This is a genomic window from Psychrobacter muriicola 2pS, from assembly GCF_904846535.1.
Classification (GTDB): domain Bacteria; phylum Pseudomonadota; class Gammaproteobacteria; order Pseudomonadales; family Moraxellaceae; genus Psychrobacter; species Psychrobacter aquimaris.
Window position 1 is genome coordinate 57,672 of sequence record NZ_CAJHBC010000009.1, and the last position, 57,671, is coordinate 115,342.

Annotated in this window: 55 protein-coding genes and 1 tRNA gene (2 of these 56 cut by a window edge); 26 read left to right on the forward strand and 30 right to left on the reverse strand. The window is 42.7% G+C overall.

Annotated features, from left to right (window positions below):
* A protein-coding gene (locus JMX93_RS12120; RefSeq protein WP_198332641.1) for an MAPEG family protein crosses the window boundary here: on the reverse strand, window positions 1-388 show its 5' portion. Its footprint begins 38 nt before the window's first position; the window shows 388 of its 426 coding nt (coding positions 1-388); the start codon lies at window positions 386-388; the stop codon falls past the left edge of the window.
* A 14-nt stretch (window positions 389-402) separates the two neighbouring features.
* Window positions 403-816 (reverse strand): OsmC family protein, encoded by a 414-nt coding sequence (locus JMX93_RS12125; RefSeq protein ID WP_499204863.1) that lies wholly within the window; start codon window positions 814-816, stop codon window positions 403-405.
* Between the two features lie 518 nt (window positions 817-1,334).
* Here JMX93_RS12125 and JMX93_RS12130 point away from each other — a divergent pair.
* Entirely contained in the window at window positions 1,335-1,856 is a 522-nt protein-coding gene (locus JMX93_RS12130) for an RNA pyrophosphohydrolase (RefSeq protein WP_193012079.1), read from the forward strand.
* Between the two features lie 96 nt (window positions 1,857-1,952).
* Here the strand turns inward: JMX93_RS12130 and JMX93_RS12135 are convergent, their stop codons facing one another.
* The 3 genes from JMX93_RS12135 to JMX93_RS12145 form a co-directional block, all read right to left on the reverse strand.
* Window positions 1,953-3,047: an NAD(P)-dependent alcohol dehydrogenase gene (locus tag JMX93_RS12135; RefSeq protein ID WP_198332639.1), complete on the reverse strand. Its 1,095-nt coding sequence runs from the start codon at window positions 3,045-3,047 to the stop codon at window positions 1,953-1,955.
* Window positions 3,048-3,226: 179 nt separating this feature from the next.
* Window positions 3,227-4,048 (reverse strand): NRDE family protein, encoded by an 822-nt coding sequence (locus JMX93_RS12140; RefSeq protein WP_499204864.1) that lies wholly within the window; start codon window positions 4,046-4,048, stop codon window positions 3,227-3,229.
* A gap of 90 nt (window positions 4,049-4,138) precedes the next feature.
* Complete coding sequence (locus JMX93_RS12145; RefSeq protein ID WP_499204865.1) at window positions 4,139-5,776, reverse strand: DUF4139 domain-containing protein; 1,638 nt, start codon at window positions 5,774-5,776, stop codon at window positions 4,139-4,141.
* 277 nt (window positions 5,777-6,053) lie between these two features.
* On the opposite strand from JMX93_RS12145, the gene lgt reads away from it, so the two are divergent.
* The 3 genes from lgt to JMX93_RS12160 all read left to right on the forward strand — a co-directional run bounded on the left by lgt (window position 6,054) and on the right by JMX93_RS12160 (window position 8,555).
* Entirely contained in the window at window positions 6,054-6,938 is an 885-nt protein-coding gene (gene lgt / locus JMX93_RS12150) for a prolipoprotein diacylglyceryl transferase (RefSeq protein ID WP_499204866.1), read from the forward strand.
* 74 nt (window positions 6,939-7,012) lie between these two features.
* Window positions 7,013-7,903 carry a thymidylate synthase gene (locus JMX93_RS12155; protein ID WP_499204867.1) on the forward strand — a complete coding sequence of 297 codons (891 nt, stop codon included), beginning with the start codon at window positions 7,013-7,015 and terminating at the stop codon, window positions 7,901-7,903.
* Window positions 7,904-7,979: 76 nt separating this feature from the next.
* The gene (locus tag JMX93_RS12160; protein ID WP_499204868.1) at window positions 7,980-8,555 is read left to right on the forward strand and encodes a dihydrofolate reductase; all 576 of its coding nucleotides are present in this window, start codon (window positions 7,980-7,982) and stop codon (window positions 8,553-8,555) included.
* Window positions 8,556-8,667: 112 nt separating this feature from the next.
* Here JMX93_RS12160 and uvrC read toward each other — a convergent pair whose 3' ends face one another.
* The gene (uvrC, locus tag JMX93_RS12165; protein WP_499204869.1) at window positions 8,668-10,512 is read right to left on the reverse strand and encodes an excinuclease ABC subunit UvrC; all 1,845 of its coding nucleotides are present in this window, start codon (window positions 10,510-10,512) and stop codon (window positions 8,668-8,670) included.
* Between the two features lie 166 nt (window positions 10,513-10,678).
* Window positions 10,679-12,205 (reverse strand): DUF3360 family protein, encoded by a 1,527-nt coding sequence (locus JMX93_RS12170; protein WP_496191756.1) that lies wholly within the window; start codon window positions 12,203-12,205, stop codon window positions 10,679-10,681.
* 517 nt (window positions 12,206-12,722) lie between these two features.
* Between JMX93_RS12170 and JMX93_RS12175 the strand changes: the two genes are divergently transcribed.
* Window positions 12,723-13,280, forward strand: a complete 558-nt coding sequence (locus JMX93_RS12175) for a DUF4442 domain-containing protein (protein ID WP_443215501.1) — start codon at window positions 12,723-12,725, stop codon at window positions 13,278-13,280.
* 206 nt (window positions 13,281-13,486) lie between these two features.
* Here the strand turns inward: JMX93_RS12175 and rplS are convergent, their stop codons facing one another.
* The 4 genes from rplS to rpsP all read right to left on the reverse strand — a co-directional run bounded on the left by rplS (window position 13,487) and on the right by rpsP (window position 15,910).
* Window positions 13,487-13,879, reverse strand: a complete 393-nt coding sequence (rplS, locus tag JMX93_RS12180) for a 50S ribosomal protein L19 (protein ID WP_193011420.1) — start codon at window positions 13,877-13,879, stop codon at window positions 13,487-13,489.
* Between the two features lie 190 nt (window positions 13,880-14,069).
* Entirely contained in the window at window positions 14,070-14,834 is a 765-nt protein-coding gene (trmD, locus tag JMX93_RS12185) for a tRNA (guanosine(37)-N1)-methyltransferase TrmD (protein WP_499204870.1), read from the reverse strand.
* Between the two features lie 87 nt (window positions 14,835-14,921).
* Complete coding sequence (gene rimM / locus JMX93_RS12190) at window positions 14,922-15,455, reverse strand: ribosome maturation factor RimM (protein ID WP_193011422.1); 534 nt, start codon at window positions 15,453-15,455, stop codon at window positions 14,922-14,924.
* A 185-nt stretch (window positions 15,456-15,640) separates the two neighbouring features.
* The gene (gene rpsP / locus JMX93_RS12195; RefSeq protein ID WP_193011423.1) at window positions 15,641-15,910 is read right to left on the reverse strand and encodes a 30S ribosomal protein S16; all 270 of its coding nucleotides are present in this window, start codon (window positions 15,908-15,910) and stop codon (window positions 15,641-15,643) included.
* Between the two features lie 456 nt (window positions 15,911-16,366).
* Between rpsP and JMX93_RS12200 the strand changes: the two genes are divergently transcribed.
* Window positions 16,367-17,845 carry an ATP-binding protein gene (locus JMX93_RS12200; RefSeq protein WP_499204871.1) on the forward strand — a complete coding sequence of 493 codons (1,479 nt, stop codon included), beginning with the start codon at window positions 16,367-16,369 and terminating at the stop codon, window positions 17,843-17,845.
* 76 nt (window positions 17,846-17,921) lie between these two features.
* Here JMX93_RS12200 and JMX93_RS12205 read toward each other — a convergent pair whose 3' ends face one another.
* From JMX93_RS12205 to JMX93_RS12265, 13 genes are all read right to left on the reverse strand, one after another.
* On the reverse strand, window positions 17,922-18,101 hold the full coding sequence (locus tag JMX93_RS12205) for a hypothetical protein (protein ID WP_193011425.1): 180 nt from the start codon (window positions 18,099-18,101) through the stop codon (window positions 17,922-17,924).
* A gap of 190 nt (window positions 18,102-18,291) precedes the next feature.
* Complete coding sequence (locus JMX93_RS12210) at window positions 18,292-19,980, reverse strand: ATP-binding protein (RefSeq protein WP_499204872.1); 1,689 nt, start codon at window positions 19,978-19,980, stop codon at window positions 18,292-18,294.
* A gap of 315 nt (window positions 19,981-20,295) precedes the next feature.
* Window positions 20,296-21,012: a response regulator gene (locus tag JMX93_RS12215; protein ID WP_045445894.1), complete on the reverse strand. Its 717-nt coding sequence runs from the start codon at window positions 21,010-21,012 to the stop codon at window positions 20,296-20,298.
* Window positions 21,013-21,687: 675 nt separating this feature from the next.
* Window positions 21,688-22,104, reverse strand: coding sequence for a F0F1 ATP synthase subunit epsilon (locus JMX93_RS12220; protein ID WP_021812807.1), 417 nt, complete (start codon window positions 22,102-22,104; stop codon window positions 21,688-21,690).
* Between the two features lie 104 nt (window positions 22,105-22,208).
* On the reverse strand, window positions 22,209-23,642 hold the full coding sequence (gene atpD / locus JMX93_RS12225) for a F0F1 ATP synthase subunit beta (protein WP_193011427.1): 1,434 nt from the start codon (window positions 23,640-23,642) through the stop codon (window positions 22,209-22,211).
* Window positions 23,643-23,680: 38 nt separating this feature from the next.
* Window positions 23,681-24,562 carry a F0F1 ATP synthase subunit gamma gene (gene atpG, locus JMX93_RS12230; protein WP_193011428.1) on the reverse strand — a complete coding sequence of 294 codons (882 nt, stop codon included), beginning with the start codon at window positions 24,560-24,562 and terminating at the stop codon, window positions 23,681-23,683.
* A gap of 215 nt (window positions 24,563-24,777) precedes the next feature.
* On the reverse strand, window positions 24,778-26,322 hold the full coding sequence (gene atpA, locus JMX93_RS12235) for a F0F1 ATP synthase subunit alpha (protein WP_045445880.1): 1,545 nt from the start codon (window positions 26,320-26,322) through the stop codon (window positions 24,778-24,780).
* Between the two features lie 93 nt (window positions 26,323-26,415).
* Window positions 26,416-27,039 carry a F0F1 ATP synthase subunit delta gene (locus JMX93_RS12240; protein ID WP_443215497.1) on the reverse strand — a complete coding sequence of 208 codons (624 nt, stop codon included), beginning with the start codon at window positions 27,037-27,039 and terminating at the stop codon, window positions 26,416-26,418.
* Window positions 27,040-27,052: 13 nt separating this feature from the next.
* On the reverse strand, window positions 27,053-27,523 hold the full coding sequence (locus tag JMX93_RS12245) for a F0F1 ATP synthase subunit B (protein WP_193011430.1): 471 nt from the start codon (window positions 27,521-27,523) through the stop codon (window positions 27,053-27,055).
* Between the two features lie 117 nt (window positions 27,524-27,640).
* Window positions 27,641-27,889, reverse strand: a complete 249-nt coding sequence (atpE, locus tag JMX93_RS12250) for a F0F1 ATP synthase subunit C (RefSeq protein WP_182407195.1) — start codon at window positions 27,887-27,889, stop codon at window positions 27,641-27,643.
* Between the two features lie 33 nt (window positions 27,890-27,922).
* Complete coding sequence (gene atpB / locus JMX93_RS12255) at window positions 27,923-28,789, reverse strand: F0F1 ATP synthase subunit A (RefSeq protein ID WP_193011431.1); 867 nt, start codon at window positions 28,787-28,789, stop codon at window positions 27,923-27,925.
* Window positions 28,790-29,473: 684 nt separating this feature from the next.
* Entirely contained in the window at window positions 29,474-29,884 is a 411-nt protein-coding gene (locus tag JMX93_RS12260) for an ATP synthase subunit I (RefSeq protein ID WP_226914319.1), read from the reverse strand.
* A 291-nt stretch (window positions 29,885-30,175) separates the two neighbouring features.
* Entirely contained in the window at window positions 30,176-31,066 is an 891-nt protein-coding gene (locus JMX93_RS12265) for a metal ABC transporter solute-binding protein, Zn/Mn family (protein ID WP_499204873.1), read from the reverse strand.
* A gap of 195 nt (window positions 31,067-31,261) precedes the next feature.
* Between JMX93_RS12265 and JMX93_RS12270 the strand changes: the two genes are divergently transcribed.
* The 6 genes from JMX93_RS12270 to gluQRS all read left to right on the forward strand — a co-directional run bounded on the left by JMX93_RS12270 (window position 31,262) and on the right by gluQRS (window position 36,885).
* Window positions 31,262-31,855 carry a Fur family transcriptional regulator gene (locus tag JMX93_RS12270; protein ID WP_499204874.1) on the forward strand — a complete coding sequence of 198 codons (594 nt, stop codon included), beginning with the start codon at window positions 31,262-31,264 and terminating at the stop codon, window positions 31,853-31,855.
* Window positions 31,856-31,935: 80 nt separating this feature from the next.
* Complete coding sequence (locus tag JMX93_RS12275) at window positions 31,936-32,733, forward strand: metal ABC transporter ATP-binding protein (protein ID WP_499204875.1); 798 nt, start codon at window positions 31,936-31,938, stop codon at window positions 32,731-32,733.
* 106 nt (window positions 32,734-32,839) lie between these two features.
* Window positions 32,840-33,658, forward strand: a complete 819-nt coding sequence (locus JMX93_RS12280) for a metal ABC transporter permease (RefSeq protein WP_499204876.1) — start codon at window positions 32,840-32,842, stop codon at window positions 33,656-33,658.
* 250 nt (window positions 33,659-33,908) lie between these two features.
* Complete coding sequence (locus JMX93_RS12285; protein WP_499204877.1) at window positions 33,909-34,754, forward strand: metallophosphoesterase; 846 nt, start codon at window positions 33,909-33,911, stop codon at window positions 34,752-34,754.
* Window positions 34,755-35,248: 494 nt separating this feature from the next.
* On the forward strand, window positions 35,249-35,686 hold the full coding sequence (gene dksA / locus JMX93_RS12290) for an RNA polymerase-binding protein DksA (RefSeq protein ID WP_193011437.1): 438 nt from the start codon (window positions 35,249-35,251) through the stop codon (window positions 35,684-35,686).
* A gap of 254 nt (window positions 35,687-35,940) precedes the next feature.
* Window positions 35,941-36,885, forward strand: coding sequence for a tRNA glutamyl-Q(34) synthetase GluQRS (gene gluQRS, locus JMX93_RS12295; protein WP_499204893.1), 945 nt, complete (start codon window positions 35,941-35,943; stop codon window positions 36,883-36,885).
* A gap of 92 nt (window positions 36,886-36,977) precedes the next feature.
* Here the strand turns inward: gluQRS and ftsW are convergent, their stop codons facing one another.
* Window positions 36,978-38,102, reverse strand: a complete 1,125-nt coding sequence (ftsW, locus tag JMX93_RS12300) for a putative lipid II flippase FtsW (protein WP_193011439.1) — start codon at window positions 38,100-38,102, stop codon at window positions 36,978-36,980.
* 387 nt (window positions 38,103-38,489) lie between these two features.
* Complete coding sequence (murD, locus tag JMX93_RS12305; protein WP_499204878.1) at window positions 38,490-39,926, reverse strand: UDP-N-acetylmuramoyl-L-alanine--D-glutamate ligase; 1,437 nt, start codon at window positions 39,924-39,926, stop codon at window positions 38,490-38,492.
* Window positions 39,927-40,588: 662 nt separating this feature from the next.
* On the opposite strand from murD, the gene JMX93_RS12310 reads away from it, so the two are divergent.
* The 4 genes from JMX93_RS12310 (at window position 40,589) to JMX93_RS12325 (ending at window position 45,251) form a co-directional block, all read left to right on the forward strand.
* Entirely contained in the window at window positions 40,589-42,088 is a 1,500-nt protein-coding gene (locus JMX93_RS12310) for a SulP family inorganic anion transporter (protein ID WP_496191745.1), read from the forward strand.
* A gap of 174 nt (window positions 42,089-42,262) precedes the next feature.
* The gene (locus JMX93_RS12315) at window positions 42,263-43,117 is read left to right on the forward strand and encodes a universal stress protein (protein ID WP_198332619.1); all 855 of its coding nucleotides are present in this window, start codon (window positions 42,263-42,265) and stop codon (window positions 43,115-43,117) included.
* 454 nt (window positions 43,118-43,571) lie between these two features.
* Window positions 43,572-43,910 carry a P-II family nitrogen regulator gene (locus JMX93_RS12320; protein WP_010197981.1) on the forward strand — a complete coding sequence of 113 codons (339 nt, stop codon included), beginning with the start codon at window positions 43,572-43,574 and terminating at the stop codon, window positions 43,908-43,910.
* 78 nt (window positions 43,911-43,988) lie between these two features.
* Entirely contained in the window at window positions 43,989-45,251 is a 1,263-nt protein-coding gene (locus tag JMX93_RS12325) for an ammonium transporter (protein ID WP_193011443.1), read from the forward strand.
* 111 nt (window positions 45,252-45,362) lie between these two features.
* On the opposite strand, the gene JMX93_RS12330 is transcribed toward JMX93_RS12325, so the two are convergent.
* The 3 genes from JMX93_RS12330 to JMX93_RS12340 all read right to left on the reverse strand — a co-directional run bounded on the left by JMX93_RS12330 (window position 45,363) and on the right by JMX93_RS12340 (window position 47,189).
* Window positions 45,363-45,746 carry a DUF2147 domain-containing protein gene (locus JMX93_RS12330; RefSeq protein WP_193011444.1) on the reverse strand — a complete coding sequence of 128 codons (384 nt, stop codon included), beginning with the start codon at window positions 45,744-45,746 and terminating at the stop codon, window positions 45,363-45,365.
* Window positions 45,747-46,004: 258 nt separating this feature from the next.
* Window positions 46,005-46,265, reverse strand: coding sequence for a hypothetical protein (locus JMX93_RS12335; protein ID WP_443510754.1), 261 nt, complete (start codon window positions 46,263-46,265; stop codon window positions 46,005-46,007).
* Window positions 46,266-46,352: 87 nt separating this feature from the next.
* Window positions 46,353-47,189 carry a DNA/RNA non-specific endonuclease gene (locus tag JMX93_RS12340; RefSeq protein ID WP_499204879.1) on the reverse strand — a complete coding sequence of 279 codons (837 nt, stop codon included), beginning with the start codon at window positions 47,187-47,189 and terminating at the stop codon, window positions 46,353-46,355.
* Between the two features lie 182 nt (window positions 47,190-47,371).
* Here JMX93_RS12340 and JMX93_RS12345 point away from each other — a divergent pair.
* Window positions 47,372-47,462: transfer RNA gene (locus tag JMX93_RS12345), tRNA-Ser, on the forward strand.
* A 293-nt stretch (window positions 47,463-47,755) separates the two neighbouring features.
* Window positions 47,756-49,123, forward strand: coding sequence for a tyrosine-type recombinase/integrase (locus JMX93_RS12350; protein WP_499204880.1), 1,368 nt, complete (start codon window positions 47,756-47,758; stop codon window positions 49,121-49,123).
* Here JMX93_RS12350 and JMX93_RS12355 read toward each other — a convergent pair.
* Window positions 49,120-50,082, reverse strand: coding sequence for a hypothetical protein (locus JMX93_RS12355; RefSeq protein WP_499204881.1), 963 nt, complete (start codon window positions 50,080-50,082; stop codon window positions 49,120-49,122). The genes JMX93_RS12350 and JMX93_RS12355 overlap by 4 nt on opposite strands.
* Before the next feature lie 376 nt (window positions 50,083-50,458).
* Here JMX93_RS12355 and JMX93_RS12360 point away from each other — a divergent pair, with 376 nt between their 5' ends.
* The 8 genes from JMX93_RS12360 to JMX93_RS12395 form a co-directional block, all read left to right on the forward strand.
* A complete protein-coding gene (locus tag JMX93_RS12360; RefSeq protein ID WP_499204882.1) occupies window positions 50,459-51,379 on the forward strand; it encodes a YagK/YfjJ domain-containing protein in 921 nt (306 codons plus the stop codon).
* A gap of 130 nt (window positions 51,380-51,509) precedes the next feature.
* Complete coding sequence (locus JMX93_RS12365; protein ID WP_499204883.1) at window positions 51,510-51,791, forward strand: hypothetical protein; 282 nt, start codon at window positions 51,510-51,512, stop codon at window positions 51,789-51,791.
* 56 nt (window positions 51,792-51,847) lie between these two features.
* Window positions 51,848-52,840, forward strand: coding sequence for a DUF932 domain-containing protein (locus tag JMX93_RS12370; RefSeq protein WP_499204884.1), 993 nt, complete (start codon window positions 51,848-51,850; stop codon window positions 52,838-52,840).
* A 115-nt stretch (window positions 52,841-52,955) separates the two neighbouring features.
* Window positions 52,956-54,068, forward strand: a complete 1,113-nt coding sequence (locus tag JMX93_RS12375; RefSeq protein WP_499204885.1) for a YqaJ viral recombinase family nuclease — start codon at window positions 52,956-52,958, stop codon at window positions 54,066-54,068.
* 140 nt (window positions 54,069-54,208) lie between these two features.
* The gene (locus JMX93_RS12380) at window positions 54,209-55,120 is read left to right on the forward strand and encodes a recombination directionality factor (protein WP_499204886.1); all 912 of its coding nucleotides are present in this window, start codon (window positions 54,209-54,211) and stop codon (window positions 55,118-55,120) included.
* Window positions 55,121-55,285: 165 nt separating this feature from the next.
* Window positions 55,286-55,546, forward strand: a complete 261-nt coding sequence (locus JMX93_RS12385) for a helix-turn-helix transcriptional regulator (protein ID WP_499204887.1) — start codon at window positions 55,286-55,288, stop codon at window positions 55,544-55,546.
* A gap of 195 nt (window positions 55,547-55,741) precedes the next feature.
* The gene (locus tag JMX93_RS12390; protein WP_394125041.1) at window positions 55,742-56,809 is read left to right on the forward strand and encodes a DNA cytosine methyltransferase; all 1,068 of its coding nucleotides are present in this window, start codon (window positions 55,742-55,744) and stop codon (window positions 56,807-56,809) included.
* Between the two features lie 2 nt (window positions 56,810-56,811).
* On the forward strand, window positions 56,812-57,671 hold the 5' portion of the coding sequence (locus tag JMX93_RS12395) for a DNA cytosine methyltransferase (protein WP_499204888.1). It continues 364 nt past the right edge of the window; only the first 860 of its 1,224 coding nucleotides appear in the window; the start codon lies at window positions 56,812-56,814; its stop codon lies beyond the right edge, outside the window.

Here is a 57,671-nt window from a genome sequence, read left to right on the forward strand (position 1 = left end):
AACAACAAGCAATCGATAACACCCAAAGTATGGAGCGAAACGTCGCCAAATTAGTAATATAAGCCACGCAAAAACCGATACGAATCAGCACGTACAACCAAGCCAGTATATTAATAATCGATTGTGGTACGAAGAACAGCATTGCCGTCAGTACTGCTGCCAAAAATATTGGCAACGTCTCATAGCTGTTTTGCTGGGCAGCGTTAGCACGTGCGGCCGCGCCCGTCGTACCTTGTAAAAAATCACGTGGATGGGCATTGTCAGCCAAATTAAAGCCGCCAATAGCTTTCGCTGTCAATGCCATGGCAAGCGGTAGTAAACTTGCTGCGACCATCGCCCAAATTGCGGACGCTGCGGTATCAGAGACTAATTCCAGAAGTGCATTCATTAGTATACTTGCCCCTACCCTGCAATCACTTCGAAATCATGGGTGACTTTCACCCCACCTTGTACCAACATTCTACTGGCCGAGCAGTATTTTTCTGCGGACAGCTTTATTGCCTTCTCTACTTGGCTTTCTTTGACATCTTGACCTGTCACCACAAAATGCATATGTATATCAGTATAGACAGCTGGTACAGTTTCAGCACGCTGAGCGGTCAACTCGCAACGCACGTCTGTCACCTCTTGGCGCGATTTTTGTAAAATCGCTACCACATCGTAGCTAGCACAACCACCAAGCCCCAATAGAATCAGCTCCATCGGACTTGCGCCTTTTTCTTTATCGGCATCGATCTGTACATTATGCCCTGATGGTGACACGCCCATAAATGCTTTGTTTTCTTGCCACGTTACACTTGCTTTTGACTCTGACATCTTGACCATTCCTTATTTTAATTAGCTCGTTGCCCAATTTTTATTTTCTGACAATATGTTTTACTTGGCTAGTGTAGCATAAGCCAATGGCACATTTTATCGAGCCCTTGTCATCCAAAATCATTATTATTATGAATAGCTCATGTATTTGTCTTTTGCAGCCTTATTTCTAATTAGACCTTTTTACTAAAATTTTCTTAGAAGTGAATTAACATTCATACGTCCGCCTACTTTTTATTATTCCTACCTATCCTCTTATTATTAAAACCTATCTTTGTAATAAAGCCCCCAAAAATCTTACAAAAGTTTAATTATAACTGGTTGATTTTAAACAGTTAAGCTCGTGAAACATTTTATAGCAAAATACTGTTACACATTTTGCTTGTTTCTTGGTTTAATAACGGTAATGAATCTTATTTTAACCTGATATCGACAACAATCACCCTATAATAATTATGATTATTGACATGGTTTTAGGTTGAAATAAGCTATTTTAAATAAATTAAAAAGGTTTAATCATGATAGATGCAGACGGCTTTCGCGCCAATGTCGGCATCATCTTGGCAAATACACAAGGGCAGGTTCTGTGGGCAAAACGTATTGGTCACAACGCTTGGCAGTTCCCACAAGGCGGTATCGACCGTGGGGAGACGCCGATGGATGCGATGTATCGCGAGCTCTGGGAAGAGGTCGGCCTGCATCCGCGTCATGTAGACTTATTGGCAGTGACGCAAGATTGGTTGCGTTATCGTCTGCCAAAACGCTATGTGCGACATGGACAGCACCCTTTGTGTATCGGACAAAAACAGAAATGGTTTTTGCTACGCTTAGATGAGACGAACACTCAACATATCCGCTTTGATGAGGGCAAACCAGAATTTGATCATTGGCAATGGGTCAGTTACTGGTATCCACTCGGACAAGTGATTCACTTTAAACGTGGGGTATACCGCCGTGCCTTGCAAGAGCTGGTGCGTGAATTGCCACTAAAGCAAGAGCTTATTCTTCCTGAACAAGACAATCATTTAATCCAGTCCTAACCTCTACATCCGACTTATGATTTTGTCTTCTCACATAATATACAAAAAAGCCTGTATCAAATGATACAGGCTTTTTTGTATTAACAATGAGCAAAACTAGGGTTTAATGGCAATTTTTAGGACACCATCACGTTGATGCATAAATAAGTCATAGGCGTCTACGATGTCGTCTAGCGCGTAAGTATGCGTGACCATGTCTGATAGATCGACACGACCTGACTCAACCACATTCAATAGACGACGCATACGCTCTTTACCACCTGGGCACAAGGCGGTGCGGATCGTGTGATCACCAAGACCAGCCGCAAAGTGTGCCATCGGTATTTTTAAATCTTCAGAATATACGCCAAGGCTTGAGAGTGTACCGCCTGGTTTTAATACTTTGAGACATTGCTCAAACGTAGATTGTAGACCCAGCGCCTCAATACTACTATCAACACCGCGGCCACCAGTGATTTTCATAATCTCGTCAATGACATCCACTTCGTTAAAGTTGAGGGTAATATCTGCCCCCAGTTTTTTAGCCATGGCTAAGCGTTCATTATTACCATCGATAGCGATAATCGTTGATGCGCCTCTGAGTTTTGCGCCAGCGGTCGCACACAAGCCAATTGGTCCTTGCGCAAATATCGCAACGATATCACCGATCTTAATATTGGCATTTTCAGCACCTTTAAAGCCTGTTGACATAATGTCTGGGCACATCAGCACTTGCTCATCGCTCAAGCCATCGGGTACAGGTGCTAGGTTGGCCTGAGCATCGGGTACCAACACGTATTCGGCTTGTGTGCCATCAATGATGTTTCCAAAGCGCCAACCGCCAGTCGCCTTATAGCCATGACAAGCACAGGTGCCATCTGGCCCAATGTATCCTCCGTCTTGGGAAGGGAAACCATCTTGGCTGGCGTAAGAGGTAAAACTTGGGCAAATCGCGCCAGCAATGACTCGCTGACCTTCTTCATAACCCATCACTGCACTACCGAGCTTTTCAATAGTGCCCACTGGCTCATGACCAATAGTCAGTCCTTTAGCAACAGGATACTCACCTTTAAAGATATGGATATCGGTACCGCAAATGGTCGTTGTCGTGATTTTTATTAAAGCATCATTGGGCCCAACATCGGGTATTTTCTTCTCAGTAATTTCAATCTTACCTGGCTCAACAAATATCAGTGATTTCATCATGCTCATTTCACACTCCTTGTTTTAACCCTTATTGGACACAATAGGGTTTGATACCCTACTCAATGAGTGTAAGCCATAAATGTGACACTTTAAAGCAAAAACCACAGCTACTTTATGGTTTTAAAACTTACTTGTAGGTTCGCCTGAAATTAAGAGCAAATATGACTGAATATAAGCAGTAATTTTTACTTACTAGGTACTGAATGTAGAGATTCTCGGCTTATAATTTGAGCAATAAGTTCTAAAGGCTGACTCTCATTTTTGCGTAAGGTTAAGATACTTTGAGTGCGTGTCCCATAAGTGGGAGCACTGTTGTCGCTATGACCAAAAGCGACAGGCTCGATATAAATAGAAGACAATGTTTGCTCAATCTCAGTGGACATGCCAGTATCTGGCAGTTTGTCTACCGGTGCTTGCATGTTGTCTGATAGCACAGCAAAAGCAGCATGTTGCCAGTATTCAAAAGAGCTGTTTTCTGCAATCAATGGCAGCACTTCTTGGCGTAGTCTACCCCGTAGCTTGTCAGTTTTAAACCAACTGTCCTCAGGTTGTCCATTGGAGATGACATGTAAACCTGCATATAGTGGCATGGGAGCATGACCGCGATTATTGACGATAACGGCTTGGGTCGCATCACCAACGATAAGGTTGAAACCTGCATAGGATTGCAAATCAATCTGCCGTGCAAATGCCATCGGACTCAGCTCACTGGTCAAAAAATGCGTTACCAGCTCACCGCGCGAACGTTCGTCAGAACCTGCCTGCACACCATCGCGAAAATTCAATACCGCAGCCCAACGTCCGTTTTGCTCATCAATATTCAAACGCTGCTCTTGGTGAATACCAAGCCACGTACCACCACTTTGCCTATCACGTCCCGCATAGATCGGTTGATCAGTCCACTGTTGCAATGGCTCTGTCGGACGTTGTAAAAACTCATCACGATTGGACAATAATACCAATGGCAGCTCGTCAAATAATTGCCAAGCAATGGCGACGATACACATAGCATTCCTTTTATAATCGTTTGTTGGGCGCGAGATTTTTGGTAAAAATAAAAATCATCACTTAAAACTGATTTTCTGAGCAAGTATCATTTATCGATCACCACTCAATACTTTATTGGCAGGGTAACTGATTTGAGACGTTGAGCGTATCACCTGTGACTGTTTACTTGGTAAATCAAACTCCCACGCGACCATGCCTTGATTGTCATTCCAGTTACGCTCAGTCACTGGCGGTGTATGCGTTATGGTCACTTTAAGACTATCGTCGCGGCTAATCGGCTCACTGCCTAATACTTGTAAACGCATAGATCGGTTGTGCTGATTGGTAAATTGATAAGCTTGTGTTTTAGTCAAGGTTTGCGTGCGATTAAACGCGCCTTTATCACCCTGCTTATCTTCATCCGCTATCTGCTTTACGATGGTATTAGAATCAATACCAAAGCCGATACCTTGCTCTTTGAGCGCTTGGTAACTATAACGTGCTTGCCCGACATAATTATCATCACGGTATAACTGTAGCGAACCATCTACCCAAGCTGGTGTCAAGAATGGTGCGGATGCATACCAATAGCCAGCTGTCTCCACACTCGGTGTACTACGAATCCATAGCTTGCTGCTGCCCGACTGCTCATCAATGACCGTCCTTACACGCCTGCCATCGCTTGGAATACTAATACGCTGCGGCAAGCGGTATTCAGTAATACCGTTTTTATTCTGACTGCTCACGGTAAAGCTTGGCAACGGTGCCATGTTGGGTGTCGATGCATCGCCATAGCTGTCCCTTGCCGAAACAATAACCACTGGAGCCGCTTCCATCATAGGCGGCGCATAACGGCTTAACTTAGCTTGTTCTTCTTCATATAATGACAAACGCTCTACATGGGGTAATTGGCTGGTGGTGGTTTGATTGGGATTGACAGAGCTTAGCATCAAAGGAACATTGAGCCAGTTTTCTCCTGTCTGCTGGGCAATAACTGCAGAGGCAATTATATTCAATTGCTTGGTTTCAGTACTCAGCCTTGCTTGATACGTCGGCTCCCAGCCCGCGCCGCGTACTTGATAGTGCAGTTTCACACTACTTGGGACTCGACTGGCAGTGCGTACACTCACTTGAGTCACACCATTTTGAGTGGAAGTCGCACTGCCCACCATTAGCTGGTTGAGCGCATCTTGCGCACGGGCTTGGCGCTGCTGAATTTCTAGTATCCGCTTATTGATACTGACCGCTTGCGTTTCCAAATCTCGTGCATTATTGGCAAGCGTGCCATCTGTACTGATTTGCGTAACCTTGGTTAGATTTTGCAAGTAAGCTTTTGCTAAGCGTGCCGCTTCTAACTCAGCATTAATGACCGCTAAACTTTCCTGCTGTGTCTGCACTCTGTCCTCACCTTGATACTGACATTGCGCTGCTTGCTCATCGCTTAAAGTCTCGATACTGACTTCACCAACATTGACGCCATTTGCTGCTTGTACGCTCACACTGTCTTTATCGATATAAGGGGACAGACAAGAAAAAATCAGCGTCTGCTCACCGCTACCATTGATTGGTAACGCACGAGTTACGCTTGCTAAGCCCTGATAAACGGTCACTTGCTCAATATTACTGTTCGCTGCCTGAGCAGGTGTCAAACCTAAAGCCACGAAGCTAAATAAACTCAGCGGCGTCAACTCTTTTTTAGAGGATAAAAACTTAGGTAATATTGCCACTTTTGATAACTTAGCTTGCATAATCATTCCTTAAAAATACGGTTAATCCATTAATACAGTGCATTAGCGCAAGCCCACATTATCTAACGCTTCATAAAATAAAACGACGCAATATTTCTTGTGATACTTATCTTCAGAAATTTTTTTATATCTTAGCGGTTTTCTGGCTTTCTTTCTAGATGTTACCCGTAGCAGATAAGTTGTTACCGTGAGATTAGCCTCACCGTAATTTGGTATGCCTAACTGGCTATTTTTGCTATTATGAGCGACATCTTATTACCAATATTATGACACCCTTATGATGATTCATCCTCAGTACGATCCTGTCGCCTTGGCACTTGGGCCTGTCGAAGTCCATTGGTATGGCCTGATGTATCTGCTGGCATTTGCCGCAGCTTACGGTTTGGCTTGGTATCGCAGCACCAAGCGTGAGGGCTGGACGACAGATATGGTCTCGGACTTAGTATTCTTTGGAGCACTTGGCGTTATTTTAGGCGGCCGTGTCGGCTATGTGTTGTTCTATCAATTTAGCGAGCTGCTACAAAACCCTACCTACCTGTTCAAAGTCTGGGAAGGCGGTATGTCATTCCATGGCGGCTTGATTGGTGTCATGCTGGGGATGCTGTATTTTGCTCGCAAATATAAAAAGACACCGTTTCAAGTGCTTGATTTTATCGTCCCTTGTGTACCAACGGGTTTGCTGTTTGGTCGTATCGGTAATTACATCAATGGTGAGTTATGGGGCCGTGTTTCTGACGGCGGCTATAACTGGCTCACATATTTCCCTCAGGCAGCTAGCTTTGATATGCAGCAACTACAAACCAACCCTGCGCTGCAAGATGTTATGACTGAGGTCAATGGTCAGTACTTATTGCCCCGTCACCCGTCACAACTGTACGAAGCCTTTGCTGAAGGTTTGCTATTGTTTTTATTCCTTTGGTGGTACTCATCAAAACCCCGTCCACGTATGGCAGTGACTGGTGTCTTTATGTTGGGTTATGGCTTTAGCCGCTTTATCATTGAGTTCTTCCGTCAGCCAGACGTTGACCAAGGATTCATATTGTTAGGTTGGATGACCAAAGGACAGATGTTAAGTGCGCCAATGATTATTATTGGCCTGTTCTTGATTGGTTACGCTTACAAGCGCGGCATCTACGATTGGGGTAAGCAGTCGGCTTATTAAGCACTAATTCACATCAAGTAGCCTGTTAAAAAACAATATAACTATGCGTTTTAATAGCGTAGAAGAGCAATTTTATGACCATGAGCAACTCCATTATTAGTAACAACAAGCAGAGTAAAAACGAGCAAGCCTATCTAGATTTGCTGCGTCTTGTCCTCACTGAAGGCACTGAAAAAGGCGATCGTACTGGCACTGGTACGCTGAGCCACTTTGGCGCGCAGCTACGTTTTAATTTAGCTGATGGTTTTCCCTTATTAACCACCAAAAAAGTCCACTTTAAATCTATCATTTATGAGCTATTTTGGTTTTTAAGTGGCAGTACACATGTTGATTATCTGCAAGCCAATGGCGTACGCATTTGGAATGAGTGGTCAACGGCTGAACAGACAGCGCGCTTTAATCGCCCTGCTGGTGATTTAGGGCCTGTCTATGGTCATCAATGGCGCAATTATGGCGCAAGCCAGCGTGAAGATGGAAGCTACAATAATGATGGTGTCGATCAAATCACCCAAGTCATTGAGCAAATAAAGACCAATCCTAATTCAAGACGTTTGATTGTATCTGGCTGGAATCCCGGTGAAGCAGATCAAGTTGCGCTGCCGCCTTGCCATACTCTATTTCAGTTCTTTGTGGCAGACAATAAACTGTCGTGCCAGCTCTATCAGCGTTCAGCAGATTTATTTTTAGGTGTGCCATTTAACATTGCCAGTTATGCTTTGCTTACCCATATGGTCGCTCAAGTATGCGGATTAGAAGTGGGCGAATTTATCTGGACGGGTGGTGATTGTCATATCTATCAAAACCACCGCGAGCAAGTTGAATTACAGTTGACGCGGTCGCTATATACGCTGCCAACGCTGACGCTCAACCCTGATGTGAATGATATTTTTGCTTTCAAATACGAAGACATTAGCGTTGATGGTTACGAGTCGCATCCTGCGATTAAGGCAAAGGTTGCGGTCTAGCGTTTGTCTGATTGAGAGTTTTAAATAAATGCAGCAAATGCAAGTAGCATGTTAAAGACAATAAAAAGGATACGTTATGAGTTATGCCCACACCGAAGTTGCCCAAATCGCAGCTATCAGTAGCAACCGCTGTATCGGCAAAGATAATGAGCTGCCGTGGCATATCTCAGCAGATTTGCAGCATTTTAAAAGCATGACAACCAAACAAAATGATGGTGCGATTCAAGGTATCGTCATTATGGGTCGTAAGACCTTTGAATCCATGGGCAGCAAGCCTTTGCCAAAACGTGTGAGCTTCATCATCAGCAGCCAGCTAGATTATGCCGAACAAAAAGGTTTGGTCGGCAAAAGCAATGCTCATGTGGTGCATAATTTAGATGATGCATTAACGCAAGCAGCAAGTCTGGCACATGGTGCGCATCTTGATACGATTTGGGTGATTGGTGGCGAGCGCGTCTTTAGCGACGCCTTGATGTATACCGACCGTATTGAGCTGACTCACGTCGATACTGAAATCACTGATGGTGATGCGTTTTATCCTGAATTGCCAAATGAGTTTGCAATCGCAGAAGAATCTGAGCAAATGCACGATGAAAAAAGCGCGCTAGATTTTAAATTTGTGACTTATAGAAGAAAAACTGATGAACAGTAGTGCAGTTTCAAACAGAACCTAAAAAGAGGCTGTCCTAGATAACTCTAAGACAGCCTCTTTTTATTTTCAAACGTTATTATCAGAAACCTAAATTTGGCGAACATTGCCTAAATTATTCATGCAATACTTTATAAACTGTTTTTGCGAGTACTGGTCCAATCCCCTGCACGCCTGCCAATTCCTGCTGCGATGCGCCAAGCAATTGCTGCATGCCGCCAAAATGATTGAGTAAATCACGGCGGCGCTTTTCACCCAATCCAGGGATAACCTCTAACACTGATGAAGAACGACGCTTGTCACGCTTTTTACGGTGGGCAGTGATGGCAAAACGATGTGCCTCATCGCGAATATGCATCAGTAAATGCAGCGCCTTGCTATCCATCGGTAAATCTAACGGCTCATGATCGATAAAGTGCAACACTTCAAGCCCAGCCTTACGCCCCTCGCCTTTTGCCACGCTAATCAGCAAGGTATCACCAAGAATACCTAGCTCGGTCAATACTTCTTTGGCAATACCAAGCTGCCCTTTACCGCCATCAATCAGCAACAAATCAGGCAACGGCTGCTTCTTATAACGGCGTGTCAGTACTTGTTTCATTGCGGCATAATCATCACCACCGACAATGTCATGAATGGCATACTGACGATAATCACGCCGACGCGAGCCACCTTGGTCAAATACCACACAACTCCCAATAGTCGCCTCACCCATCGTATGAGATATATCAAAACACTCAATCCGATCAATGGTGCGCTCAGTAACATCTGCCAACACATCCTTCAAGGCACCAAAACGCGCGTGCAACTCTAAATAATCACCCAGCTTGGTTTTTAATGCATTATTGGTATTGAGTTTGGCTAAATCTAGCCACTCTGCACGATGTTCACGTACATTGGTTTTGATGACGACCTTACTACCGAAATGGGTCGCCAACGCCTCACTCACTGCCACCTGATCAGGTAGCTCATGACTTAAGATAATTTCTGCGGGTAAATCATCAGTTACCTGAAAATAAAAAGAAGTAATAAAGGCAGATAAATTATCAGCGAGTGGTTCACTGCTATCAACATCAGGGAAGTAGTTTTTACCACCCAATACACGACCACCACGTACGGTCAGGACGTTTACACAGGTCATGCCTGCCTGACTAGCAATAGCAATCACATCCGCCTCACCTTGTACGGTATAAACAGCTTGCTTGGCTTGTACTTCACGTAGCATAGACAACTGATCACGATAAAATACCGCTTTTTCAAAGTCTAATTCTTCAGCAGAAGCTTCCATCTTTTCAATCAAAGCGCTGTGAATGTCGCTAGAGTCACCTTTTAGGAAACGAATGGTATTGTTGACGTCTTCTGCATATTCTTCTGGCGATACCAAGCCCACGCAAGGCGCACGGCAGCGCTTAATCTGATACTCAAGACAAGGACGCTTACGTTGCTTAAAAAAGGTATTGGTACATTGGCGCATTTGAAACATTTTTTGCATCAAAACTAATGTCTCTTTAGCCGCATGAGCGGAAGGAAAAGGCCCAAAGAACCGACCTTTTTGGTGATTGCCTTTACCACGCCCATAAGCCAATCTTGGATAAGGTTTGTCCGCTGAAATAAACACATAAAGGTAAGATTTGTCATCACGCAATAGCACGTTATAAGGCGGGCGGTACTCTTTAATCAGATTTTGCTCGAGCAATAATGCTTCGGTCTCACTACGGGTAATAATGGTTTCAATATTATGAATCCGCGCGACCAATGCTCGTGTCTTTGGATGGTCAATGGTTTTAGCAAAGTAGCTGTTCACACGGCTTTTAAGTGATTTAGCCTTACCGACATATAAGATATCACCATTTTTACCCAGCATTTTATATACCCCAGGCAAATTTGGCAGGCGCTGAATTAAATGCTTAAGACGGGCTTTCTTGTCATCGATAGGAGTCGCTTCTGAGACATTGACCATAGAATTTATTGCTCTCAAGATACTGATATACAGCTATTTATGGGGCGATATTGGGCATTTTGCAAGCATATTATAGGTTTAACGATAGCTACTTAATAACAACTATTTAATAGCATACAAAAAAGCCAGCACCGAGGCTGACTTTTTAGAGATGCACAGCGTACTATTAATGACGGAAGTTTGCCATCAATGCTGGAATACCTGGCAACATACCAACAATAGCCATCACGCCAGTCAGTACCACAAACATAATACCAGGTATGATCCAGCGGCTCATTTTAGTCAAATTAGCACTGCGCTCTTTTGAGCCAATTAGACCCAAATTATCAAGCAATAGCGTGAGTGACCAACCAAAGGCTGGGTTCACCAACGCAGATGCAAACACCACAATAGCAGCAGACTGCGTGGTTTTACCTTCGCGCGTCATCTCCATGCCAGCCTCTAATAGTGGTATAAACACCCCAACGATCAATGCCACGCACATTACTGGTTGCCAGATAGCCAAATCCATTGGATAGCCCCAAACACCTGCGATAATACAAAATAAGGCCGTCAATAAAGCACCAGCAGGAATCGGACGTTTAGCAATCGCCGCAGGAACAATATAAGTACCCCAAGATGACGCAAAATTGGCACCGCCCAATACGGAGCCAACTACCTGACGAAATGAAGCGCTAGTCATCGTATCATCGATGTCCATGAGCACTTTTTCAGTACGCTTGGGATAGCTGATTTTTTGGAATACCTGATGACCTAAGAAATCTGGTGACCACATTGCCACGGCCAAAATAGCAAACGGCAATACCACAATGAAGCTTTCAATCGTCGGTAGCCCTAACATCCAACCTGTGTTCTCACCCCACCAATACATTGGATTCATATGCGGTAGACCTGGTGCCGTTTTGAACGCAAAAGGTGCGCCCAATGCAAAGGCGAGACCACCGCCTAACACGCAGCTGAGCGGAACCGCAAGCCAGCGTTTCTGCCAATGCTCAAGCAATGCATATAGCAGAATGGTTGCCAAAATAATAAAAAAGGCAATGTGCGACATGCCAATTCCTTCTGCCCAAGCAAAGAGGTTTTTGACCTGTGAAGTGGTACCGATAAACCCTAAGTAAATCAAGAGGCCACCGCACACGCCTTTACTGGTTAAATTGGCCAGTAAACTGCCCCCTTTACTAATTGCCAATAATAATCCAAAGGCACCGATGAGCAGACCAAAGGCCATCGGGTGACCACCAGCAGCAACAACGATAGGAATGAGCGGGATTAGTGGGCCATGAGTACCCGCAAGGTTGGCGGTCGGTAGCAAAAAGCCTGAGAATAAAATGACAAAAAACGAAACAATCAATAACTCATAACGGACGTTTTCTAAAATAAACGCATCACCCAAACCGAGTGGCCCTGCAAAGGTCGCCGCAATAGCACCCACCATAACGACTTTACCGATGGTCGCGGCCATCGCTGGAATAGTATCTTCGTACTCAAAACGGTAATCACGAAATGGTAGGTTAGGACGCCAGCGTTTTGGCTGCATGATTTGTAATTCATGATTTAGATAAGCGTCACGACTGTCAAAGCTTGCGCTTGGTTTGTGCAAATCAAGGTAGCTACCTGATGGTTCGCTGTCGTAATTGGATGGATTTGATGACTGCTGATTAGACCCTGAAGAAGGGATCTGAGTGTTACTCATCACATTTCCTTATGTCGACTGAGGCGTTGGTTGACTGACAATATATTGGTTAGACCCTATGTAAAACAAAGCGGTCATTAAAAATTGCAAGCCATTGTATGACATGAGAACTCGAAATGCGAACTTAGAATCACTCAAAAAGTCCATACACTATTATAATATATAAATTAAAGTTTCCATTTAATGCAAAATTGAACTTAATAGAAAACCATGAGGAAAAAACACACTTAATATAAACTTTAAATTAGAATAAATGACCTTTTTCTTAATAATTATCTGTATCTAGATATTTGTTATCACATAACTAAATATCAAAGATAGTTATAATAAATAGTTTATTATAACTTTTAAGTAACTATAGAAAATCCATGTCAGTTACGCTTTAAGCCTAGCGGTTTTGATATTTTTTACTTATGATAAATGCCCTTTAATGACTGCTCTTTGATAGAAGTACACTAAAAAATTTAACTCAAACGGTATCACTAAAAAAATCTAGAAGAAGCAACAGGACGAATTTATGAGCTTACTACCCACCAATTTTGAGACGCTAAAACGCAGAGCCAAGCAAAGCATCATGCCATTATTGACACCGCACCTACTTAAGCTGCGTATCAACACTTATGCACCGTATGTGGGTGCTGGTATCAAAATCGATCATCTCAATCTCGATCAAGGTTTGTGCGTGGTAAGTATGGGGCTAAATACGCTGAACAAAAATATCGTGGGTACTCAATTTGGTGGCAGCTTGTACTCGATGGTGGACCCATTTTATATGATAATGCTAATGCATCAATTGGGTAGCAGTTACGTGGTCTGGGACAAAAGCTCGCATATTGAATTTGTTGCACCTGGTCATAGTAAAGTCACTGCGCGCCTAAAAATTCCTAGCAATGAAATCACCACGATTCAGGAGTTAGCGAAAGAAGGTAAGCCAGTATTTCGAGAATACCAAGCAGATATCGTTGATGATCAACAAAAAGTTATCGCCACTGTCACTAAGACGCTCTATATCCGCTTGCGCAAACACAGTAAATCAAAAAATCAGAGCAATCGTATGGATACGCCCGATGCTTAGTTACCAGTTAAGTGACTGAGTATAATTTTTATAAATCCTACATACAAAAACCCCAATCTAGCATTCGCATAGATTGGGGTTCTGTCTTTTTTGGTATGGCCCGCTTATTTATATGATAAACCTATGAATAAGGGCTTGTATCTACTTTTGCTTGACTACCAAACCACTTAACAAGTGACGTGGCAAGTTTAAGCATATGCTTAAACTTATGCTTTAGCGACAGTTTTCTTTGGAGCAGCTGCACGCGGAGCAAGCTTTTCGCGGATACGTGCTGATTTACCAGAGCGCTCACGTAAGTAGTATAGTTTCGCACGGCGAACAGCACCACGACGTTTCACTTCAATGCTATCGATAATTGGTGAATGCAATTGGAATGCACGCTCAACGCCAACACCGCTTGAGATTTTACGTACGGTAAACGCTGAGTTTAGACCGCGGTTACGCTTAGCAATTACAACGCCTTCAAAAGCCTGTAAACGCTCACGCTCACCTTCACGTACTTTTACTTGAACCACAACGGTATCGCCGGGTGCAAAGCTTGGGCGCTCAAGCAATTGAGCGTTTTCGATGACCTGAACCAATGGATGCTTGTTGCTCATGAGAGTTATCTCCTCACATTAGATAATAGAGGCTTAACGCATATCACCTGTTTGTAATAATTAATCGTATCTCTTTATAGTGAGACACAACGTAAATGGGTTATAACCAACGGCCACTATGCGATGACTCGTTTTATTATTGCTCAAAATTCTGTTGCTTAACTGTTTACCTTTTTAATCGCTATCAAGGTTATTTCTTATCGGCTTTTGCCAGTGCCTTTAGCCACTTTGCCTGCTCTATCGTTGGCGTGAACGCTTGCCATAAGTCTGGACGACGCGTTTGCGTACGACTGACTTGCTGACTAAAGCGCCACTTGGCGATATTGGCATGGTGACCTGATAATAACACCTCAGGAACTGCCATACCCGCAAACTCATGCGGCTTGGTATAGTGTGGACAATCAAGCAAGCCATCGACGAACGAGTCTTGCTCAGCTGACTTGTCATCACCCATAATATCAGGCAAACGACGTATCACACTATCCATCAGCACCATTGCTGGTAGCTCACCACCGGTAAGTACGTAATCACCAAGCGATATTTCCATGTCGACATATTGCGACAGTAAGCGCTCATCAATGCCTTCGTAACGACCACATAATATAATCATGCCGTCATACTCAGTCATATCGACCACACTACTTTCACTCAGCGTCTGTCCTTGTGGCGACATATAAATCACCGGACAGTGCGCTTTGTCGACACGGCAGCCGTGCTGACTCGCTCGCAGGCGCGCATCCTCAATCGCTTGGGATAATGGCTCAGCCATCATCACCATGCCAGGACCGCCACCATACGGACGTTCATCAATACGGCGATAATTATCACTGGTAAAATCACGCGGATTAATGCATTCAATCGTCACTTGTTTCTGAGTGACTGCTCGACCCGTGATTCCAAACTCACGAATCGTGGCAAACATCTCAGGAAAAATACTAATAACGGCAAAATACATCTGATGTCTACTTGCACAATGGCTAATAATGGTTAAATAAATCGGTATGACTATCAACGACACTTAACAATGAAGCCAGGCCTTATATCAATAATCACTCGGCCATGCCACAAGCACTGTTTTTTCAGTCATCTTGACCTGAACTACAGTTTGCTTATGCCATGGAATCAGACGCTCTTCTTTATCTAAGCTGTCTGAGGTTGCCTTAACCCGCATGATAGCGTGGGCACCGGTCTCAAACATCTCAATAATGTCGCCTAGATACTCATCCTGCTCATTAATAACGCGCAGACTGACCAAATCCGACCAATAATATTCGTCTTCAGCTGTTTCAGGCAAAACGTTTTGTTCGACCCAAACGGTAACCCCGTTCATGGTCTCAGCAACATTACGATCAGGAACTTGCTCAAATTGAGCCACAATTCCTGTTCCTTGCTCACGCCAAGCTTTCACAGTCAAAGGTTTCATGCCAGTGGCAGTTTTCATCCACCATGGCTGCATGTCGAATATCGCCGTACGATCATCTGTGTCACTAAATACCCAAAGCCAACCTTTAATACCATAAGGCTTTTTAAGCTGACCAATTTTCATAAGGGCACTAGCGTTTGGAACAGATGACATAACGGCTAACCTAACAATGATTAAAACAGCGATTGTAAATATATTTCAATCAAAAGCGATGAACGCAATCAAAAGCTATAAACAGTTAATGGCGTACCTAGTTAGACCAGTTACGCTATGTTTTTTACTAAAGTCTATTGAGACTGCCTATAGACGAGCTATCAGCGTCTCAGTGACCACAAAACTTAAGCAGTTGCTTCAGTTTGCGCGATAGACTTGTTAAAAGCTTTTGCCAATGAAGCAACGCGATCTGAAGGTTGTGCACCTTTTGCGATCCACGCATTGTACGCTTCCATATTTAGGCGTACTGCTTCTTCAGACTCTTTAGCGAGTGGGTTAAAAAAGCCGATGTTTTCAATATAGCGACCGTCACGCGCGCGGCGTTGATCAGCAACAACTACTTGATAAAATGGGCGTTTCTTGGCACCGCCCCGTGCTAAACGAATAACAACCATGTGAATTCTCTCTTTCGCAGGTATACCAAAAAGGGCATAATTATATCACAGTCTTGATTTATTGAAAACATAAACTGTGCTTATTTAATTATTTATTAACAATAGCTTAAATGCCCGTCGATGTAAAATAAAATTGATCATAGCCACTGGTTTTTAACTGAGGATACCGACTCTACATCATGTTCAAATTGCTCAGTGCTATATTACTCAGTACTATATTGGTGCAAATTTGAGTATTCAATTGTTGCCTACTGTTTTAAAGCCATCCGTGTCATTCATTGATTATGCTACTCTATAAGATGATCAGCGAGTGAATGACGCCATTGCCTACCCAATCGCTAAAGAATAATGAACCTCATGCTGCTCATAAATATGACACGTTATTTTTGAACGAAATTTAAAGGCACTACCTTTATACTAAATTTAATAAAACATCTTTCAATATGTTGGATTCATATGACCCCACCAAAATCGCAACCTCGTCGCAAAGGGCGGTTCACTCGCTCTTACTCCAACACTTGGCTGACAACCTTGATGGTCTCTTTCATTGTTCTTATCAGTGTTAGCTTGTCGATCCTGTTTTTTTGGCGCAGTCTTTATTTACCCGAGCTTAAAAACCATGCGCGTTACTTGACGAGCGAGCTACAGTTGATGAATAGTGTGAACAAAGACTGGAAAAATCGCCCTGAAGTACGCCAATGGATTTATCAACACTCGCATGTCGTGGTAGTGAATAACCCTAATGACTTTCCAGAAGTGTCTGACAAGGCCTTTGTCGGTGTCTTCACCGATGTATTACAACGCGAAATCGGTGCGCAATTGGGTCGACCTGTCGAGGTGTATTTTAAATTTAAACCGACACCGCAGCTTTGGGTGCAAGACAGCCGTGATGACAGTTTTTGGATTCGTGAACCGGTGGTTTATTATTCACAATATAGTCCAGGGTTGTTGGTGCTGTTCCTCATTGGATTGCCTATTTTATCGCTGCTGACCATTATTTTATTAGCGCGGCAATTAAATCGTCCGCTACGATATTTACAGCGTGCCGCAACCAATTATATTCGCTTGGGTCATGCCACCACGTTGCCAACACAAAAAGGACCTACGGAGATACGTCAGGTCAACATGGCATTCAACCGTTTATTCACGACGTTAAATCAAGCACAAAAAGAGCGTACGATTATGCTCGCTGGTATCTCGCATGATCTGCGAACGCCTTTGACTCGTATGCGTTTGACTGCTGAAATGCTACCTGACGATTTTTTCCGAGAAGGATTAATTTACGATATTGAAGACATGGATGCCATTCTAGAGCAGTTTATCTCGTTCATGAAAGATGGCTCCGATGAGCCAGTCAGCCTGACCAATTTGGATACCATCTTTAATGAGATCATGGTGCAATTTGCGCCAATGGAGTTCATCTACCAATCGGAGTGTCACAAAGTGGTCCCTGTGCGCCCCATGTCTATCAAACGCCTTGTTATCAATTTGGTCAATAATGCCAAGCGGTATGGCAAACCGCCCATTTACCTGTCAGCGACTGTTGTGCCAACCTTTATGGAAACTGTTGAGGATGAAGATAGCGATGTCGTCAGTGAAAATGTCGTTAATAGAGAAGCACAAGAACAATTGCTAATATGTGTACGTGACTGTGGTGATGGGGTTGCAGAAGATCAGTTAGAACGTATTATGCAGCCTTTTGAACGTGGAGAAACAGCGCGTACCACCCAAGGCAGTGGTTTAGGTCTAGCGATTGTAGACCGTATCGCCAGATTGCATCATGGTACGGTCGAAGCCATTAACCATCCCGACGGTGGTCTACAAGTATGCGTGCGTATTCCTCTAATTTCCAAGGTTGCTGGAGATACGACTGTCGCGGCCGATACAGAAAAAATGCCTGTCTCTGATAATATGACATGGCGTAAAGAAGATTGATAGCGGCTGAATGGTCCACCACTAAAGCCAACAAATGGTCAAAACAATTCGCTGCGACCATTTGGGTTTATAACACCTAGTCTCTCGTTCCAATGATGGGTGGAATATGTTTGGCACTATTCGTAAACGCTAATGGCTGAGTAATATTTTCTTGCGCTGCTATTAGCGTTTGTGTCGTCGATGGCTGCTGCAAGAATAAATAATAACCCAACGTTATTGCATTTAACACCACCAAGCCACCAAATAAATATGGCATCCCTTGCCCTCCTTTACCTTTAGGTTACTTTTAAAAAACCACTTCAAACCATTACCAATAATAAATTAGTCGATGATTCTACCTAGGGTGTATCCTCATTTTAAAAATGAGCAAATTTATCTGTCACACACTGCTTAATTTATACGGCTGTTTTTATATTAAAAAATAACGGCAATCTTGTGCAGGGGCATCAGTTACCGTCAAAATCACGCTCGCCTTTTTCTTGAGTCAGTTCATCAGCAGCCAAAATTTGTGTCAGTGGTTTGATAGGCCACGTCATGACGAATCGTGCCCCACCAAGCTCTCGGCTCTCATCTACTTTCATACTACCATTAAACCAAAAGGCAATGCGCGATACAATAGACAAGCCTAAACCATAGCCACCTGAGGCTCGCGTGCGACTGTCATCTAAGCGTGAAAATGGAATAAATACTTTTTCGCGATCTGCTTCTGGAATACCATGACCATCATCCTCAACACTAACAAAAGCATTGCCTTTTTTGACGCCAGCACTAATAATGATTGTGGTCTCTGCATAACGCAAGGCGTTGCCCGCAAGGTTCTGAATCACACGGTGTAAATAACGTCTATCTGCGACAGCGGTTACTTTAGCATTCGGGAGCTTTGTCACTATTTTGATAGGCTTACCTAGGGCATTGGTTTCACGCTCAATCTGCTCCAGTAACTCTCTAAGATTGACTGGTTCTAAATCCAGCTTTGGTGAACCCTCTTCTAGTTTAGCATAAGTCAAAATCTCATCAATCAAACCATTAAGCGCCTCGATATCTTCATCAATAAAATCACGCTGCATAAAACGCGAGTCTTCGTCATCCGTATCCGCCAGCATATCAACCGCAAAACGAATGCGAGCCACCGGTGTGCGAAGCTCATGTGACACCGCTCGCGTTAATTCTCGCTGAGACTCAATGAGGCGTTTGATATGAGCAGTCATGGCATTAAAAGTCGCGGCTAAGCGGGCAATTTCATCCTGCCCAATTACTTGAACTTGACTTTCAAGATTGCCTTTACTCACTTCATTGACACCGACCTGAATCAACTGCAGCTTACGCTCAAGTGGGAAAATCAGTGCATACACGCCTAAGCTGATTAAAAACATACTGATAAGAATCATACTAATAATCAGATTAAGCGGAAACCAATTGAATAATGGCACAGGACCAATCAATATCGCCATGTCATTGATTTCAGAAGGCACTATCACCCTAATGGCCGAATTACTTTTGCTGCTATTCGTATCTTGTAAGGAAATAACCACTTCATCACGGCGTAATCGTGCAAGCTGATCGCTATCCAAATTCAGCGTATTAACAGCTTTAAACTCTAACGGAAAGGAAAACTCTTTTTCCAGTTCAGCCAAACGAGCACGCTTGTCAGATAACGTCATATAGTAAGACAAATCGTCCAATAAAAACACAGCGATTGCCCGTACTTGCTGTTCGGTCACTTCCGATATTCTGGCAGTCAAAACGCTTTGATTGTCCGGTAGACGATAATAAACATCGGCATAGACAGGTTGTTCGACATAACGAACGACCGTATTGCCATTTTCAAAACGTCGCAGTTCACTGGCATTAAAGTCCACTTCATCAATAGGTAAAACTCTGAATTCTGAGCCAAATAAACTACTGGCATCAGACAACCAATATTCACGCTGCTCTTCACTTTCCTGATGAGCAATGCCTTCACTCACCAGATGAAAAGCCCCCGTTGCCATGTTTTCACGGTAGGATTGGACGCGCTCTTTATTGATGGTCTCCATCAACAGTTGAGCAAACAATGCCACACACAAACAGACTATGAGTAGCCCAGCATAAATACGAACAAAGATACTGTGTTTTAAAGAAGAGACTAATGACATACGTGCCGTAACCAACTTAATGAATAAAAACTGCTGATATCATTCAGCAGACAAGCGCTGCGTGATAAATGATATCAAACACTGTTGAATAAAAAGCCATTCTGGCTGCTGTATTTTGACTTATGACTGACCATCACCTACAAATCCATTTACCTCATGTGTATTTGGTCAGCACCCGAAATAATTGCTTAATTAAACCACATAACGCTGTATTTAAGTTCAAAAATTAAAATTTAGCCACAAAAAAACCAGCATCGTTGCTGGTTTCTTTGGTCACGCTGATGAGCAATAAGCCGTTGCCGGAGCAGAATTGACTTAGTTGCCTTCTTTTACGAATAAATACCCTTTACTACGAACGGTTTTGATACGTTTTGGATTTTCTGGGTCATCACCGATTTTTGGACGAATGCGTGAGATACGAACGTCAATTGAACGATCCTGACCGTCATATTCGATACCACGTAGACGCTCAAAGATATCTTCACGCGATAAGATACGACCAGCATTAGAAGCAAGCAACCATAATAAGTCATATTCAGCACTGGTGAAATCAACCAATTCATCACCTAAATTCACTGAACGACCACCGTTATCAATGACCAGTTCACCAAATTCTAGGCGCTGTGGCACATCTTCTGATGGTGCATTTTCTGAGCGACGTAATAACGCACGAATACGCGCTAACAAGACACGTGGCTGAGCAGGTTTAGCGACATAATCATCAGCACCCATCTCAAGACCTAGTACCTGATCCATATCTTCAGTACGCGCAGTCAGCATCAAAATAGGATTCTGATAGTGCGGGCGTACTTCACGACATACCGTCAGTCCGTCGCTACCAGGAAGCATGACATCAAGTACGACCAAATCTGGTTGTTCACTGACGATGCGGCGTATAGCGCGATTGCCATCGGTTTCGATAGCGACTTCTAAACCGTTTTTGACCAAGTAATCTTGAGTCAACATGGCCAGACGCTCATCATCCTCAACAATCAAAATTCGGGGGGTGTTGTCTTCTTCATTCGTTGTCATTGTTATATCCTCTAATACATCTCATTTAAAAGCAGTAAAAGTAAGAGCGGTAAATTAATAGCACCATTAAGTGGCACAATTGATGTTCGTATAGCTGTTACAAACTTGGTAGCACAGTATACTATTAAACAGTCAGCTTCCTATACTATAGCTTATAGTCGTTAACAAAACCTATAAACTACACCCATTAAAACTTTAGTTTGCGTCCAAAAATTATGAGCTTTATACGAATAATAGCAAGTGAAATGTTTTTTACGAACCTTTCCTCACCTAAATATCTACGATTAGATAATCTTAATGCAGCAAACAACGGTAGGATACTTGATTTACTACTCAATACTATCATTCCTATTACGTCTAATATAGCGACATATCATCCATTCCTATTACGTCTAATATAGCGACATATCATCTTTATCGCTAGTGACTTTTTGATTATTACCCTAATATTGTTTACTATTATTGAATGTATAGTTAGTGGATTTATAGATAATCAATGTTCATATTAAAAAAACTATTTATCGAGATTAAAATTATATTATCGATCACGTATTTAACTCTTGTTGAAAAGCATATGAGGTTAAATAATAGACATAAAAAAACAGCCCATCATGGACTGTTTTTTTATGTCTGTGGAAAGAGTCAAAGAGACACCCTAACCTTTTCCACAAAAAATTAAGCGCGGTTTTTGTACTTACGGATAGTCTGTAGCTGTGCCACAGACTCTGCTAATGATGCTAAAGCTGCATTAGTCTGTACAGTATCCGATTGATTGACAAGCATCTGCTCAGCTTTTTTACGTGCTTCGACAATTTTGCTTTCATCAAGGTTATGTGCACGCATAGCTGTATCAGCCAATACGGTAACCATCTTCGGCTGTACTTCTAAGACACCGCCTGATACATAAATCACTTCTTCTTCACCGTTTGGTGTTTGCACTCGCATCGCACCCGGTTTTAACAAAGTAATAAGCGGTGTGTGACCTGGCAATACACCAATCTCGCCTTCGGTACCAGTAGCTATTAACATGCTAATTTCGCCTGAATACAACTCTTCACGAGCACTTACGACGCGACATTGTAACGTTGCCATACTTAACTCCTTACGATCAAAACACAATCAAAACTGCGAGGCGTTACTAACTGGCAAATAGACTCATTATGATCTATCTGCCCTTTAGCAAATGCTAACACAACTTACGCTGCAGTAGATTTCATTTTTTCTGCTTTAGCAACAACTTCATCGATGCCACCAGCCATATAGAACGCTTGCTCTGGTAGGTCATCGTATTCACCAGCGATGATTGCTTTGAAGCTAGCAATGGTATCGCGTAGTGGTACATATTTACCAGGTGCGCCAGTAAAGACTTCAGCAACGTGGAATGGCTGTGACAAGAAGCGCTGAATCTTACGCGAACGATAAACGACTAGTTTATCTTCTTCTGATAATTCATCCATACCCAAGATAGCGATGATGTCTTTTAACTCTCGATAGCGCTGCAAAATTTCTTGCACGCCACGAGCAACGTTATAATGTTCTTCACCAATTACTAATGGATCAAGCTGACGTGACGTTGAATCTAGTGGATCAACCGCAGGATAGATACCTTGTGAGGCGATATCACGGCTCAGTACAACGGTTGCATCCAAGTGAGCAAACGTCGTTGCTGGTGATGGATCCGTCAAATCATCCGCAGGGACATATACTGCTTGCACAGAAGTAATAGAACCTGACTGAGTTGAGGTAATACGCTCTTGTAGCATACCCATCTCTTCAGCAAGTGTTGGCTGATAACCAACCGCTGATGGCATACGACCAAGTAGTGCTGATACTTCCGTACCGGCTAGTGTATAACGATAGATGTTATCAACAAACAGCAATACGTCACGACCTTTGCCAGTAGCAGGATCTTTCGTATCACGGAAGTACTCAGCCATGGTCAAACCAGACAACGCAACACGCAAGCGGTTACCCGGTGGCTCATTCATCTGACCGTATACCATCGCAACTTTAGATTTGCTAAAGTCTTCAGTGTTTACAACGCCCGCTTCTTGCATTTCGTGATAGAAATCGTTACCTTCACGCGTACGCTCACCAACGCCAGCAAATACTGACAAACCTTCATGTTTTAGAGCGATGTTATTGATCAGCTCCATCATGTTAACGGTTTTACCAACACCAGCACCACCAAATAGACCAACTTTACCACCCTTAGCAAACGGGCAAAGTAGATCAATAACTTTAATACCAGTTTCTAACAGCTCAGTGCTGTTTGACTGATCTGCGTAGCTTGGCGCTTCACGGTGGATAGACCACTTTTCGTCAGCAACAACAGGACCTTCTTCATCGATAGGACGACCAAGAACATCCATAATGCGACCAAGCGTACCGATACCAACAGGTACAGCAATAGGCGCACCGGTGTTAGTCACTGTTAAGTTACGCTTTAGGCCTTCAGTTGAACCCATTGCGATAGTACGGACGATGCCATCACCCAGTTGTTGCTGTACTTCTAGGGTGGTTTCGGTACCGTCTACTTGCAAGGCATCATAAATCTGAGGAACTTCACTACGGTTGAACTCAACGTCAAGAACCGCGCCAATAATCTGTACAATACGACCGCTACTCATTGCGTTCTCCTTGAACTTCTATATATAGGTGTAGTCAATTATGAAACAGCAGCAGCACCGCCAACGATTTCCGAGATTTCTCGGGTAATCGCCGCTTGACGCAGCTTGTTATAAACCAACTGTAAATCGTTAATTAGGTCACCAGCATTATCTGTCGCCGCTTTCATTGCAACCATACGTGAGGACTGCTCAGAGGCAATGTTTTCCATTACCGCTTGATAGACAATCGACTCAATATAACGGCCAAGCAACTCATCAATCAATGTTTTGATATCAGGCTCGTAGATATAATCCCAGCTAAGCTCTGTTTGAATGCCGCTCTCTTCTTCACCAAACGCACTGTCTGGTAAAGGCACCAACTGATTGACAGTTGGCTTTTGGGTCATAGCATTCACAAACTTATTATAAACCACGTAGATGCGGTCTATTTTACCGTTAGTATAATCATCAAGCATCGCTTGAACCGGTGCGTTTATCTGCTCAAACGTCGGCTTATCACCATAGTCAGTTACTGCAGACGTTACGTTACCACCAAAGTTTTTAAAGAAGCTAACGCCTTTGGCGCCGATAACGGCAAATTCAGCTTGTACAGATTGATCTTGATATTGCTGGATACTCTTAGATAAAGCTTTGAATAAGTTAATATTCAAACCACCCGCCAGACCGCGATCAGAGGTAATGACAATATAGCCAACCTTATTGACTGGACGCGAGACCATATACGGATGTTTATAGTCTGATGAGGCATGCACCAAATGTGAAATAACCCGGCGCATACTATCAGCATACGGGCGACCCACTTCCATGCGCTCTTGGGCACGGCGCATTTTACTTGCCGCAACCATTTGCATAGCACGAGTAATTTTTTGGGTGCTTTTAATACTGGTGACTTTGGCACGTATCTCTTTTAAGCTTGCCATAATGATTCCAATATAAGAGGGTTAAAAAGCATTGGCGCATGCGACAATTATTTAATATATAGCATCAATCTAACAGATTAATGTTTTATATTTTGTGCATGACGCGATCTAATACCGTCAATGGTTAGAACAGTGGCGCAAGTATCTAATTAGACAACGCGCCACTTTATTAGCTATCAAAGACAGCCATAACCAATTCGGCTTAACCCGTTAAATTAATAACTGTGATTTTGTTTAAAGGTCTCTAAAGATGACTTTAAACGACCTGCGATATCATCATTGTAATTCGCAGTATCATCAATCTCACGCATCAATTCACTTTGCTCATCATGCATATAGCGTAAGTAAGCTTCTTCAAAAGAACCGATTTTTTCAACAGGAACGTCCGCTAAAAAGCCTTCATTCGATGCATAGATAACTGCGGCTTGCTCAGAGATAGACATCGGCTGATACTGCTTCTGCTTCATCAATTCAGTCACACGCTCACCATGATCAAGCTGTTCGCGCGTTGCGTCATCAAGGTCTGATGCAAACTGAGCAAAGGCGGCCAATTCACGATACTGAGCTAGTGCAGTACGGATACCACCGGATAGCTTTTTAATGATCTTAGTCTGAGCCGCACCACCAACACGAGATACCGAGATACCAGCGTTAACTGCTGGACGGATACCTGAGTTAAATAGGCTTGATTCTAAGAAGATCTGACCATCAGTGATTGAAATCACGTTAGTCGGTACGAATGCAGATACGTCACCAGCTTGGGTTTCAATAATAGGTAAGGCGGTCAATGAACCAGTTTTACCAACTACTTCACCATTGGTGAATTTTTCTACGTACGCCGCGTTTACGCGTGATGCACGCTCAAGTAAACGTGAGTGTAAATAGAATACATCACCAGGATAAGCTTCACGACCTGGCGGACGACGTAGCAATAGTGAAATTTGACGATAAGCAACGGCTTGTTTTGATAAGTCATCAAATACGATCAATGCATCTTCGCCGCGGTCACGGAAGTATTCACCCATCGTACAACCTGAGTACGGTGCGATGTACTGTAGTGCTGCTGGCTCTGAGGCTGAAGCAACCACAACCGTAGTATATTCTAGGGCACCAGTTTGCTCAAGTTTGCGTACGACGTTTGCAATGGTAGAGCGTTTCTGACCGATTGCGACGTATACACACTTGATACCAGATGATTTCTGCGCGATAATCGCATCGATCGCCATGGCGGTTTTACCCGTCTGACGGTCACCAATGATAAGCTCACGTTGACCACGACCGATTGGAATCATGGTATCAACGGCTTTATAGCCTGTCATTACTGGCTGATCTACTGACTGACGATCAATAACACCTGGGGCGATTTTTTCGACTTTGTCAGTCATTTTGGCATCGATAGGACCTTTGCCATCAATAGGATTTCCCAAGGCGTCAACAACACGGCCTAGCAGCTCAGGACCTACTGGTACTTCAAGAATACGACCAGTACAATAGGCTTTTTGACCTTCTTGCAGCTTTAGGTAATCACCAAGTACTACCGCGCCGACAGAATCACGCTCTAAGTTAAGCGCCATTCCATAGATTTCGCCTTCAAACTCAATCATTTCGCCGTACATGGCATCTTCAAGACCATGAATCTGCACGATACCGTCAGATACTTTGACAATCGTGCCTTCATTCTTTGCAGTTGCACCCGCATCAAGGTCTTGAATACGCTGCTTAATCAGGTTACTGATTTCCGCTGGATTCAATTGTTGCATTGCCTTGTTTCCTTTAATTTATGATAACCCGCCCACTGACTTAAATGCTCTTACTATCACACAGTTCATATATGACTGCGCCGGTAAATGGCATTAGGCAGTTAGCTGTGTTTTTAACTGTTGTAACTTGCCGCGCATCGAATCATCAATGATTTTGTCACCGACTTTGATGGTAGCGCCTGCCAATAGACTTGGATCGACCGATTCATGAATCACCACACTAGCATTTAGCGATTCGGCAAGACGCGTTTGAAGCATTTCACGCTGGGCGTCGGTCAATGGATAGGCAGAGGTCACGTAAGCGTCAAGCTGCTTTAAGCTTATTGCCTTGTGGCGGCGATAATGCTCATAAACTTCAGGAAGCAGCGCTAGACGCTCTTGCTGCGCCAACTGCTTAATAAAATTATTGAGCGCTGGTGACACTTTAGGATAGCTAATACTATTACCATAACGAGAGCCTTTGCTCTCGCCTAGTAGCTGTTTAAAAGCAGAGTCGCTATCACCAGCCACTTGTGAGTCATAAAGATCAACCAAAGCAGCTGACTTATGCTCAGCCGTTACGGCTGGATTTTCTAGCCATGTACGGAACGCTTTGTCATTGACAATTGCACTGGCGACAAACAAGAAATTTTCCCATTCGTTTACGGCCCCGTTTTCGTTGGCATAGTCAAACGCGGCTCTAGCGTAGGGTCGTGCTAAGGTTGATAAGTCAGCCATTATATCCTCACAGTTACAGCTTTGCCGCCAGTTGGTCTAACATACTGGCATGTTTTTGCACATCGACTTTGTCTTGCAAAATCTTTTCTGCACCAAGTACAGCCAGTTCAGCAACTTGGGCACGTAATGATTCACGCGCTTGATTGATTTCTTGGTCTATAGACGCTTGCGCTTGTTGACGAATGCGCTCGCCTTCCACTTGGGCCTGCAATTTTGCATCTTCGACAAGCTGGTTGGCACTCTTGTTCGCTTGCTCGATTAGAGCAGCAGCTTTGGTCTTTGCAAGATCAAGCTCCTGCTGCACATCTTGCTCCGCGGTCGCCAAATCTGCTTTTGCTTTCTCTGCGGCATTCAGGCCTTCAGCAATTTTACGCTGACGCTCATTGATGGCACCAATAAGTGGTGGCCACACGAATTTCATGCAAAAAACCACAAATATTGCAAAAGCAATGGCTTGACCGACGAGGGTAAAATTGATATTCACGTGATCACCTCTTTGTTAATGAAAAATCAGTTTCATTGATCATGTTTGGCAGTCAAATCTTGACTATATTTGATAGAGAATCCTTGAGTACCAAACATTTACAACTGAGCTTTCGGATTAACCTGCTAGAGGGTTAGCGAATAACAATAGCATAGCAATACCAACACCGATCATCGGAATAGCATCAAGAAGACCTGCTACGATGAACATACGAGTTTGCAATTGTGAGCCAAGTTCTGGCTGACGCGCAACGCCTTCTAAGAACTTGCCACCTAGAATAGCAAAACCAATACCTGTGCCAAGTGCGCCAAGACCGATAAGTATTGCTACTGCGATAACTGTGTAACCACCTAATACTGGATCCATTGATGTATCCTCATTTACCTATTGAATGTCTAATTAATGTTCAGTTGATGATGCAAGCGACATGTAAACTATCGTCAGCATCATAAATACGAACGCTTGAAGTGTAATAATTAAGATGTGGAAGATAGCCCACGGTACCGATAACGCCCATTGAATCCAAAACGGCATTAGAGCAATCAGTATGAAAATCAATTCCCCAGCATACATGTTACCGAATAGACGCAAACCAAGTGATACAGGCTTAGCAATCAAAGTAACGGCTTCTAAAATGAAGTTAATGGGAATTAAAATAGCTTGCATGATTGGGTTTTTGGCACTAAATGGATGCAGTGTTAGCTCACCAATAAAGCCACCTAAACCTTTTTCTTTAATACTATAAAAGATAATCAGCGCAAAGACAGAGAACGACATGCCAAGCGTGATATTAGGATCGGTCGTTGGAACAATCTTGAAGAACACATGATGTGGATCATGACCCATCATAGCGCCAACTTGCCCTGCAAGACTTGGAATAAAGTCAATAGGCAACAGATCCATCAAGTTCATCAAGAAGATCCACACAAAAATAGTCAACGCCAGCGGCGCAATCAGTTTTGAGGTACCACTGTAAGAATCACGAACGTTGTTATCAACAAACTCAACGATCAACTCAACCGCTGCCTGAGTTTTGCCTGGCACGCCTGAAGTGACTTTTTTGGCAACCATCCAAAAGATGGTACAAAACAGGATACCCAGACCAACTGACCATAGCATAGAGTCAAGATGGATAGCTTTAAAGCCCATTAACCCTGCTTCTTCAGCAGTATAGGCAACTTTCCAGCCTTCACCCGGCAAATAGCCGTACGTCCAATTCGTTAAGTGGTGAGAGATATATTCTGATGATGTTTGCTCGGATGCCATAATGTAAGCTTCTTATTAATCAACGATTTAATCAACTACCAAAAATATGGTTGTCATCTGATGGGATTTAGCGTTTCTATTTGTCTTGCAGTTAAGCAAATAAATAAACCATACTAAAACACCCATGTAACCAACAACATCCAACCCATAGTTCTATTACTAATGCGCGATTTGATAGTGAAAGATAAATTTTAGCTATCAAAAAAGGGCTTATGATGAATCAGTAATAGCCCTTGCATATGTACGCAAAATTATTATATCTGTGTTTACTTACTGCCGCGTCTCCGCGATCGACGCTTAATACAGCGTGCGTAAGCAAAATATTTAGCTGCCTATCTTAATGCAGCGTTGTATTCGTGTAAAGTCAATTATGACTTTTTTATCCGCGGTATGAATAAGTTAGCGACTATTAACGTTTACTAACATAGCTTTGCGTAATTAATTAAATTGTAAGAATTTAATTAGAGACGATACTAAAAGCTGACTTACATCAACTTTATCATCACGCGCTATGCATATCTTAAACGCTCATATCACAGTCTTTATGATCATTGGCGCTGTCTTTAGACAGTTTTGTATGTTTTGACTTTATCATGAAACCAGTCATAGAGAAGCTGGACGGCAGGGTGACTTGCCTCGCGCTATCAATCATCTAACTATTGATATAGTTATCATCTATTAACGCTAGCGTATGTGCCACAACATCCAACTGTGACTAATTTGCATTACCATAAAACCGATAAACAGCGCAGGCGCAGATAGGGGTTGTACGGTAATAAAAATTAGTGCGAAACCAAACACAGTCAATAGCCATTTGGCCATTTGACCTCGATACAGCTGGCTAACAATATGTTGGCGCGCGCGATATCCAGTGTGCCAAAAGATAAAAAAAGCAAATACGGCCTGCGTAGCAAAACTGAGTAGCGCACCAATAGCGGCGCTTTTTGCGACAGTAAGCTCACTATGTAGCCAGCCAGCATCTAAAACCCAAGCAATAACGGTAAGGATAAATAATATCCACGCTTGACGTTTGATGTATATGCCAATTTTATCTTTTTGTGTGCGTTTGGCAGGCTTGGTCATCGGTAATGTCATCCTATAGCCTTACAGCATTGGGATAAGGTAGCATACTTGCGCCACTTTTATCCGTGAACGGCTCACTCTATAGGTGTTACCTTTTAACCAAAATAAAACGCAATTCATTATAAGGAGCATACGACCGTTAAGCAAGTAAAATATACCTTTTATCAGTAACCTAGCTGAATCACTCATAGATCCCATATTTACTGGTCAATTGATAGCCGTTAAAACACGAATACATAATAGCTTCTCAAGCGTTGCAAGCCATTATAGTTAATCGATTATCCTAATAACTAATCAGTTATCCTACGATATACATTGATAGATTTGCTGTGCCATCGTCTGCCAGCCACTCACAAAGTCTTTGCTATTGCTCATATCTTCAGGTTGTACGGTGGTTTTGACAGGCTGTAACTTAGCGAGTAGACCTTTAGCTGGTTGGCTTGGGCTAACCAAACACATTTGCTTGGCTGGACGCTGCTCATTAAGCCAGCGTATTTGGCTTGCTTTTGGGGCTAGATGATGGTCTGTGCTAAGGCTACCGATAAGTTTTAAATTCAAGCTATCTTCAATATACTGATAGGCATCATGATATGCCCAGTAAGGACGTGTTTTATTATTTTGGACAGATTTTTGCTTAAACGCCGCCACATTTTTATCTAATTGCTGTGCAAAATTTTTCGCATTAGTTTGATAGAGAGCTTTGTATTGTGGATTGGCATGACTATGAATCACAGCGAGCGCACGAGTAATGGCTTTGGCATTTTCAGGATCTAGCCATATATGTGGATCTAAGGTACCAGCGATCGGCTTGCCTTTGACATCACGTAGCGGATGGCGATTAAAAGCATCAAATTCAAATAAGGCAATCGCATTGGGTGCGGTATTAAGGCTTGCCGCCAAGTTATTTTCTAGTGGCTCACCAAACCACACGACAAACTTACTGTCCTGAATGGCTTTAATATCGCCCGGGCTAATACTGCCATGATGACCAACCTCTCCTGCCTGCAATAGTTGCTTGGCGGGCGGTGCACCTTCAGTCACTGCCTGACTCAATAAAAACAGTGGATAGTTACTCACGCTGACTGTTGCCGCTTGTACACTGACAGTAGAGACGCCTAACGCAACTATGCCCGTAATAAGCCATCGCTGTAGTATAATGCTTGAGCATAAAAAATATTTGAAAACTGAGTTCATAATAGATTCTTTAATGTATGAATAATAAAAATATAAGTGAAAACATTTCAACGTTATCGCCGTTGTATCTGAGTGATCACCAAGGTATCAATAAATAAACCAAGATCACTTATCTGCTTTAATTTTTAGTATGTTATACTATAACAATATAAAATACTATAATAACAGTACCATTTTTTTGTAGGAGCTTGCACCATGTCCACCAGTTTATCAGTCTGCGATCATTTACATGATGTGCAGGACTTTACGCCGCATGACGTGACCGAGCGCCTAATAGCAGCAAAAGAACAATGTCGCCTGAACGGTGCACGCTTTACCCCATTGCGCCAGCAAATATATCAATTGGTATTGGCAGCCAATAAACCTATCGGTGCATATGATTTGATCACGCAATTGCAACAAATGCGCTTATCAGAGCCTAATAATAATGATGACAACATCGAAGCACTTAGCTCGCAACAGCCTCCGACGAAAGCGCCATCTAAAGCGCTCACTTCAAAAAAACAAGCGCCAAAAAATGTCGCGCCACCCACTGTCTATCGTAGTCTTGAGTTTTTATTGAGTGAAGGCTTGATACATCAATTGACCTCTATCAATGCTTATGTGCCCTGCTGTCACCCACGCGCCCAGCATACCGCAGCATTTTTAATCTGTAGTCAATGTCAGCGTGTACAAGAATGTAGCAGTGTGCCCGTACAGGAGATGATGAGTTTTGCTGAGCAAGACGTTGGATTTATCGTGGAACGCAGTGTGATTGAGCTAAGTGGTCGTTGCCAAGCGTGCCAGTAACACGCCCTAACCACTGAAGCGTAAGTCTTTATCATCCGTTTTTTATTTGTATTACCCATTCACTTATTGGTTGTCATACTATGAGCCTGTCTACCTCACCGTCTAATCAACCGAACTTTTCCGCTGTTGATGGCAATACCATTAATAATGCGAGTAAACTGCTGAGCCTAAGCAATATCAGCTACGATATTGGGCATCAACGCTTACTCTCACATATTGATATCGACATTGCGGTTAATGAAACAGTCAGTCTTATTGGACCAAATGGCGCTGGTAAGTCAACGTTGGTTAAACTTATTTTAGGGTTGATTGAGCCAACTAAAGGGCACATTACCTCTCATCAAAAGTTACAGCTTGGCTATGTGCCGCAGCGCTTTGCTGTACCGCCGATATTGCCATTGCGAGTCTGCGATTTATTGGCACAAGCAGATAAAAGGCGCTTAACGTCTGAGCAGCGTCACTTTATCTTTGATAATTTGTCATTGACACACTTACTATCGCGACAAATGCTGCACCTGTCAGGTGGTGAGACACAAAGGGTCTTGCTCGCGCGAGCATTGTTAGACAAACCTAACTTATTAATTTTAGATGAGCCGATGCAAGGACTGGACCCTGATACTGAGGTTTGGCTCTATCAGTTTATTGATGAGCTGCCGGAGTTTTTGCGTTGTGCCATGCTGGTGGTATCGCATGATTTGCACTGGGTAATGAAAGGCAGTCGACGCGTGATTTGTCTTAATAAGCATATTTGCTGTGAGGGACAACCAAGCGAGCTTGCCATTAGTAGTGAGTTTCAAAAGCTATTTGGACATCATTATGAGCAGCCTTATGTGCATCAACCGCATGCCTGTGAGCATCACGCCCCAAGCGAACTATAATTATTAGGGCGCGTTGAACATTCACAAATATAAAATATATTGAAGCTTGATGCATAAAATACACATCAAGCGTTGAGCTTTATAAAAACTTTTACGGATATTTATTATGACTGCTTGGTTAGCCATCATTGCCCCCGCTTGGATCGCTGGCAGTATTTTAGCGCTACTATCAGCGCCTTTAGGTTGCTTAGTCTTGTGGCGACGCATGGCCTTTTTTGCTGATGCTTTAGCACATGGTACCTTGCTTGGTGTGGCATTAGCAGTATGGTGGCAATTACCCATGGGCATTGGCATTGCACTGGTCAGCGTCATGGTGGTGCTAGGGCTAGTATTGATTGACGATGAGCGCTTGCCTGCCGATGCGGTTTTGGCCGTCGTGGCGGTGTCATTGTTATGCTTAGGTTTATTGGCTTTGACCCAGTTAACTGACCAACAAGCAAACGTGCTGGGGTTTTTATTTGGTAATTTGCTGGAGCTGGATTGGGCCGACTTACCCTTACTTGCTGGTAGCGTGCTGGTAGGACTCGGTCTACTCATATATATATGGCCTGCACAAATAAAGCTTGCCACTCATGAAGCACTGGCGCGCATTCAGGGTATTAATCCAACACGCCAGCGGCTGTTCTTTATGGGCGTATTGGCGGGATTTTGTGCAATTGCCCTGCAAGCAGTTGGTAGTTTACTAATCAGCGGTTTATTGGTATTACCAGCACTAACGGCACGTTTATGGTCATCATCGCCAAAACAAATGGTCATTATATCGCTACTGATCGCTCAGCTTGGCGTGACTTTAGGCGTTTGGGGAAGCATTTGGCTAGATATTCAGACAGGACTTTCTATTGTATTGATATTAGCCATTTTATTTTTTATCGCGCTGATTTTTTCAAAGCTCAGCACTGCAAAAATTTGGTCAGCGCGTCGCTAGACACATTATGGTACACATAAAGCCACTGGTTTTTTATCCTCTTATCCAACTTTATTTCATCAATATGATAGAGCTTTCATTTACTTTATGTTATAAACTTGCCCCAATACCATCGACATGCTAATGGCGTCAAGCCAAAAAACATATTGGTCAGACCAAAATCAATTAGTCTACTCGATGCAGGGCATACTTTTATCTATCATTCGTTTTAACAGCATCAATTGTTTCGATTCGATGAGGGACTGACCCAATGCTAAGCTATCCTGTTAATAAAATTAGCACACCAGATGAACAGTTAACCATACTACAAATCACAGATTTGCATTTATCAACGCCCGTCTCCTCTAGTGCTGATGGCGATACTAACAATAGCGAAGCCACTGTGTGTCAGCAATGCTTTGAAACAGTACTACAGCAAGCATTGAGTAGCGACATTCGCTGCGATTTGATTATCGTGACTGGCGACTTAGTTAATGAGGTGAAACCCGCTATTTACGATCATATTTTTGAGGTATTGCAAGCGACCAATATTCCTTTTGCTTGTATCGCGGGCAATCATGATGTGACGGATGAGATAGGTAGTGACTTGCCATTCTTTGAGCGCGAACTGATTGCTCAATCTACCGACCCGCGCTTGCTAAGCAGGCATGTCATTGAAACTGATCGTTGGCAGCTACTGCTATTAGATTCATCCATCACGGGCAAAGTCGCCGGCGAAATAACGCCTACCGATATTGACTGGTTATGCGAAAGACTCGGTGACTGTGATAAGCCTGCGCTGATCGCCCTACACCATCATGTCATTCCCGTAGACTCTGACTGGATTGACACGCATATGGCAGAGAATAGTGAGGCCTTTTGGCAATATATGTTAGGGTTTGACCATCTCAAGGTCATTATCAGTGGTCATACGCACCAAGAGCAAGTCCGCTATCGTCAAGGAGTCACAGTCTATAGCACGCCATCTACTTGTTACCAGTTCAAACCTTATGAAAATGACTTTTCCTATGATAAAAGCGCCCTGCCCGGTTACCGTTGGTTGCAATTAGCCAACAATGGAAAGGTTGCAAGCTGGGTAGAAAGACTGGATACTTGACGCCCAGATTTATTGGTACCAATAAGGATGTTAGCCCTTATATCTCAAGCTATTGACTGATATTTCTTGGTTCAGAATATAATGACTGGCACGGTAAAAACGACATCATTATGAAAAATCACTTCATTATTATTAGAAACAATGATACAACTTATAAAATAAAACGAGGACTACCTAATATCTGATATTAGGCAGAATTATAATAGCTAGGATGGCTAAATTGACCACAAGCTAAGTGTTCACAGTCAGTAATTTGTCGCATTATTAAGACAACGCTATTTAAATAAAAATATGCATAACCATATACCTGACCATTAATAGTTTGCTGTAAGCATATTAAGATAACTGTACTATTAGATCCGCTGTGTTACTTGTGTTACCAAGTGGTAAAACGTTTTATAAAGGGACAAATTATAGCGTTTATGACATTGATAGCGTCTTGTCTTTTGATACGTCGTTTTATTGAATTAATTTGAAAAAAGTAGGATACCCATATGAGCACCCTGACCACGAATCCAAGTGAAGCTAAGTTTACTCCTTATGTGCCTGCCAAAGACGAAGAGTACATGTCTGATGCGCAGTTAGAACACTTTAAGGCTATTTTATTGGATTGGAAAAGCCAACTGATTGGCGAAGCGGATCGCACCAAGACTTATATTCAAGATGAGTCCAGTGCTATGCCAGATATCAATGATCGCGCCACCCAAGAAGAAGAGTTTGCCCTCGCATTGCGTACGCGTGACCGCGAACGTAAACTCATTCGCAAAATCGATAAGTCTATGGCAGAAATCGAAAACGATGATTATGGATTTTGTGAGACTTGCGGGGTAGAGATTGGTCTGCGTCGTCTCGAAGCACGCCCAACGGCCACCCAGTGTATCGACTGTAAAACACTGTCTGAGATTAAAGAGCGTCAAAATCAAGGCGCTTAAATGAGATACGACTCATCTCAATATTAGAATATAAGCACAAGCGATCATATTATGGTCGCTTGCTGCGTTTTAAATGGCTGCTTTTTAGTCAATGAATCATGTCTGATGCAGATCTTTAAGCTTGCTCACATTGATTTGACTAACAAAACAGACTCATTTCACAAATATCTTTTTACGAATATATTTATTATTCTATCTTCTACCTTTTCTACTGACAATTTCCTACCTTGAAAACTAATCCTATTCCTATTCCTATGCCCACTCCAATCATACCAGCACAGCCGATTGGTCGTTTTGCTCCCTCACCGACTGGTGAACTGCATCTTGGCTCATTGACGACTGCGCTTGCCAGCTTTTGCCATATAAAATCCATTGGTGGCAAATGGCTTCTCCGGATTGAAGACACTGATACCGAACGCTGTGATCAGCAATTTACTGAGCAAATTTTGATTGATTTGGAAGCGCTTGGATTGTACTGGGACGGTGATATCATTTATCAATCTGAGCGTATTGATATTTATAATGATTATCTACATTCAGCCCTGCATCCACTCACTTATGGTTGTCAGTGCTCGCGTAAAGATTTGGAGCAATACTGGGCACAAGAAGAGCTGAGCCCATCTTATGACAATGCCAACTCATTACAGCCTAACAGGAAGCGCTATCCACGCTGCTGTATCAGCGCTGACCTTGATAGAGTGCAACATAAGCTACGCATACAGCTACCAAACTATAAGATTGGCTTTAACGACGGTATTCAAGGATTGCAGTGGGACAATCCTCAGCAGACATTGGGTGATATGGTGGTGCGTCGCCAAGATGGTATGATCAATTATATTTTGGCTGCCAGCCTTGATGATGGACTGCAACAGGTGACACATATTATGCGCGGTCTAGACATCCTACCCATGACCACAGCGCAAATCAGCATCATGCAGGCCGCACGCTTACCCGCTATCGATCATTGGTATCACTTGCCACTGATATGTCATGCTGATGGACAAAAACTTTCCAAGCAGAATCTGGCACAACCCATTGATACGCGAGACCCAAGTAGGCTAATCGCCGAGGCTTTACAGCTATTACAGCAACCAGCCGTCGATAGAGACACGCCTACTCGTATGCTAAAGCAAGCCATTGCTCAATGGGATAATACGCCGCTACAAGGCAAGCAACAATTAAATATGCTTAATGGATAAAAACTAGAGTGCAAAAAGCGCCACTATTTAGCGACGCTTTTTTAACTAATGCCTGTCATGATGCATCGAGCCTATAAATGATGCTCAACCTATCAATAATAACGGCACTGGCTTTTTTCGATTTCAGGGCTTTCTTTATAGATTTTTAGCAATAAAGCGACCATTACTAAGCTGATCAGCATGGAAGAGCCGCCATAACTAAAGAATGGCATGGTCAACCCTTTGGTTGGAATCGCGCCCATATTCATCGCCGCATTAATAATCGTCTGTGCAATAAACACCACACCGATACCAAAGGCGGTATAACTCATGCGCATCTGCCGACGTTTGAGCGCATTATAACTGATACGCATCGCGCTACCGATAATCAGCGCTTCGAGTACCAATACCATGGTAACCCCAACAAAGCCTAACTCTTCACCTGTAATGGCCAATAAAAAGTCAGTATGCGCTTCAGGCAAATGCGACAGTTTTTGTACACTCTCGCCATAGCCAACGCCCGTAAACTGTCCACGACCAAAGGCAATCAAACTGCGTGCCAGCTGATAATCCGTATCTTGCACATCATCAAATGGATCCATAAATGACATTACACGTACCAATCGGTACTGCGCTGTCGTCACCATCAAGACCGCTCCACCGATTGCAGCCGCGCCCAGTGCTAAAAAGTGCTTGTAAGGCGCACCAGCGATATAAAAAATCGCAAAGATAGTACCTAAAATAACGACAAAAGAACCAAAGTCTGGCTGTGACAATAGCAGCATAGTGATGAGTGCCACCACCAACATAATCCGCAAAAATCCATCTAAGCCGTTACGAACCTCAAAAGAGCGCCGCACCACAAAATCAGAGACAAAGACAATCATCACCAACTTGGCCAACTCTGCTACCTGAAAATTAAACACCCCTAGGTTTAGCCAACGCTTGGAGCCGTTAATCGGCGTACTAAACAAGGTTGCCACTAGTAGCATGCCAGTAATACCCAATAAGATAAACTGGGTTTCAGTCTTATATAGTGTTCGCAAAGAGACGCTGTAATAAGAGACTGTGGCGACAGTCAAACCGATTATCATATACAGTAGTTGGTTTTTGAAAAAGTGCAGCTCTGTCATGCCGCGACTGAGCGCAAAAGGAATAGAAGCGGAAGCCACCATCAATAAACTGAGCACCAACATACAGCCAACACTCGATATGAGAATAGCACGTGCTGACGGCATAGAAAGAATGCCATCTGAGCCAGATACTTGCTTCGGTTGGGACGAGGAACGAAAAAGAGAAGAGAGCGCCATAATTTTATATACACTAACGAACGAAAAAACACGGCGTCTATTAAACGCCACCGTTTAAAAATAGAAAACAGACAATACCAGACAGATTACTAAGCAAATAAACTGACCTATTACCTTGCTGGCTTATTATGATTGACAGTAGCAGCAATCTATAAGCAAAACAATCATTTATACAGAAAATGCGCGCGCGTCATAAAAGTCAATTAAGGGCAATCCTATTACATTGCCCTTATTCTTTATTAAATACTGAGTTCTTTATTAAATGCTGAGATTACCCAAGCACTTGTCATGCAAATGCTTAAATCATCAAAGCTTTTATTCCGCAGTCATCATACCTGATGACTCACTTACTAACTGACCAACCAACTGACTGAAATGCTCACCACGAGCCGCGTAGCCACTATATTGATCAAAGCTGGCACAAGCAGGTGACAATAGCACCGCTTGTACTTGTGATAAACTGCTTGTCGTCACTTGTTGAATGGTTGTAAAAGCGTTTTCTAAAGTTTGGCACTGATGTAGCGTCACATCGGCGCTTATCTTAGCTGCTCGCAGATGCTGTTCAATCAGCGGCGCATCTTCACCAATAAACAGTACTTGGCTAACATATTGATTGATAAACGGCGTCAATTCACCAAACTGTTGACCCTTGCCTTGTCCACCCAAAATCAATAGTAATTTACCGTCCTTTGGTGCATAGACTGCGCCCAGCCCTTCGATAGCTGCCATCGTTGAGCCGATATTGGTGCCTTTTGAATCATTAAAATAATCAATGTCTGCAGCATTTGCCACATACTGGCAACGATGCTCAAGTCCAGTAAACTGCTGTAAGGTATTCAACATACTACCTCGTGGCAAGCCAGCAAATTCGCCTAACGCTAAGGCTGCCTGTGCATTGAGCAGATTATGACGACCTTTAATCAACAGTTTATCTGCCGACAGTAGTTTTTCTGTACCGTAAGCAAGATAAATCTGGCCTTCGGGATCAGTAATAAGACCGTATTGACCTTTATCGGGGGCATGTATACCGGTACTCACTCTTGGCAAATTATCAGCCACCAGCGGACGCGTCAATGCGTCTTCGCGATTGATAACCACGGACTTAGCACCTTGAAAGATACGATGTTTGGCTTGATGATAGCCCAGCATATCACCGTGGCGATCTAAATGGTCAGGCGACATATTCAGAACTGTCGCCACTTGCGCACCCAAATTGGTCACCGTTTCTAACTGAAAGCTCGACAGCTCAAGCACTGCCAGCTCCATATCAGGATTATCAAGCAAGGTCAGCGCTGGCACACCAATATTACCGCCGACACCAACATTGACACCAGCATCCGCTGCCATTTGCCCCACTAAGGTGGTCACGGTGCTCTTAGCATTAGAGCCAGTAATTGCCACTATCGGTACTGTACAAGCCTCACAAAATAGCTGAATGTCACTAACCACTGGAATATTCGCTTGGCGGGCAGCGGCGACGGCTTCGGTGGCAAGAGAGATACCGGGGCTTATAATAATACGCGCCGCTTGCTGCAATAGCTCTGCGTCAATCGCACCAAATTGACGTATGCTAATCTCAGCTGGCAGTTGACCGGCTAAGCTAGGTGTCGCCTGAGCATCAGTGACGGCAACCTGATAGCCTTGATTGGCCAAATAGTGCGCAACTGACAACCCAGATTGTCCCAAACCGACCACGACTTGTAGACCACTGCCTTTATGAAGTAAGGCATCTGTTGCAATGTTGGTGGTCATATCTATTCCTTCTGTTGGACGAGCAAAATGGCATCAAACAAACCTAGTATATAAATAAGCAAAATGATGCCGTCAAGATGAGAAGCATCATAACGGTATCGTTCAGATTTCGGTACTGGTTTTTTATGACTGTGTGCTATTATGCGCCTGTTTTTATATTAAGTGGCTAATGCTATAATAGTTGCCCTAATCTGTAAGTGACTGGGTATTTACTCAAGGATTTTAGTTTAGCATGTTGTCACAGTTAGCACGCTATTGTCACTTCTGTTTGGCAAAGTTAATATCATAGACTGGCCATGTCGAGCGGCTATTTTTATTTGATAGATTATTTATTACCCTCTACCGCAGCATATCATTGCTGACTCTATTCGTTATTGTAGGTGCTCTTATAAATGGCCTGCTTTAAGCACCTTGTTTTAACTATTTTTTTAAGTAATCTCACTGAATTTATCATCGTATCAATTATTGGTGAGCGTATTAGTGATACCAGTCAGTAAATCAGTAGACCTAATTATTACTGACCTTTAATAATTCAATACCGCAACATGACCCAGTGCATGTTGTCGTAAAAGAAAGATGAATAGCTATTTTTATAGCGACGCGATCATTTTATGAATGAGTAATGATTACTTTTTTTGCCTCTAACCCTATGCAGTTTACTTATGACATCTTTTATTGATAACTTACGTGACGAGTGGTTTTCCAATGTGCGCGGCGACGTTTTATCTGGTTTGGTCGTGGCCTTAGCTCTGATTCCTGAAGCCATTGCCTTTTCTATTATCGCAGGTGTTGACCCAAAAGTCGGCTTGTACGCCTCATTTTGTATCGCGGTTGTGATCAGTTTCGTCGGTGGTCGTCCAGGCATGATTTCGGCAGCAACTGGAGCGATGGCACTGGTGATGGTCGACTTAGTCGCCGAGCATGGTTTGCAGTATTTGTTGGCGGCCACCTTGTTGTGCGGCGGGATTCAGGTTGTGATGGGTATCTTAAAGCTCGGCAATTTGATGCGCTTTGTGTCGCGCTCCGTGGTCATTGGCTTCGTCAATGCGCTCGCGATATTGATCTTTGCCGCCCAGCTGCCTGAGCTTAACCCGATGACAGAGCGCGTCGGCATGACTGTTTATATCATGACGGCGGCGGGCTTAGCAATTATCTACTTGTTTCCGCTGATTCCTAAAATCGGTCGCGTGATTCCGTCACCGCTAATTTGTATCGTTGGTTTGACCGCTGTCGCCATGTATATGAATCTCGATATTCGTAATGTTGGTAGCATGGGCGATTTGCCTGATTCATTACCGATGTTCTTATTACCTGACATTCCATTGAACCTAAATACTTTATTGATCATCGCGCCTTATTCTATCGCGCTTGCCATCGTTGGTTTATTAGAGTCGATGATGACGGCCACTATCGTTGATGAATTAACCGATACGCCAAGCGATAAAAACCGCGAATGTCGTGGTCAAGGGATTGCCAACGTCGTATCAGGTTTCTTTGGTGGCATGGCAGGCTGTGCCATGATTGGTCAGTCTATGATCAACGTCAAATCTGGCGGACGTACGCGGCTGTCTACTTTGATGGCAGGTGTGGTACTGCTCATTATGGTGGTTTTCTTGAGTGAATGGGTGAGCCAAATTCCAATGGCAGCACTGGTTGCTGTGATGATTATGGTCTCCATTGGTACTTTTAACTGGCAGTCTATTCGCGAATTTAAAACGCATCCGATGTCATTTAACATTGTCATGCTAGCGACTGTTTTGACCACAGTATTTACGCACAACCTAGCTTATGGTGTAGGCGTGGGCGTGCTGCTATCGGCGCTGGCATTTGCCAATAAAATTGGTCAATTCTTAACGGTATTTAGTGAATATGATGAGAGTACTAATAGCCGTTATTATTATGTGCAAGGACAAGTATTCTTTGCTTCTACGACCCAGTTCTTAAATAGCTTCGATACCAAAGAAGCTTTGGACAGTATTCAAATTGATGTCAGCCAAGCGCATTTTTGGGATGTTAGTGCCGTAGACACCTTGGACAAGCTGGTCATGCGCTTGCAACGTGAAGGCATTGATGTCAAAGTGGTGGGACTCAATAATGCGAGCCGAACCCTGATTGATCGCTTCTCTGTCCACGATCGCCGAGATATTGGCTTATTGGATTAAACAAAGCCACGTCTATTTATCGAGCTGATATTGATTAACCGCTCATAAATAGACAGTTGAATAAACAGCTGCATTGGTATAAAGGATTGGGTGCGAGCATTGTCGTCCCATCCTTGAGCCAAGCAGCTGTCTTTTTATTCTGTCTTTTTAATATTGGAATAATGTGGTGGTCTTATGAGTAATTTAAAACCAGATAGTGTGATTGCGTGCTTGGACTGCCCAGACCACGTGCAAGCAGTCTTAGAAGCCAGCATGTGGGCAGCGACTCGTCTACAAGCACCTATCGGATTGTTACATTCTGTACCGAGCTTGCAGCAAAAAGCGGCGGTGAACTATTCAGGCTGTCTCAATATCGATGATGAAAATATGCTGCTTGAGCAATTCACCACCAAGGAGCACTTGAGTAATTGTGAGCTAAAAGCCCAAGGCAAACTTTTGCTCCATCAAGCCACCACCTACTGCGAACAGCAGCGACAAAAGCTAAAAACCTATACTCTACATCGCCATGAAAACCTTAATGAAAGTATCGATTACGTCGATGACAAAGCACAATTGATCGTTATCGGTCACAATGTCACCTGCAAATCGACATTGAGCCAATTGATTAGAGTCAGTCACTGCCCCATTTTGGTGACTCATGCACCATTTTTGCCCCCTACGACCGCGTTATTTGCTTTTGACAACAGTTCAACGTCTCATAAATTGCTCAATTGGCTCTGCAAAACCTCATTGGTGCGCGCATTAACCGTTCATATCGTTATGGTCGGTAAAGAAAACTCTGAAAACTGCGATGCGCTACGTGAGGCTTATGCGCGGCTTAAACAAGCAGGCATCAAGTCTAAAAAAGCGTTGTTGGACTGTCGCGATGTCTCTGCGGCTTTGAACTATTATCAAAATGAAAATGATATCGGTATGCTGATGACTGGTGCCTTTGGCCAATCTCGTCTGCGTGAACTTCTAAAAGGTAGCGACACGAAAAAGCTGCTCGGTAGCACCAAAACCCCCTACCTACTCTTCCCAAAGGTATAGGTCTTAGACGGTCTACACGGTCACCCTTCTCTCTTTGAGCGCAGAGCATATAAATCAATATTAAGCTCTGCCGCTTACCGTATCACACGGTATTCCATACTTTCTCATCAAATGATTCATTTAATATCCCAAACTAGGTTAGCAAATCATCACAGGAAATAGTTGGATGGTCTCCCCAAGCACCTAAAAAGTTGGTTATAATAAAGTTTTCGTCAGTTCAACGCTAAAGGTTAATTCGCATTCTCTATGCTCATAACGATGGTTTGTACCATTGCAGCATAGCCAGTATTTTTGCCATTACTAGAGCTGTTTTTGAGCAAATAAATCCAATCTTACCTATCCCCCTTGAGTAAATTGGCACAGTTCTTGAATGACTAATAGTAAGCATGGCAGCGATACAATGCACCACAATGCTTCTATCAACCTGCGGCATCACACAAATAAGGAATATTTTATGAAGCTAATCACTGCGATCTTAAAACCGTTTAAGCTCGATGATGTACGTGAAGCGCTTTCTGACATCGGTGTTAAAGGTGTCACTGTTACTGAAGTCAAAGGTTTCGGTCGCCAAAAAGGTCACACAGAACTCTATCGCGGCGCAGAATACGTGGTGGACTTCTTACCTAAAGTAAAAGTCGAAGTGGCTGTTATTGATGAGATGGTCGAACCTGCTATCGAAGCCATCACTCGCATCGCTAGCACGGGCAAGATTGGTGATGGAAAAATCTTCGTCACTGCACTCGAGCAAGTCATTCGTATTCGTACGGGCGAGACAGGCCCTGACGCTATCTAACGCGCAAGGCCAACCTATAGACACAGATTTATAGATCATACCGATAGCTGTATTGCATCAATTCAAGGGGGAATTAACATGCAAAATCAAATCTTCGAGCTCCAGTATGCACTTGATACGTTTTACTTTTTAATGTGCGGGGCGCTCGTCATGTGGATGGCAGCAGGCTTCACTATGTTAGAAGCTGGGCTCGTCCGCTCAAAAAACACCGTTGAGATTTTAACCAAAAATATCGCGCTTTTTGCCACAGCTTGTACCATGTACATGATATGCGGCTATGCCATTATGTATGGTGGCAACCTATTCTTGAGCGGTATTGCGGGTAATGAAACGCTGGTAGCAGATGCCCTAGCAGCCTCGGCTGAAAACGGCTTTGACGGCGACTCTGTTTACTCCGCTGCCTCTGATTTTTTCTTCCAAGTAGTGTTTGTTGCAACCTGTATGTCGATCGTTTCAGGTGCGGTGGCTGAGCGCATGAAACTGTGGTCGTTCTTATTATTTGCTGTGGTGATGACAGGTGTCATTTATCCATTAGAAGGTAGCTGGACGTGGGGTGGCAATGATGTATTTGGTATGTTCAATTTAGGCGACATGGGTTTTTCTGATTTTGCAGGTTCTGGTATCGTCCATATGGCGGGTGCTGCAGCGGCCTTGGCAGGGGTATTACTATTAGGAGCACGTAGAGGCAAGTATGGCCCTAATGGTGAAATACGCGCCATTCCAGGTGCTAACTTACCACTGGCAGCGCTTGGAACACTTATTCTCTGGATGGGCTGGTTCGGTTTTAATGGCGGTTCGGTGCTGAAACTTGGTGATATCGCCAGTGCCAACTCGGTTGCTATGGTGTTTTTGAATACCAATGCAGCAGCGGCAGGCGGTGCAATTGGTGCTTTAATAATAGCACGCATAATCTTTGGCAAAGCTGACTTAACCATGCTCTTAAATGGTGCACTCGCAGGGCTAGTCGCCATCACGGCAGAACCATCTACTCCATCAGCATTACAAGCAACACTGTTTGGTTTAGTCGCTGGCGTTATCGTTGTACTATCTATCTTAGCATTGGATAAAATAAAAATAGATGATCCAGTGGGTGCTATCTCAGTTCATGGTGTGGTTGGTCTGTTCGGTCTACTTATCGTACCAATTACCAATCCAGCAGCATCGTTCGTAGGCCAGATTGCTGGTGCAGCCACTATTTTCACTTGGGTATTCATCGCCAGCTTAATCACTTGGGCAATTATCAAGTTCGTGATGGGTCTGCGCATCTCTGAAGAAGATGAGTATGAAGGTGCAGATATAGCAGAGTGCGGCATGGAAGCATATCCAGAGTTTGTGAGATAAGTTCTTCAGCCAGTATTGAAATATGTGTACTAAAAATCCCGCAACACCTTTCGGTAATGCGGGATTTTTATTGATAAATATGCGATGTAATACTAAAAATAAACGATGGGCTTATTTCTTTTTCCATGTTTGACTGCGTGAGAATGGACCGATATAACCTTTTATATTTAAGGTGTTGCCATTCAAGTTTGCTGTCATACGATAGTCTTTACCTTTTGCTGGATCAGTAATCGTACCACCACTATATTTACCGTTGCCATCAGATTTCAAACCCTTGATGACCGTCGTACCAACGTACTGTTTGCCTTTCGCAGTATTAGCCGCAACAAGTGTACCTGTTAGCACCCCGTTTGACTCAGTAATCTTTACGGTACCTTTTGGCTTACCTTCATCAAATGTCTGCCACGTTGTATTGGCCAAAGGATCAGCGGCGAATGCCATACTTGCTAAACTGATACCTGCAACAGCTAAAGTGGTTTTTGTAAATAATTTCATAGACTGACTCCCTTCATACAATGATTACTCGAAACGTTATGTTTCTGATCCCCTAGGCTTATCCTTCGCTAAAATTTTTATTAACAGCTATACCGTTTTCTACCCGTTGGTAGTGGTTGGCATAAGTAAAAACAAGCTGCTCATCAAAATTTTATGCGACATAAGCGATGTCTTGACTCATTATAAGCAATTTTAAGCTTTTGCCTAGTAATTTTTTATAGTTTATTATTTCTATAAAAGTTTAACTTTATCAAACAGTTACAAGAAAGGATTATCAATATTTTTATCCAGCTGGTCATCTTTTTCTTTTGACTTATGCTGATTATTATATTCACCATTATTTTCGAATGCCTGAATAATCTTGCTGGTTAGTTCATGTAATTGTTGTGCTTGCTCATATCCAGTGGCATCCAGAGTCAAATCAATATCGCCATATATAATAATTTTATCTGTTTGGTTTTCGATGACCAGTTCACCAATTTGCATGCTTTGGTGGTCATTGGCAAATGGGTCAATCATTTGATTCTCCTTTCTATTAAGAATATCTTACGTGATTTTGAGATGTTTTGCGCCTTCTCTCACATATAGACTCGTGTCACAGAAGCATCATGCTTGCAATTGGGCAATTAACCACTCAAGAATCGCCCAAACAAACAGCATCCAAGTCGGCTCTTCTGTTGGCTCATCGGGCAATTCGGAGCTGTCACCTGCCTTTAATGGCAGATCAAATGCCTGTGTTTTGATTTTGGCATCCAATATGGGCAGCACATCGATACCAATTTTGGTCGAGAGCTCATCAACACTAATAACCTCTATACGTTCCGATTCATCATTTGGTGCGTAATAGACCCCTGCTTGATTAATCGCTGGGATGTAAACGGCTTTAAAGAAATGACTGGGAACTAACACACGATTCGCCAGTTGCTTGGTTTTTTTGCCAGTGAATGCTACTCCTGTAATGCTATAAACTTCTCCATATTGCTGGGTTAAATAACGAGTGGCTGATTCAATATTTCGCCAGATATAGCGATTATTACGCGGTGACTGCGGGGCGATATTGGCGAGACTAAAGCTATCATATTGTTGACTGCGATTCGCCATATTGGCATTGGGCGCTAAATGCCCGCGATCATAGCCAGAACCTGAATAATCAGACAATGAGGCGCGTACGGATTTTGGTAGCCTACTTTCTTCATGAAAGCTGTCTTCACGATCGATTTCTTTGGCTTGTTGTAAACGCTTGCGATTCAAATATTCTGCCGACCAAAGCGGTGTACGCGACACGCCAGAATACATAACGGCAAACCCATCCATGCATAGTGCTTGGGTTTTGTTGCTTAACTTGGTATTGATAAACTCAGGATAGACACCGCCATAAAAAGACTCACTACACTGGGCAAAGTCATCAGCATGCGCTGAAGTTATGCTTACTACCGCTATCACGGTTATTATAATACTATTTTTAAAACTGGCTTTTAGGCTACCGAAACTTATCATTCAACTTTCAACCATCTATGCTTGTTATTACGTATACGCTATCGTAGCAGGCGTTTGTAAATAAAGAAAGATAAGGTGCAAGTCGTGACATTCTAGACAGTATCCGCTATACTAAGCCGTCTAAAAACGGTGAAGTGGGTGAGTGGCTGAAACCGCACGCCTGGAAAGTGTGTATACGTTAATCGCGTATCGAGGGTTCGAATCCCTCCTTCACCGCCAATCTTATCATTTTTAATATCCCCCTAGTTTTCCTATCTTGTCCCACCCTATCCCAAACACCCTTTAAGCCCTTTATAAATAACGCGTCTAGCGTTTTTTTTATGTCTACTGTTTTCCCAAGCTATCCTAACATAACCCACCTATCCCGTGACTTGTGTTGGTCTATTCGTTGGTCTATTATTTATATACACCTAAATTAGACCAACATTCTATCTAGAATTATATGCCTTAGACCAACATAATCGTCTTAACGCTTTAAACATATAGCTCGTAGGTATAGGGAATAGACCAACATGTTAAGTGATAGTAAGATTCGTAAGCTCAAACCCACTGATAAATGCACCCCTGCTCGTCCAGACAAATATAGCGACCAACAAGGTTTACAATTACTGGTGCGTAGCTCAGGCACGCGAACGTGGGTAAGTGCTTATCGCTTCGATGGTAAGCAGCAGAAAACTACTTTAGGTACATACCCACAGATGGGTTTAGCAGAAGCGAGAGTAGCTAACTCTGATATCAAGGCTTTGGTAGCCAATGGCATCAATCCAAAAAATAAAAAGCGTCAAGACAGGCTTGTGAACGAGCAAGCTAAGATGTTCAATGATTATGCGCTTGAATGGCTAGAGGAGCGTGAGCGCAACGTGAAACCTCGCACCTATCAGCAAGACTATAATCGCATGCACAAAGACGTGCTACCAAGCTTTAAAGACATAGCCTTGAAAGATATGACATTTGAAGATTGTAAATCGATGGCAGATAACATTGAAAGTAGGGCTAAAAAAGGAACACCGCCACGAGAAGTCACCAGACGTACTATTGATCTCGTTGGCAATATTCTTAGAAGAGCTAAGAGAGAACGCCTCATTAAGGTAAATCATACAGAAGGGTTAAAAGAGCTATATCCGAAAGCGAAGACCAAGCACATGAAACACGTTGAGCTTAGTGAGCTACCTAAACTATTACAAGATATTGAAAGCTATCATGGTCATGACCAAACTCGATTAGGCATGAAATTTTTAGCTTACTCATTCTGTCGTACTATCGAGCTACGTATGATGAAGTGGGAGCATATCGACTTCCCTAACCGTCTATGGCGTGTCGATATTGATAACCTTAAGATTGCACGTAAGCATGTTGTTCCTTTGTCAGACCAAATGCTAGCAGTGTTAGAAGAGATGAGACCCATCACAGGTCAATACGAATACGTTTTCTATCACACTGGTATGCACCAGCCTTATAGTGAAGAATTCATTAATAATGCGTTAGACATCCTTGGCTACGCTGGCAAGCAAACTGGGCACGGATTCCGTCACATCGCATCCACTAACTTAAACGAGCTTGGCTATATGGGCGACGCCATCGAAAAGCAAATGGCACATGATAAAAAAAGCAGCATTCGCGCAGTTTATAACCACGCGCAACACTTAGAGGAGCGGCGCAAAATCATGCAAGTATGGGCTGACTTTTTAGACCTGCTTAGAGAGAAAGGTGAAGTGGTAGACTTTCAGGCCGCTCGTCAGGAGATTGAGCAGTCAAGAGAGCAAGTCGCCAATGCAGTACTAGTAAATAATACTGACAATAACATGCAAGAACTCATTGATATGATATTGCATAAAAATATTCCATTAGACAAACTAAAAAATTATTTAAATAATAATTAGTACTTATCATTGCCATTGTAATCTAAGCATTTACTCTTATAAGAGTTGTTTATGAGAGTCTCAAGTACTTCTGCTTGTTTTATATCTTGAGCTTTTGCCAACTCGTCAAGTCTCCGTTTAGTCTCTTTGGTAAGTGGTACATGATACTTCTTTCTTTCTCGACCAGAATTACGATACACTTTTTGATTCCAAGACCTATTCATGCGATCTATAAAATCAGCCTTCTCTCTCGATTTACTATAATCGTGAGAGCTTTTAACTATTGATTTAAATTCCATTAAATCTAGTGAAGCTAAACATAGGGCTTTGCGCTGCTCGAGCGTGCTAGTAGCTTTGATAGTATCAATATAATATCCTTTGCGTTTTAAGTATCTTTCTAACCAACTAACCTTATCCTCATAAGATTCATTTACCCATTCTGTATAATCACAATCTTGATTTATTACTGACCATAAAGCCCTAACTCCTTCCATCAACTCCTCTTTATTAGATTTTGTTATGGGACTTTCTGTTATGTAATTTTTGTCAAGGACTTCATAAACTTCATCGATGATTTCGCCATTGCAATCGACATTAGCATGATTAAACTGGATTGGGAACAAATAACCCCGCCCTTCATTTTCATAACTTTTGTTTACTAATTTTAATTTAAAGCTATGATAATTTCTTATATAAATCAAGGTGAATATTTGGGCTCTTAAATTCTTATGCAGCCAATGAAAATGATTCTCATTAACCATATATTTATTAAGTGTGTAATCTAGCAGATTAGTAGCTTGCTCAATATCGTTATTATTAGTTATTTTTTTAATAAACGTAGGCTTGTCAGTCTTGTGTATATCTAATTTATAGTCACTCTCTTCTGTATAGACTCTCATGAAATTGAGTAATTCTCTATCACTCAAATTCTCTACTTTTTGGATAAAACCTTGATTATCATTGTCCTTTAAATCTTTCATAACATACTCCGTTTTCAATTATTTCAATATCACGCGTGATATTACTGTAGGAATACTGAGTAAGATATATAATTTTTTTATAAAAGGCAATGTTTTCCTCGCAAAGTCCTGTAAGACTTAATTAATGACAGTTAACTCCATCCACAAAAATCCTGCTGATAATCCTAATAAATTACGCTAATACTAGTATATTTTTTTAAGCATCTACGCAAAAATGATTGATGCTCTTAATAGGTTATTTATATTATTATCAATTATTGTTACCTATAGCAGCGTCATTACGTTATTCATAATCTAATCAAATCACCATCTCAAAAAATAAAAAAACATGTCAGGGCTCTACTATGTGTAAGACAAACCACATAGGAGTAACACCATGATATCTGCCAACTATAGCCAGACAGAAGTAACAACCAAAGTTCATCTATTAGTACTCAATATTATCTATTCTGATTTGGGTTTGGACTCGATAATGGATGAGTTGAACGACTTGTACGCAGCGTCTATGTATCACTATGAGGCTAGCGATGAGCTTGTCTATTCAAAGCCAGTCGTTATTTTCTTACGTAGTACACAGCTTATTGTTGGTGACCAATATCCTGACGAAGTCATTTGGAATCATGACAGCGTCAATCGACTGTCCGAGATATTAAAATACTATGAAGGTGAAATTGACCATGAGAGGCATGCTTGGATTTATCAAGAAAGACAAAATGAAATAGCTCTGAGTAAGTACATCACTGACTTAACTTGCCACTACGCGCGGCTACTATTTATTCGTGTGGATTTGAAATATGCTCAAGCCCACTCTCATCTAATAACCGTTGGCGACTTTAATGAACACATAAACAAGCTATGTCAGCTGCTAGCGAATAAAAAGACTTGCTTTAAGCATCTACAAGGCTATGCATGGGCACTGGAACAAGGTGAGGTAAACGGTGGTCTGCATTGTCATTTATTGCTGATATACGACGGGGCTAAAAGACAAAACGATTGGCATATCGCTAAGGAAGTTGGTAAGAAATGGGTTCAAATCACTCAGGGATATGGCGCTTACTACAACTACCATGAATCTGAGAATAAGCGACGCTATGAGCAATATGACAGACTAGGCATCGGTATGATTCATCGTGATAATAATCTCGAAATAGCAAACGCACGCCGTACCGCGCTGTATTTAGTCAAGCCTAATAAAGCCGATCAACACTTGAAAGCTTGGTTACCAGAGATGCGTACCTTTGGTAAAGGTCAATACCGCACCTCAAAGCGTCGCGGACTACGACCAAGAACAAAATAATCTCAGATATATACTATTTTAATGAGATAGCGCATTAGTAGTTAGTAAAGTGCCTAATCCAATTAACATTTAATCAATAAAGGTCTGCCTCGTGCAGGTCTTTTTTATGCCCAAAATAAAAGGAGTGCTTATGAAAACCATCTGTCCATGTTGTCAGTCAACTGCGGTCTATGAGATGACTGATGGCACCAGTATCAACTTAATCGACCAACTGTTATCCCCTGCTGTTCTCGTCAGCCTTGGCGTTAGTCTGTGCAAGACACTTAAGGTTCATCCTGCTATAGGCGTGGTTGCAGGTACAACAGTCGCAGCGCTTATAGAGATGACTCAGTCTCATCAGGCGCTACCGATGCTAGTCAATCAGCAATATCGCTGTGATGACTGCACACATGTCTTCACCACCTTTGATTAATCCAGTTAACCCACTTCACTTACTTCATTTAATTATCAATAAAAAGGAATATTATCATGGCACATTTAATCGAAAGTATGGCGTACGTAGGCGAAACCCCTTGGCATGGTCTTGGCAATGAGCTATCACCTAAGCAGCCGTTAGAGGTTTGGGCACGCGAGGCAGGTCTTGATTGGCGTATTGAGTCATCGGATGTCAGTTACATGTCAAGCAATGACAAAGGTCATAACCTCATCATGCCCTTTGCTGAGAACAAGGTGCTCTATCGCAGTGACAACCTAGAGCCGTTATCAGTGGTGAGTCAACGCTATCAAGAAGTACAACCGCATGAGATTCTAGAGTTCTACCGCGATCTCACTGAACAGTCTGACTTTGAGCTAGAGACTGCTGGTGTACTAAAGGGCGGTAGAAAGTTATGGGCATTGGCTCGTACAGGACAGTCAGCAACGCTTAAGGGTAAAGATGTTAGTAATGGCTATCTGTTACTGGCAACGGCTTGTGATGGGACGCTTGCGACTACAGCACAGTTCACTAATATTCGTGTGGTCTGTAATAACACGCTTGCTGTTAGCTTAGCCAACGGAAGTGGTGGTGTAGTCAAAGTTCCGCATAGTACCTCCTTTGATGCTGATAGCGTCAAGCAGCAATTAGGCGTATCGGTGAAGCAGTGGGAGGAGCACGTTTATGAGATGAAGCAGTTATCGGAGCGCCGTGTCACTCAAGCGGATGCGGCTAATTATCTCAGCCGTGTGTTCAATGACCAAGACAATAACCTTATCTTGTTTAATAGCGCTAAAAAGCAAAAGGATGCTGTTCCTAATGCCAAAGCGATGAATAAGGTGATGCAGATGTTTAATGGTCAAGGGCGCGGTGCTGATTTAGATGCCGCCCGTGACACGGCTTATGGACTGCTATGTAGTATCACAGAATACGTTGACCATGAACGTCGAGCGATGAGTACCGATAATCGTCTTAACTCAGCATGGTTTGGTGCTGGAGCTAAGCTTAAGCAAAAGGGCTTAGAGGAATCGCTACTGATGCTTGCTTAATCAGGGATGTTGAACGTCTGACAACACAATCAACCACGCCTTAGCGCGTGGTTTTTTTATGTCCATTATTTAACCAGTCACATTAATTCATGAAGCCATTTATAAGGAATGTACTATGGAAACCATCGCATTAAACACAACCACTCAGCCAAAACGCGAAAAGCGTTCAACTGTCAAAGCTAAAACAACGCGCCTACCTTCAAGAACGAAAGCCAACATTGGGCACTCAACGCCTTTGGTGCCATCGACTCAATCAACCACCGCTAAGCGCCTTGTCAGTACCAAAGACTTGAGCCGTGAGGACTGGTTAGCCATTCGCAAGCAAGGCATTGGTAGCTCTGATGCAGCCGCTGCCTGCGGTATCCACCCGTACTTGTCTATGCTTGAGCTATGGATGATTAAGACGGGACGCATGACCTCAAACATTGATGAGAGTATTGAGGGTTACTCACCACTGTATTGGGGTAATACGCTTGAACCAATGGTCGCTAAATACTATCAAGAGCATACAGGCAATAAAGTACGCCGTGTGAATGCCGTCTTGCAACATGCTGCCCCTGACAATCACTTTATGCTAGCGAATCTAGACTATGCCATTACAGGTAATGATGAGGTACAGATTTTAGAATGTAAAACCGCTGGTGAACATGGCGCGAAGCTGTGGAAGCATGGTGTGCCTTTGTATGTGACGTGCCAAGTACAGCATCAACTGGCAGTGACTGGTAAACAAGCTGCACATATCTGCGTGCTGCTTTGCGGACACGAAGCCAAGATATACAAGGTTGAGCGCGATGAGCACTTGATTGAATCCATTACCCGTCATGAGCGTTTATTCTGGCACTACGTAGAGACGGACACACCGCCACCCCCTGACCATAGCGAGTCAGCAGCCCGTGCATTAAAGCTGCTTTACCCAAAGCCCAAACCCTCAAGCAAAATTGATTTGCGAGAAGATGACCGCGCTAATAGCTTGTTCGCTAAGCTGCTTAATCATCGCACGTCTATTGAAGCGCTAGAGCAACGTCATGACCAGATTAAGCATCAGCTACAAACATTGATAGCTGATAACGAAGTAGCTGTGTTCGATAAAGGTGCTATCTCATGGAAACGGTCTAAAGACAGTATTGGTTTAGACAGTAAAGCCATTATCAAAGCGCATCCTGAGCTATTAGCCAAATTCAGTAAAACAAAGCAAGGCAGTCGTCGCTTCGTTGTACTTAGTGACTAAGCTAAATATCACTCAATCATCAACACAATAAACAACCAGTCAAAGCTAATTAATCAAAGCAAGCACATAACCGCCCACCTATCACAGGTGGGCTTTTTTATGGCTAAACACATCTTATTAAACACACAAGGAATATAACCATGATTAAAGGTCTCACGATAACCCCGCCAGTACTCGGTCGCATTAGCATCGGTAAAGTCGTTCACAAAGACGGTAAGCGTCTACCGGCTAAAGATGACCAATTCACTATCACTAGCCAAGTTCAAAACAAGGATGGCTGGATTAATCATCCACTTGATGAAAAGTTGCGTAAGAATAATGACGGTAAGCTTAGAAAAATACCAGTGCGCATGCTGTTCAACGACCCTGAACTGAATTTGCGAGCTGAATACACGCTATTTGATAGGCAGACTGGACGCCCACTTTGCGTAGGTGATGGTGAACATTGCCAACGTCGAACGAGCAACGGTGTTGAGCAGCTGCCATGCCCATCACCTGATCGCTGCCCACTAGCGCAAGGCGGTGCTTGTAAGCCATATGGCAGGCTTTACGTTAATCTGAGTGAAGACGATGAGCTTGGCACGTTTATCTTTCGTACCACGGGTTTCAATAGCATTCGCACACTGGCAGCACGCCTGAGCTACTTCGCAGCGGTATCAGGCAATAAGCTGTCCTGTCTACCACTCCAATTAACGCTACGTGGCAAAAGCACCACGCAAAGCTATCGCACACCGATTTACTTTGTGGATTTGACGCTAAGTGATGATGTGACGCTTAAACAGGCGGTACAAGATGCTGGGGCCATTGATGCAGAGTTAAGTGAACACGGTTTTGACCAAGCAGCGCTAGAGATAGCTGCTAAACAAGGCTACGTCAACTCTTGCTTTGAGGTCGATATCGATGAGATGACTGAGGGAGCTGAAGAATTTTATCCAGTAGAGACGGATGAGGCTAATAGTCATCATCAAGGAGGGTCTCAAAATGGTATTGCTCCCTACAATGTCGGTAATATTGAAAGAAGTCTAAGGGAGAGTGTGACAGCTATAAGTTAAAGCAGTGGTAAGGATATACGGCATAAAAAAGGAGCTGATTATTCAGCTCCTTTTTTATGTGATTGATAAGGAGTGCGCGCGGCCTGTATAGGACGCCGTAAAAAAATATGGGACTCCGTAACTGTATGAGAGGAAATGCTCTCATTCACTCATAAGGAGCTAGTCATGGAAAATTTGAATACAAGTACTCAGAACAACACTTCAATACCAAGCATGCCACAAATACCTCGCATGCTACCACTAAAGCAAGTCGTACATTATACAGGGCTTAGCAGTACAACTATTTACGATATGCTAGACAAAAAATCAAACCGCTATGATTCTACCTTTCCTATACAGGTCAAGCTATCAAAAGGTCGTGTAGCATGGGTAGAGAGTGAGATTGCAGAATGGTTAGAGTGCAGGATGGCAGCTAGGATTCACTAGATAAGGATATGAGAAAGGCGAATCATTTAGAGTGATTCGCCTTTCTCATATCTAAAAGTCGAGGCGACCGTAGATGTCGCTTAAATTTTATCTAGCCTAGTAATCAAGCGCATACTCAGTATAATACTCTGAATAGATACTATCTTTTCAAACCTCTAGCTCCTCTACTCAACCCTGCTTATATAGATGTACATTATGAATAGTAAAAAATATATGATTGACCTGTTTTCTGGTTGTGGTGGCCTATCTCATGGATTCGAACAAGCCGGATTCGAGTGCATACTAGGTATTGATTACGATCAACCTGCTTTAGATACATTTGCACATAATCATCCTCATGCACAAGCGATAAAACTAGATTTATCATCTGAAGAAAGCATTCAACGTATTGTTAAAGAAGTTGGCAAAAAAAATATTGACTTAATTGTTGCCGGACCACCGTGTCAAGGATTTTCGCTAACAGGTACTAGAAACGAAAATGATAAAAGGAACACGCTGTTCTATTCTGTTTTCAAGCTTGCAGCAATCGTTAAACCTAAATACATTATTATCGAAAATGTACCTGGCATAGCTACCCTATATCAAGGTAAAGCTAGAAAAGCGATCTTAGAAGAATTTGATAAGTTAGGCTATACGTGTTCTGAAAAACTGCTCTATGCACCTGACTATGGTATCCCTCAAATAAGGAAGAGAATGTTCTTTGTAGGAGTACTAGGAGAAGATGTATTTGAGTTCCCGTCAGCAACACATGATAAAAGTAACTATGTGACTTGTGAGCAGGCTATATCAGACTTACCAAGTCTTAAAGATGACCTAGGTAGAGAGATAACAGATTATTCTTGTGAACCTTCAAGTGAATACCAAAAAATAATGCGTGATGGCGCTGACCGGCTATATAACCATGTAGGTACAAGCCACACAGATTTGGTAGTGTCTGTTATTAAGCAAGTTCCCGAAGGTGGTAATCATAAAGACTTACCTGAAGGTGTAGGAACTTCTAGAAAATTCAATGAAGCCTGGACTAGGTACCATAGTCAAAAGCCCTCTAAAACAATAGATACTGGTCATAGAAACCACTTCCATTATCGTTGGCATAGAGTTCCTACTGCTAGAGAAAATGCAAGATTACAGTCTTTTCCTGATAGATTCCATTTTGTAGGGCCTAAAACGCAACAATATAAGCAAATTGGTAATGCGGTCCCTCCTATGTTGGGATATGTATTAGGCAAAAAAATATTAGAACTAGATGCGAGTAATTCTTAAAAATGTTAAATACAATTGACCTGTTTGCTGGGTGTGGTGGTCTTACCGAGGGCTTTAAGAAATCAGGAAAGTTTAATCTTCTTGCAGCCGTTGAATGGGAGTCTAAACCTGTTTTGACTCTTAGAAATAGGCTTGAGAGTGAATGGAAATATAATGATGCCAAACATAAAGTCATACATTTTGACATCCAGAGAACTGAAGAGTTATTAACAGGTTTTAACGATGAACGTTATGGTAGTTCAGTAGGTTTAGATTCTTTAGTTGATAATAAACGAGTAGATGTAGTCATAGGTGGGCCACCTTGCCAAGCCTATTCTGTAGCCGGAAGAATACGTGATACCAATAAGATGCAAGATGATTATAGGAACTTCTTATTTGAGTCTTATTTGAAAGTGGTCAGTCATTTCAAGCCCATGGCTTGTATATTTGAAAATGTGCCAGGCATTTTAAGCTCTGCTCCTGGTGGTAAATTGATTATTGAAAGGATTACTGAAGCATTTGATGAAGCAGGTTACTATATTTCTTCTAATTTAAAAGCTGATGCTTTATTTGATTTATCAGAATTTGGCGTTCCACAAAAAAGAAAACGAGTTATTATCGTTGCTATTAGCAAGCTACATTTTGAGAACCCAGAAAAAGTAGTAGAGCAATGCTATTTAAACTTAAACGATTTAAAAGTTAAGAGAGTGGCGACAGTAGAAGATGCTCTAAGCAACTTACCTAAACTCTATCCTTTGAAATCGCTTGAAAAAAGAAGGTCACATCAACTAAGTAAAGACGATATAAATACGGATATCACTGATCACAATCCAAGGTATCACAACCCTAGAGATGTTAGTATTTTCAGACTATTAGCTGAAGA

Bases quoted from the DNA above. Each gene is read 5' to 3' on its own strand.
- atpB (WP_193011431.1), bottom strand. From the start codon at position 28,789: ATGGCATCCGAGCAAACATCATCAGAATATATCTCTCACCACTTAACG.
- rimM (WP_193011422.1), bottom strand. From the start codon at position 15,455: ATGTCATCTGTTCCAAACGCTAGTGCCCTTATGAAAATTGGTCAGCTT.
- JMX93_RS12330 (WP_193011444.1), bottom strand. From the start codon at position 45,746: ATGAAATTATTTACAAAAACCACTTTAGCTGTTGCAGGTATCAGTTTA.
- JMX93_RS12370 (WP_499204884.1), top strand. From the start codon at position 51,848: ATGGCACATTTAATCGAAAGTATGGCGTACGTAGGCGAAACCCCTTGG.
- trmD (WP_499204870.1), bottom strand. From the start codon at position 14,834: ATGTATTTTGCCGTTATTAGTATTTTTCCTGAGATGTTTGCCACGATT.
- ftsW (WP_193011439.1), bottom strand. From the start codon at position 38,102: ATGCCGTCAGCACGTGCTATTCTCATATCGAGTGTTGGCTGTATGTTG.
- dksA (WP_193011437.1), top strand. From the start codon at position 35,249: ATGAGCACCCTGACCACGAATCCAAGTGAAGCTAAGTTTACTCCTTAT.
- atpG (WP_193011428.1), bottom strand. From the start codon at position 24,562: ATGGCAAGCTTAAAAGAGATACGTGCCAAAGTCACCAGTATTAAAAGC.
- JMX93_RS12215 (WP_045445894.1), bottom strand. From the start codon at position 21,012: ATGACAACGAATGAAGAAGACAACACCCCCCGAATTTTGATTGTTGAG.
- JMX93_RS12210 (WP_499204872.1), bottom strand. From the start codon at position 19,980: ATGTCATTAGTCTCTTCTTTAAAACACAGTATCTTTGTTCGTATTTAT.
- JMX93_RS12140 (WP_499204864.1), bottom strand. From the start codon at position 4,048: ATGTGTATCGTCGCCATTGCTTGGCAATTATTTGACGAGCTGCCATTG.
- JMX93_RS12385 (WP_499204887.1), top strand. From the start codon at position 55,286: ATGGAAAATTTGAATACAAGTACTCAGAACAACACTTCAATACCAAGC.
- JMX93_RS12265 (WP_499204873.1), bottom strand. From the start codon at position 31,066: ATGAACTCAGTTTTCAAATATTTTTTATGCTCAAGCATTATACTACAG.
- JMX93_RS12240 (WP_443215497.1), bottom strand. From the start codon at position 27,039: ATGGCTGACTTATCAACCTTAGCACGACCCTACGCTAGAGCCGCGTTT.
- JMX93_RS12355 (WP_499204881.1), bottom strand. From the start codon at position 50,082: ATGAAAGATTTAAAGGACAATGATAATCAAGGTTTTATCCAAAAAGTA.
- JMX93_RS12160 (WP_499204868.1), top strand. From the start codon at position 7,980: ATGAGTTATGCCCACACCGAAGTTGCCCAAATCGCAGCTATCAGTAGC.
- JMX93_RS12205 (WP_193011425.1), bottom strand. From the start codon at position 18,101: ATGCCATATTTATTTGGTGGCTTGGTGGTGTTAAATGCAATAACGTTG.
- gluQRS (WP_499204893.1), top strand. From the start codon at position 35,941: ATGCCCACTCCAATCATACCAGCACAGCCGATTGGTCGTTTTGCTCCC.
- JMX93_RS12390 (WP_394125041.1), top strand. From the start codon at position 55,742: ATGAATAGTAAAAAATATATGATTGACCTGTTTTCTGGTTGTGGTGGC.
- JMX93_RS12220 (WP_021812807.1), bottom strand. From the start codon at position 22,104: ATGGCAACGTTACAATGTCGCGTCGTAAGTGCTCGTGAAGAGTTGTAT.
- JMX93_RS12155 (WP_499204867.1), top strand. From the start codon at position 7,013: ATGACCATGAGCAACTCCATTATTAGTAACAACAAGCAGAGTAAAAAC.
- murD (WP_499204878.1), bottom strand. From the start codon at position 39,926: ATGACCACCAACATTGCAACAGATGCCTTACTTCATAAAGGCAGTGGT.
- rplS (WP_193011420.1), bottom strand. From the start codon at position 13,879: ATGAGCAACAAGCATCCATTGGTTCAGGTCATCGAAAACGCTCAATTG.
- JMX93_RS12145 (WP_499204865.1), bottom strand. From the start codon at position 5,776: ATGCAAGCTAAGTTATCAAAAGTGGCAATATTACCTAAGTTTTTATCC.
- lgt (WP_499204866.1), top strand. From the start codon at position 6,054: ATGATGATTCATCCTCAGTACGATCCTGTCGCCTTGGCACTTGGGCCT.
- JMX93_RS12130 (WP_193012079.1), top strand. From the start codon at position 1,335: ATGATAGATGCAGACGGCTTTCGCGCCAATGTCGGCATCATCTTGGCA.
- atpD (WP_193011427.1), bottom strand. From the start codon at position 23,642: ATGAGTAGCGGTCGTATTGTACAGATTATTGGCGCGGTTCTTGACGTT.
- JMX93_RS12175 (WP_443215501.1), top strand. From the start codon at position 12,723: ATGAGCTTACTACCCACCAATTTTGAGACGCTAAAACGCAGAGCCAAG.
- JMX93_RS12380 (WP_499204886.1), top strand. From the start codon at position 54,209: ATGATTAAAGGTCTCACGATAACCCCGCCAGTACTCGGTCGCATTAGC.
- JMX93_RS12335 (WP_443510754.1), bottom strand. From the start codon at position 46,265: ATGATTGACCCATTTGCCAATGACCACCAAAGCATGCAAATTGGTGAA.
- JMX93_RS12320 (WP_010197981.1), top strand. From the start codon at position 43,572: ATGAAGCTAATCACTGCGATCTTAAAACCGTTTAAGCTCGATGATGTA.
- JMX93_RS12260 (WP_226914319.1), bottom strand. From the start codon at position 29,884: ATGACATTACCGATGACCAAGCCTGCCAAACGCACACAAAAAGATAAA.
- atpE (WP_182407195.1), bottom strand. From the start codon at position 27,889: ATGGATCCAGTATTAGGTGGTTACACAGTTATCGCAGTAGCAATACTT.
- JMX93_RS12375 (WP_499204885.1), top strand. From the start codon at position 52,956: ATGGAAACCATCGCATTAAACACAACCACTCAGCCAAAACGCGAAAAG.
- JMX93_RS12200 (WP_499204871.1), top strand. From the start codon at position 16,367: ATGACCCCACCAAAATCGCAACCTCGTCGCAAAGGGCGGTTCACTCGC.
- JMX93_RS12315 (WP_198332619.1), top strand. From the start codon at position 42,263: ATGAGTAATTTAAAACCAGATAGTGTGATTGCGTGCTTGGACTGCCCA.
- uvrC (WP_499204869.1), bottom strand. From the start codon at position 10,512: ATGGTCAATGTCTCAGAAGCGACTCCTATCGATGACAAGAAAGCCCGT.
- JMX93_RS12285 (WP_499204877.1), top strand. From the start codon at position 33,909: ATGCTAAGCTATCCTGTTAATAAAATTAGCACACCAGATGAACAGTTA.
- atpA (WP_045445880.1), bottom strand. From the start codon at position 26,322: ATGCAACAATTGAATCCAGCGGAAATCAGTAACCTGATTAAGCAGCGT.
- JMX93_RS12325 (WP_193011443.1), top strand. From the start codon at position 43,989: ATGCAAAATCAAATCTTCGAGCTCCAGTATGCACTTGATACGTTTTAC.
- JMX93_RS12135 (WP_198332639.1), bottom strand. From the start codon at position 3,047: ATGAGCATGATGAAATCACTGATATTTGTTGAGCCAGGTAAGATTGAA.
- JMX93_RS12275 (WP_499204875.1), top strand. From the start codon at position 31,936: ATGAGCCTGTCTACCTCACCGTCTAATCAACCGAACTTTTCCGCTGTT.
- JMX93_RS12350 (WP_499204880.1), top strand. From the start codon at position 47,756: ATGTTAAGTGATAGTAAGATTCGTAAGCTCAAACCCACTGATAAATGC.
- JMX93_RS12310 (WP_496191745.1), top strand. From the start codon at position 40,589: ATGACATCTTTTATTGATAACTTACGTGACGAGTGGTTTTCCAATGTG.
- rpsP (WP_193011423.1), bottom strand. From the start codon at position 15,910: ATGGTTGTTATTCGTTTAGCACGGGGCGGTGCCAAGAAACGCCCATTT.
- JMX93_RS12270 (WP_499204874.1), top strand. From the start codon at position 31,262: ATGTCCACCAGTTTATCAGTCTGCGATCATTTACATGATGTGCAGGAC.
- JMX93_RS12170 (WP_496191756.1), bottom strand. From the start codon at position 12,205: ATGAGTAACACTCAGATCCCTTCTTCAGGGTCTAATCAGCAGTCATCA.
- JMX93_RS12125 (WP_499204863.1), bottom strand. From the start codon at position 816: ATGTCAGAGTCAAAAGCAAGTGTAACGTGGCAAGAAAACAAAGCATTT.
- JMX93_RS12360 (WP_499204882.1), top strand. From the start codon at position 50,459: ATGATATCTGCCAACTATAGCCAGACAGAAGTAACAACCAAAGTTCAT.
- JMX93_RS12365 (WP_499204883.1), top strand. From the start codon at position 51,510: ATGAAAACCATCTGTCCATGTTGTCAGTCAACTGCGGTCTATGAGATG.
- JMX93_RS12280 (WP_499204876.1), top strand. From the start codon at position 32,840: ATGACTGCTTGGTTAGCCATCATTGCCCCCGCTTGGATCGCTGGCAGT.